The following is a 54,503-nucleotide window of genomic DNA, read 5'->3' on the forward strand; positions in this document are numbered from 1 at the left end:
TTCTACCGCCGCGGCTCCGAGGTCCGACTGAAACCGACCGCCGACGAGGCCATCGAGGAAGCGGGCTGCGTCGAGAACGTCGTCGTCTACCGGCGGTTCGGTGACGAGGGCGATGAGAGCGACGCCGACGTGCCGTGGACCGAGGGCCGCGACGAGTGGTGGGGCGACACCGTCGGCGCGGCCGACTCCGAGTACGAGACCAAACGCCTGCCGTCGGACGCCGAGTCGATGCTGCTGTACTCCTCGGGAACGACCGGCAAGCCGAAAGGCATCGTCCACACCCACGCGGGCGTCCAGATGCAGACCGCCAAGGAGATTCACTTCGGCTTCGACCAGAAGCCCGAAGACCGCTTCTTCTGGGTCTCCGACATCGGCTGGATGATGGGCCCGTGGACGCTCATCGGGAACCACACCTTCGCCGGCACCATCTTCATGTACGAGGGCGCGCCCGACTACCCGAACCCGGACCGCTTCTGGGAGATGATAGAGCGCCACCGCATCACCACCTTCGGCATCTCGCCGACGGCCATCCGAGCCCTGCGGAAGTACGGCGACGAGGAGGTCGAGAAACACGACCTGTCGAGCCTCCGCCTGCTCGGGTCGACCGGCGAGCCGTGGGACCCCGAGTCGTGGCAGTGGTTCTACGAACACGTCGGCGGCGGCGACGCCCCCATCATCAACATCTCCGGCGGCACCGAAATCTGCGGCTGTTTCCTCATGCCGATGCCGACCCAACCGCTCAAGCCCTGCTCGCTCGGCGGCCCCGGCCTCGGGATGGATATCGACATCGTGGACTCCTCGGGCGAGTCCATCGCCGACAGCCACGAGCGGGGCTTCCTCGTCGCCCGCGACTCCTGCCCGTCGATGACCAAGAGCCTCTGGGAGGGCGACGACCGCTACCTCGACACCTACTGGTCGTCGTGGGACGACCTCTGGGACCACGGCGACTGGGCGCAGAAAGACGAAGACGGCTTTTGGTTCCTCCACGGCCGCGCCGACGACGCGCTCAACGTGGCCGGCCGCAAGGTCGGCCCCGCCGAGGTCGAAGGCGCGCTCATCGAACACGACGCGGTGAACCAGGCCGCCGCGGTCGGCGTCCCCGACGATACCACCGGAACGGCCGTCGTCGCTTACGTCGTCCTGGAAGACGGTATCGACGAGAACGACGACCTCCGCGAGGAGCTTCGGGGCGTCGTCGGCGACGAGTTGGGCAAGCCGTTCCGCCCACGGGAAATCCTGTTCGTCGACGAGTTCCCGAAGACGCAGTCGGGCAAAATCATCCGCCGCGCCATCGCCTCCATCTACGCGGGCGAGGACCTCGGCGACATGAGCAGTATCGAGAATCCCGAGTCGCTCGAAAAGATAGAAAACGCGTCCTGAAGCGGTTTTTCCGCCTTCGTTCAGTCGGACAGCGCCGCGCCGACGCCGTCGTTCCACGCGTCGGCGGTGAAGTCGACCGCGTCGTTCCACGTGGCGACGACCGTCGTCACCGCGAGGTCGCCGGTCACGTTCACCATCGTCCGGATGCGGTCGAGGATTGGGTCGACGCCGGCGACGAGCCCCACGATTTCGAGCGGCAGGCCGAGTTGCGTCAAGACGAGCGTGAGCATGATGAGCCCCGACCCGGGCACGCCGGCGGTGCCGATGCTCGCCAGCACGGCCACCGCGACGACCGCGAACTGGTCGACCAGAGAGAGGTTCACGCCGACGATGTTCGCCGCGAAGATGGCCGCGACGCCCTGGTACATCGCCGTGCCGTCCATGTTGATGGTCGCGCCGAGCGGGAGCGTAAAGCCGTAGATGCGCTCTTCGATGCCGAGGTTCTCGTCCGCGTCGGACATCGTCACCGGGAGCGTCCCGGACGACGACCGGATACTCAGCGCGGTCACCATCGCGTCGCGCGCTCCGGAGAGGAACGCGACCGGCGACCGCCCCGCGACGCCGACGACGAACGTGCCGAGGTAGACGAGCCCGATGTGGACGACGGCCGCGAGGAGCATCGTTCCGATGAGGAGCGCGAACGGGAGAATTGCGTCCACGCCGGCGGTGCCGAAGACGTTGGCCATCAGCGCGAAGACGCCGAGAACGCCGAACTCCATCGCCCCCCAGACGACCTTGTACATCGCTTCCGCGCCGGCGTCAGCGAGGTCGAAGAACGTCTCGATGCCGCGTTTGACCTGCTCGTCGTCGGTCTCTTCCCACGCCAGCGTGAGGCCGAGGCCGAACACGACGACGAAGAAGATGGTCGGCAACACGCCACCGTCGGCCATCGCGCCCACGGGGTTCGTCGGGACGACGTTGAGGACGACTTCGACGGCGTCGGGGGCCTCGGCGCTCTGTGCCTCGGCACCGGCGAGCAGTTCTTCGAGCCCGCGGGAGCCGGGGGAGACGAGGTTGCTCACCCCGAGTCCGATGGCGACCGCAAACGCGGACGTGAGCGCGTACAGCCCCACGACCTGCGCGCCGACGCGACCGAGCGACGACGGCGAGAGCTGCCGGACGCCCATCAGGAGCGTGAACACCACGATGGGGACGATGAGCATCTCCAGCAGTCGGACGAACAGGTCACCGACCGGTTTCAAGGCCGTCGCGGGTTCGCCGACGACGAGGCCGACGAGCGACCCGAGGACGAACGCGACCCCGATTCGGTAGACGATGCCGACCGAACGATACTGGTTCCAGAGAGATACGATGCCAGACTGTGACATGTAACGTGTTTGCACTAACGATACAGCCGGACTATAAATATAGCGGTGAAAATCCCGAATTTAACACCGAGGTAGAATTCAATCTCAAATCCGAATTAATAGTTGGAGCGTTCGGTGACATCTCTCCACCCTACGCGTCGTGGTCACCACACGTCGTCGGGCGCGAGCGCGACCGACTCGGGAACCCCGTTACCGACTGCGAGGGCCGCTTCGACCGCCTCGTCGTCCACGGGAATCCGAACCGTGCCGCCGGCCAAAAGCGGCGCGAGCACGCCGGCGACGACGGTTCCGGGGTGAGAAAGCGACGACCGGACCGCGACCGTGTCGCCCGCTTCGAGGTCGAAGTCAGCGACGACCTCGCGGGCCGCGTCGAGCAGGTCGCCGTGGGTGAACTCGCGGTCGTCAGCGACGAGCGCCGGGTCGGCGGGCGAGACTACTTCCGGGTGGACCGCGGGGTTCTCGCTCCAGACCTCCTGTTCCCAGTGGGTCGTCGCGGGCGAACTCGGCGGGCCGCCGAACACGGCGAGTTTCTGCCCCGGCGGCAGGTCCTCGAATGCTTCCTCGCTGTCGACGGGAACGACGGTCGCCCGCGCCTCCACTGCGGGGTCGAACGCCGTCACCGCGCCGAGTTGGGCCGCCCCGAGGAACGTCAACAGCGGTTCGGGGAGCGGCGCCGGGTCGACCGCGACGCGAGCGCCCTTGCGGACGCCGAGGTAGCGGAGGACGTTCCCGGCCTTGTACGAGGTCGTGATGAGGTCGTGGTACGTGTAGGTCCGGCCGGGGCCGTCGACCCGGAGCGCGAGTCGGTCGCTCCGCCGGTCGCGGGCCATGAGGTCACCGATAACGTCCATGGCCGGTCGTAGGGAGTCGGCGCGAAAAAAGCCCCCGAGGCGTGCTCGCGGTTCGAGAACGCGTGGGGAGTCCGGGCGAGCAGCGCCGAGACGACGCCGGCGCGACGACTCAGGGCGCGCCCGCGATGACGAACGTGCTCTCCTCGGGGCCGTTTCGGAGTTCGCGCGTGTCCTCAGGCGAGACGCGCACGGCGTCGCCGGGTTCGAGGTCGAGTTCCTTGTCCTCGACGACGAGCGTGGCCCCGCCGGAGACGAGGTAGTACACTTCCTCGTGGCCCTGTTCGGCGTGGTCGTGGGGTTTGCCGGACCAGTCGGGGTCGGCCTCCAACACGCTGAAGCCGAGTTCGACGCAGTCGAGTTCGTCTCGCAGGAAGTGGAGCCCGCCGCCGACCGCGTCTACGTCCTCGTAGTTCGCTTTCGTGTAGGACATCGGCCGAACTGACGGCCGCCACACACGAGAGCGTGGCGGTGTCGGAAATCGCTCACAGCGAGTTCTTCAGCTTCTGGAAGAGGCCCTCTTTGACCTCCTCGCCGCCGGCCTCGGCGAACTCTTTGAGCGCCTCGCGCTGCTCGCTGTTGAGGTCCTCGGGCGTGACGACGTGGACCTCGACGTGCAGGTCGCCGTGGCCCCGGCCGTCGAGGTGGGGCATCCCCGCGCCGGAGACGGTGAACGTCGACCCGCTTTGGGTGCCCGCGGGCACCTTCAGTTCCTCCTCGCCGTCGAGGGTCGGCACCTCGACGGTCGCGCCGAAGACGGCCTGCGGGAAGGAGATGGGATGGGTGTACCGGAGGTCGTCGCCGTCGCGCTCGAACTCCTCGTGGTCGCGGACGTTGACCTCGACGAACAGGTCGCCGTTGGGACCGCCGTTCTCGCCGGGTTCGCCCTCGCCGCGGTAGCGGAGGCGCTGGCCGTCGCGGAAGCCGGCGGGGATGGTGATGGTCACGTCGCGAGTGCGACGGACGCGCCCGCTCCCGCGGCACTCCGAACAGTCCTCGCTGTACGTCTCGCCCTCGCCGCCGCAGGCGCGACAGGTCGTCGTCTGCTGGACGCGGCCGAAGGGGGTCTGCTGGACCGTCGTCTGCTGGCCCGAGCCGTTACACTCCGAACAGGTGTTCACGTCGGCGTCCTCGGGATGACCCTCGCCGTCGCACTCGGGACAGACCTCGCGGCGGCGAATCGTCACGTCGCGCTCGACGCCGTGGTAGGCGTCTTCGAGGTCGATTGAGATGCGCTGGGCCACGTCGCGGCCCTGCTGGGGACGGTTGCGCTGTTGGCCGCCCGCGCCGCCGTTGAACAGGTTGTTGAAGATGTCCTCGAAGCCGCCGCCACCGCCGCCCATGCCGCCGAACGGGTTGCCGCCGCCGAAGGGATTGCCCTGTCCGCGGCCGCCGCCACCGCCGCCGCGTTTCTGGGACTGCTGGAAGCGCTCGTGGCCGACTTGGTCGTACATCTGCCGCTTCTCGTCGTCCGTGAGCACCTCCTTGGCCTTCTGGACCTTCTTGAACTTCTCCTCGGCGTCGTCCTCGTCGGAAACGTCGGGGTGGTACTTCGCGGCCTTCTTGCGGTACGCGTTCTTGATTTCGTCTTTCGAGGCGTCCCGCGAGACCCCGAGTACGTCGTAGAAGTCCTCGCTCATCAGTTGCTCTCTTGTAGCCGGTGAAGGTATTTGAAAAGTCCGTCTCTCGTATCGCGGCGAGCGCGAACGGGGTCAAACCGGGGGTTTCGCCCGGATTCGACCGCCGGCGTCGGGTCCCTCGGCGACCCGACCGTCCACCTGTGGTTAGTTGTCCTCGTCGTCCTCGTCGAAGTCCGCGTCGGCGTCGACGAAGTCCTCGGGGTCCGCACCGCCGGGGCCGCCCGCCGCGCCCGCACCAGCGCCAGCGCCGCCGGGACCGCCGGCCTGCGCCTGCGCCTGCTGTTGGTACATGCGCTTGCCGATTTCCTGCAGTTCCTTCGAGAGCTCCTCGGTCACGTCTTCGAGTTCGTCCGTGGAGGCGTCGTCGTCTTCGAGCACCGCTTCCACGTCCTCGACGGCGGCCTCGATGTCGGCGCGGAGTTCGTCGTCGACGTTCTCCTCGTTCTCTTCGAGGAGCGTCTCCGCGCGCTGGACCGCGCCCTCGGCCTCGTTGCGGGCCTCGACGGCGCGGCGGCGCTCTTTGTCCTCTTCGGCGTGCTGTTCGGCCTCCTGTTGCATGCGGTCGATTTCGTCGTCGGAGAGCCCCGCGCCGCCCTCGATGGTGATGGACTCGGCGTTGCCGGAGCCTTTGTCCTCGGCGGAGACGTTGACGATGCCGTTCTCGTCGATGTTGAAGCCGACTTCGATCTGCGGCGTGCCCGCGGGGGCCGGCGGGATGCCGGAGAGCGTGAACTCGCCGAGGAGTTCGTTGTCCTCGGCCATCTCGCGTTCGCCCTGGAAGACGCGGACCTGCACCGTGGTCTGGTTGTCGGCCGCGGTGGTGAATATCTTCGACTCCTCGGTCGGAATCGTCGTGTTCTTCTCGATGAGGCGCTCGAACAGGCCGCCTTTGACCTCGATACCGAGCGACAGCGGCGTCACGTCGAGGAGGACGATGTCGTCGACCTCGCCGCCGAGGACGCCGCCCTGGATGGCCGCGCCGAGCGCGACGGCCTCGTCGGGGTTGACGGACTTCTTCGGCTCGGAGCCGAGCAGTTCTTCGACCTTGTCGCGGACCTGCGGCATCCGGGTGGAGCCGCCGACGAGGATGACGTCGTCGATGTCGCCTTTGTCGTAGCCGGCGTCTTCGAGCGCCTGCTCGGTCGGCTCGACCGTGCGGTCGATGAGGTCAGCGGTGAGCGACTCGAACTTCGCGCGGGTCAGGTCGTATTCGAGGTGGACCGGTCCGGAGTCCGTCGCCGTGATAAAGGGGAGGTTGATGGTCGTCTCCTTGCGCGAGGAGAGTTCGATTTTGGCTTCCTCGGCCGCGTCCTTGAGACGCTGGAGCGCCTGTCGGTCCTCGCGGAGGTCGATGCCGTGGTCGTTTTCGAACTCGGTGGCGAGCCACTCGATGATGGCTTCGTCCCAGTCGTCGCCGCCGAGGTCGTTGTCCCCGTTGGTGGCGACCACTTCGTAGACGCCGCCGCCGAGGTCGAGGACGGACACGTCGAAGGTGCCGCCGCCGAGGTCGTAGACGAGCACGGTCTGGTTCGACTCGTCGTCGAGGCCGTAGGCCATCGACGCGGCGGTCGGCTCGTTGACGATGCGCTCGACGTCGAGACCCGCGATTTCGCCGGCGTCCTTCGTCGCCTGCCGCTGTTTGTCGTTGAAGTACGCGGGGACGGTGATGACGGCCTTCTGGAGTTCGTCGCCGAGGTAGTCCTCGGCGTCGCGCTTGATTTTCTGGAGAATCATCGCCGAAATCTGCTCCGGCGTGTACTCCTCGCCCTCGATATCGACGGTGTAGCCGTCCTCACCCATGTGGCGCTTGATGGACCGAATCGTGCGCTCCGGGTTCTGGATGGCCTGGTTCTTCGCCGGCTTGCCGACCAACCGCTCACCGTCGTCGGTGAACGCGACGACGGAGGGGGTGGTTCGGTCGCCTTCTGCGTTCACGATAATCTCCGGGTCGCCGCCCTCCATCACCGCGAACGCGCTGTTCGTGGTGCCGAGGTCGATACCCAGAATCTTGTTGCTCGCCATCTTGCCCGCAAATACCGTCTTTTGCCGGTTAAAGGTTACTAGATACTGCGACACACGGCGTGCACCGAGGTCGACGCCGTCTTGCGATTTTCTATTCTCGCGTCGAAAAGAGGTCGGTCGATTTATGTAGAACCGCCGACCGCGTCGCGGCGACGCTCCGAGCGTGGTCGCCCGGCGGCGACCCGGCACCCGACCGACCGTGCGACCTCGTTGCTCGTCAGTCCGTCGGCTGCGGGCGTTCGGTTCCGTCGGCCGAGTCGGCCGCGTCAGCGCCGTTCGCCCGGAGCGACGACGCGTCGGCCCCGTCAAGGGCGTCGAGCACCGTGGAAAGCGTCCGTTCGCGGCCCTCGCTGGCGAAGAACTCGTGACCGCCGTCGTACGGGACGAGGTTCGACGCCGGCGTCCGGTCGCCGATTGCGCGAACGTCCACGACCCGGTCCGAAAGCGAGGCGAACACCACGTCGTCGGGGCGGAACGGCGGCAGCGACGCCTGCGCGCCGCGAATCATGCGGAGAAAGGCGGGCGAGGCGTTAGCCGGGACGTCGGCCAGTTCGGCGGCGAGTTTCAGTTCGCCGAGGTCCTCGCGGGAGATGCCGGACGGGACGATAGGTTTGGTCGTCGGCAGCCGACTGACGAGGGGAAACAGGAGGGCGGCGAGCCCCGAGACGGCCGTTCCCCACCACGGGCTCAGAAAGACGTTCCGAACCGCGAGGTCGAGGTGGGCGGCGACGAGGCCGCCGGTGCTGTGGCTGAGCACGAGGTCGATGTCGCGGTCGACCGCGTACGCCCGCACCGGACTCACGTACTGGCGCTCGAACTCCCAGCCGTTCGTCGGCAGTTCGACGGCGTGGACGTGGTAGCCCTCGTAGGTGAGGCGGTCGAGGAGCCACTCGACGCTCCGGTGACCCGGCTCGTTGCCCCACCCGAGGACGAAAAGCAGGTCGTCGTCGCCGGGGTCGCCGTGTTGGGTGACGCGCACGGTCGGCCGCCGCCGACGGGAACGAAGTCGCATGGCGTAGTGATAGCGAGGTGAGAACAAAAGTCCTCGCCGGGTCGGGGAGGCGAGACCGCTCCCGGCGACGGCGAGCGCCCGGTCGACGGCGCGCTATTCGCCCTTACTGACCGTGATTTGCGCGGCGCGGATGACCTTGTCGGCCATCTCGTAGCCGGGCTGGAACACGTCGGCGACGGTGTCCGCCGGCTGGTCGCTGTCGACGCGCATCATCACTTCGTGGCGGTTCGGGTCCACGTCGGTCCCCGGTTCGGGGTCGATGATTTCGACGTTCTCGTCTTCGAGGATGCGGTCGAACTCCTTGAGCGTCGATTCGAGGCCGCCGCGGATGTCGGCGTCCTCGTCCTGGTCGAGCGCGCGAACGAGGTTGTCGCGGACGGTGACGACGCGCTCGACGAAGTCCTCGGTGGCGCGGTCTTTGATTTGGGACTGCCGCTTCTTCGCGCGCTTCTTGTAGTTCTGGAAGTCGGCCTGCGTCCGCTTGAGACGCGACTGGAGTTCCTCGGCCGTCGCTTCCGCCTCGTCGCGCTCGGCTTCGAGGTCGTCGACGCGGGCTTCGAGCGCCGCGACCTCGGCCGCGAGGTCGTCGTCGTACTCGGCGACGCGGTCAGCGACGGTCGGCCCGTCGCCCGTCGCGCCGGATTCCTCGGCCGCCGACTCGGCGCTCGACGCCTCGCCGTCGGCGTCCGTCGCCGCGTCTTCGGCCGTCTGCGCCGCTGCGTCGGATGCCGCGTCAGTCTCGGCGTCTGCGTTCGCGTCCGTGACCGACTCGGCAGGGTCGTCGCTCATGGGCGGGAGAAGTGTCCGACGCGGCTTAAACGTGTAGACTGCGGGTCGGCCGAAACGCTTCTCAGGGCGGAACCGTCGCGCGGGCCGAGACTCCCCGCGACCGACGGCCAGCGCCGCTCACTCAGCCTACTGGTACATCCCGAGCGGTCGCGCCTGCGTGCTCTCCTCGTCGGACTGCTGCATCCGCCGGGCCAACTGCTCTTTGGCCTGCCGTATCTCGGTGGCGCTGTTCACGAGGTCGTCCACGGGCACCTCGATACCGACGAGCGGTTCGATGCCGTGTTTGATGACGACGCGGGCCGCCTCGGGGTCGGGGAACTGCGGGTCCGACTCGACGACCAACGCGAGCGCCGGCCGGCCGACCGAGACGGCGTTGCTCAGGAGCGCGCCCGTCGGCCCCGAGACGAGGCCGGTCTCCGTCGGACTGTCGATATCGGCGGCTTCGAGCCGCGACGCCGCGCCGTCGGTGCCGACGCCGTAGAGCGCGGGCACGTCCTCGGACTTCTCTCGGGCGATGCCCGAGAGGAACACGGGGAGCACGTCGAGTTCCTCGAACCACGGGCCGAGGCAGGTGGCGAGTTCGGTCGCCGCCTCGGGCCGGATGGGGATGTCGCTCTGGAGGACGAGCAGGTCCCGCTCCGCGTCGGCGTAGAGCCTGACCGGCGGGTGCAACGCCGGGTCGTCCTCCATGTAGACCGCGACCTTCGGGACGCCCTCGCAGAACACGTCGGCGTAGTGGGTCATGTCGAACTCCGAGACCAGGTGGTCGGCCGCGATTTTGCCGACCAATCCCACGCCCGGCAGCCCTTCGACCAGCGTCGGCGACTCCAGTTCGTCGGTGAGTTCCTCCGCGAGGACGCGAATGCGTGCCATACGTGAACATGGTCGCCGGGGCGAGGTAAATCCGACGGGCGACTGTGCGGTCATCGCCTGCCGGCCTCGCCCCGGCGCGACTGCTTCGGCGGTGGCGTCTCCCGGCGACGACGCCTGCGACCCCGCCGGTGACTCCGAAACCGACAAGCGCGCCCGCGCGGAATCGAGTGTCATGAACCCGCTCCAGCGGTACGCGCCGCTCGTGGACGACGAGGAGGCCTTTTTCGCGGCCTGCGAGCGGCCGCTTCCCTCCGTCGTCCGCGTCAACACCATCAAGACGACGGTGGCGCGCGCCCGCGAGGCGCTCGACGACGAGGGCGTCGCCTACGAACCGACCGACTGGCACCCCGGCATCCTCAAGCTCGAAGACAGCAGTCCGGGGACGAACTGGCCGTACTTCCACGGCTGGCTCCACGGCCAAGAGGAGGTGTCGGCGCTCCCGGCTATCGCCCTCGACCCGCAGCCGGGCGAGCGCGTCTGGGACACCTGCGCCGCGCCGGGGTCGAAGACGACCCAGATAGCCGCCATGATGGACGACGAGGGCGTCCTCGTCGGCAACGACAACAACCTCGGTCGGCTGTCGGCGCTCCGCCACAACGCCGAGCGCCTCGGCGTGACGAACCTCGTCGTGTCGAATCAGGACGCCCGCAACTTCTCGATGAAGCCCTACGGGGAGCGAACCCCCGAGAGGGACGCGTCGTTCGAGCAGTTCGACCGCGTCCTCGTCGACGCGCCGTGTTCCTGCGAGGGCACCTGCCGGAAGAACCCCGACGTGCTCGACGAGTGGACGATGAACCACGTCAAGAGCGTCGCCGGCATCCAGAAGGGCATCCTCCGACGGGCCGTGCAGGTGACGAAAGCCGGCGGCACCGTCGTCTACTCCACCTGTACTTTCGCGCCCGAGGAGAACGAGGCCGTCCTCGACTTCGTCCTCGACCGCGAGGACTGCGAGGTGGTCGAATGGGACGTGCCCGGCGGCTTCGAGACCGCGCCCGGCATCACCGAGTGGGAGGGCGACGAGTACGACCCGTCGGTGACCAAGGCTCGCCGCGTCTACCCGCACCACAACGACACGGGCGGCTTCTTCACCGCCAAACTGGAGGTGACCGCATGAGCGACGACACCGCCCCCGACGAGAACTGGGGCCAGCAGTTCGACCGCCTGCCGCCGACGGCCGACGACCGCGTCGTCGAGGGGCGGCCCTCCCGCGAGGAGGTCGTCGACTGGTGGGACGAGCGGTTCGGCGTCGACCCCGCGGTCTTCGACGGCTACACGTTCTGGGAGAAGGGCGCGGGCAAGATTTGGGCGTTCCACGGCGAGGTCGTCGACCCCATCGAAGTCGAGGGACTCGGGATGCGCATCCTGCGGACCCGCCAGCGCCACTGGAAGCCCTCGACCAACGCGGTCCAGCGCTTCTGCGGCGACGCGACGAAGAACGTCATCGAACTGAGTCCGAGCGAGGCGCAGGCGTTCGTCGACGGCCACGACCAACAGCTCGACCGGTGGGAGGGCGACTGGGGCTACCTCACCGCCGCCCACGAAATCGCCGGCGAACTCGAACCCCTCGGCGTCGGTCTCTACCTCCACGGGGAACTCCGCTCGACCGTCCCCAAGGGTCGGCAGGAAGACCTCGTCAAACCGGAATAGCCGGCAGCGACCGGGTCGCGGTGCTGCGCCCCGCTACTTCTCTCTGACCGCCCCGCCGGTCAGTCCCTCCCACTCGACCCGGTAGCCGAGCCGCGAGAGGACCGCGCTCGCGTCGTCGAGGCCGCGGTCGTCGAGGGCGGACTCGGCCGCCGACAGCGACATTCCAGCCTCGATTTCCCCGGCGACCGCGTCGAGGACGGCGGGCCGAACTAGCGTCCGCCCGACGAGTTCGTGTTCCGGGAAGGCCACGTCGTCGAGCGCGTCGACCGAGACGCCGCGGGCGACCGCGAGGGCAGACAGCGTCACCACGTCGTCGTCGGGCGCGAGTTCGGCGGGGAGCGACGACGCCGCGTCGGCGACGAGGTCGGACTCGTAGTCGCGCAGCACGTCAACCACGTCTTTCACGCGCACGGAGCCGGCGTACGGGACGGCGCGGTGGTCGCGGGCGGCGATGTCCTCGCCGACGCCGAGCGACTCGTCCACGGCGACGACGAGTTCCACGTCCTCCACGTCGGCGAGTTGGCCCAGTTTCTTTTCGACGTACTCGGGCGTCCAAAAGCCCATAATCTCGAAGAAGACGCGGAAGTCGGCGTGCGCGTAGTCGAACGCGAAGTCCGGAATCATCACGCTCGTCCCCGTTTCGAGGGGTTCCGGCTCCCGGACGAGCGACCAGTCGAGGTCGAGGCCGCGGAAGCGGGCGGCGAAGTCGGCCTCCACGCCGCTGTCGAAGCCGGGTTCGGCCATCGGCTCGACGCCCGGAACCGACACGTCGTCGCTCGTGAGCGTCATCTCGCGCTCGGTCCCGCGGTCGTCGATAGTCGCCGCGAGTCGCCAGTCGCCGGCGGTGGCGACCGACCGGAGCAGGCGGGCGAAGGCGGTCCCGTACCGCCGGGTTCGCTGAAAGAGCGCGTCGGGGCCGGTGACGACGACCTCGCGGCCGGCGTCGGTCTTCCGAATCTCGTACATCAGCCGGAGGCGCTTGACCGCCGAGACGACGGCCTTCGGGTCGGAGCTTCGGACCCGGACCTCGGTCGCGTCGAACAGGGCGGTCTGGGCGAGCGAGAGGTTGTACTGCGCGAGCAGTTCGTCGGGCGTCCACCGCGGGTCGAACTCGGAGAGCACCTGTTCGACCTCGCGGTCGGCCGTGAGCGACTCGTCGACCGCCGCCGGCGACGACCCGAGCGAGGACGCCGCGCGGTCGAGCGCCGCGGCCCGTTCCTCCTCGGTCGCCACGCCGCCGACGCTCATCGCGGCCTCGAACGCGGCGCGTCGGGCGCGGACCGGCGGCAGGGGAGCCGCCGTCTCGAACACCGCCTCGCGGTCGAGCAGCGACGCGAACCCGCGGGCGAGTTTGAAGTCGTCGGCCTCGGCTTCGAGGTCGGCGAGGGCGTCGTCGAGGGCGGCCCGCGCGTCGCCGACGTGTCGCCGGAAGACGCCGATGGCCTTCGCGGCCAGCGGGCGGTCGCCCCGGTCAGCGAACTGCGGGTGGTAGCCGCCGCCCGCCCGCGACACCCGAAGCAGGTCCTTCGTCAGCACGCTCGCAACGAGGGGGTCGCGGGACAAAAGCGACTCGGGCGGCGGGGAGACGCGCGCGCGCGACGGTGAGTGAGACGCGACCGACGACGCGGACGGCAAGGTTCATTGCGTCCGCGGCGGACGCCACCGTATGGAGCGACGACGCCTCCTCGGACTGGTCGCGGTCGGCCTGTCGTCGGGTTGTCTGGGGTCGCTACCGGGCGCGACGGGGCCGCGAAACCCACCGGCGGCGCCGGCGGGCAACCCCCGGGACACGCCCGAGGTCTCCCCGGTCCGCATCGAAGATATCGACTACGAGGCGACCGACGACGGCCGTCTCCGGGTCTTCGGGTCGGTTCTCAACGACGGCGGGGCCGAGCGACTCACCACGGTCGAAGTCCGGGTCAGCGTCGGCGGCGAACGCACGACGCAGTCGCGGGAACTCACCGTGCCGGCCGGCGGGACCGCCGACTTCGAAATCGAGTTCGACGTCGAATACGACGCCTTCTCCGACGACGGCGACCTGAACGTCTCGCTGGTCTGAGAGGGGTTTCCGCGTCACCGACGCCGGGCCGCCACCCGTTCTTCCGCCGTCTCGACGCTCACGAGTTCGTAGAGCGTCGCGGTCGAGCCGTCGGTCTTCGGCCGGAGGATACGGCCGAGTCGCTGGGTGAACTCGCGTTCCGACCCCGACCCCGAAAGCAGGATGCCGACGTTGGCGTCGGGCACGTCCACGCCCTCGTCGAGCACGTTGGCCGCGACGACGGTGTCGTAGGTCCCGTCGCGGAAGCGGTCGAGGATTTCGCGGCGCTCTTTCGTCCCGGTCTCGTTGGTTATCGGCGGGACGAGGAAGCGCCGCGAGATGCGGTAGACGAGGTCGGTCGAGGCGGTGAAGACGATGACGCGGTCCTCGCGGTGTCGCGCGAGCAGTCGCGCCAGTTTGTCCACTTTCGCCTCGGAGTTCATCATCACGTCGCGGGCGCGCTGCTTGGCGAGCAGTGCCTCCCGCGCCCGCGGGTCGTTGCCCGACCGCATCACGAGCTTCTGGTAGTCGCTTCCCGACTGCATCGACAGCCCCGAGGTGCGCAGGTAGTTCACGAACGTCTCCTGTGCCTCGTCGTACGTCTCGCGCTCGTCGGCCGTCAGTTCGACCTCGATGCGACGGACCTCGTAATCAGCGAGGTGGTCGCCCGCCAAATCGTCCACGTCGAGGCGGTACACCCGCGGGCCGACGAGTTCCTCGACGCGCTCGTGCGCGCCGTCCGGTCGCTCGAACGTCGCCGTCAGGCCGAGGCGGGCGGGCGCGGCGAGGAACCGCGGGATGTCCCGGTATCCCTCGCCGCCGAGGTGGTGCACCTCGTCGAAGACGACGAGGCCGAAGTCGCCCCCCACGTCGTCGGCGCGGAGGTACGCCGAGTCGTACGTCGAGACCGTGATGGCCTCCTGCGTCTGTTCGCCGCCGCCGAAGCGCCCGACCGGCACGTCGAACTCGGTTTCGAGTTCGCGTATCCACTGGTCCTGTAAATCGATGGTCGGCACGACGACGAGCGTCGGCACGGAGCGGGCGACCATCGCCGCGACCGCCAGCACAGTCTTGCCCGCGCCGGTCGGGAGTTCCACGACGCCCGCTGCGTCTGCATCGAGCCACGCGTCGAGGGCGGCGCGCTGGTAGTCGCGGAGGTCGTAAGTCGTCGAAAGCGAGAGCGGGGAGTCGAGGGCGGCCGCGACCCGGTCGTCGGAGTCGACGCCGGCCGCGTCGAGCGCGTCCCGAACCGCGGCGTACCGAATCGCAGGGGCGCGATAGCCGCCGCTTCGGGGGTCGGCTTCGACGCTCGGTACGTCGGCGAGGGCGGCCCGAACGTCGGAGTCGTCGCCCGCAGCGCTGTCGCCGTCAGTGCCGATGTGGACGGTTCCGTCCTCGAATTGGAGGGTCGTCACTACCGGCGCGTTGGCGGGGCGCGGTGATAAATCGACGGTCCCGCGGTGGACACGCGGGCCGAGTCGGGCGGGAGTGTCGCGGGGTTCCGCCCCGCCGCCCGCCGCCCGCGGGCCGAAGGTTCAAATCCGATGACGGGGCTACGGACGTGTATGAGCGACGACCTCGACGACGCGGTCGCACAGTTCCTCAGCGACTACAACAGCGCGATGAAGGAGTACGAGAAGGGCTACGTCGACGCCGACGCGACGCTGTCGGTCATCGACGCGCACATCGACGAATTGCGAGCGGCGCGGGAGTAGTTCAGTACCACAGCGAATCATCGCTACACCCGGTCCCTTTGAGTTTAATCTCCGCGTCCGTGGAGATGACGATGTACATGCTGGGTGTTGGTGAGTCGTACCCGGAACAGTCGGGCAGGTACGTGAACTCTCGGTCGCCGATATTGTGGCTCAGGGCTTCGATGCGGACGATGTACGGCCGAGCGGGAGCAACCGCCGGAAAGTTCAGTCTCGGAACGTCCCCGTCCTCGGGTTGCGCCTCGATGTCGATATACTCCATCCACGCGAGTCCTTCGCTCCACTCGTCGGCACCGCGGCGAACGAGTTGCACGGTCACGGAGTGCGGTTGGTCGTGGAAGTTCATCACCGAGAGCGACAGCTTCGGCCTGTGTTCCTGATACACCGCGTTTCCGACGAGGCCGATGCCACCGAGTCCGGCAACTGCGCCAGCGACCATCTGTCGTCTAGACATCATAAACTGGGCTACCGAACCGGGGGGCGAAAAACTTACTCCCCGATGAGCCCGCGAATCCGCTCGACGTATACCGCGAACTCGCTTTCGGTCCGCTCGCGCGGGCGGTCGATATCGACCGAGACGATTTCGCGGACGCGACCGGGGTTGGCGGCCATGACGACCACGCGGTCTGCGAGCGTGACCGCCTCCTCCACGTCGTGGGTGACAAAGAGCACCGTCTTGTCCGTCTCCGCCCAGATGTCGAGCAGTTCGCCGTGGAGCATGTCGCGGGTCTGCGCGTCGACCGCGCCGAACGGCTCGTCCATGAGGAGCAGTTCGGGGTCGACCGCGAGCGCGCGGGCGATGCCGACGCGCTGTTTCATCCCGCCGGACAGCTCTTTGGGATAGGCGTCGGCGAAGCCGTCGAGGCCGACGAGTTCGAGCATCTCCGTCACGCGCTCCGAGCGCGCCGGCTCCTCGACGCCCTGTTCTTCGAGCCCGAAGGCGACGTTCTCGCTGACGGTCCGCCACGGGAACAGCCCGTACTCTTGGAACACCATCCCGCGGTCGGTTCCGGGGCCGGTGACGGGCGAGCCGTCGAGGGTGACCGCGCCCGAGGTGGCGTCTTCGAGACCGGCGATGATGCGGAACAGCGTCGTCTTGCCGCACCCCGAGGGACCGACGATACAGACGAACTCGCCGTCCTCGACGGCGAACTCCACGTCCGACAGCGCCTCGACCGTCCGCCGGTCGGACGCGTAGGTCTTGCCGAGCGAGTCGACGCTGACCGTCGCGGCCTCGTCGGAGTCGGCCGCGGTTGCGCTCGTGTCCCCGGCCGCACCCGCATCCGCGTTCGCGTCGTCGCTCATGCTCTCCACTCCAGCACCCGCCGTTCGACCCGGCGGAACAGGCCGTCGCTCACGAGGAAGACGATGCTGATAACGAGCATGTAGGCGACCGACACGTCCATCGCGAGGTTCTGCGCCGTGTTGAGAATCTCGTAGCCGACGCCGACGCCGACGATGAGTTCGGCCGCGACGACGATCATCCAGCACTGGCCGATGCTCGTCCGGATGCCGGTCATGATGGAGGGGCTGGCCGCCGGGATGACGACCTTCCGAATCATCGTCCAGTCGTCGTCGACGCCGAGGGTCGCCGCGACCTCCTTGAGGTCCTCGGAGACGCCCTCGACGCCGCCGTAGGCGCTGTAAAAGTTAATCCAGAAGGAGCCGATGGCCACGATGAACGTCGCGCCTTGGTGGTTGACGCCGAGCCAGATGACTGCGAACCCAATCCACGCCAGCGGCGGAATCGGCCGGAGCAGGCGCGTGACCGGCGTGAAGACGCTGTCGACGCGGGTGTTCCAGCCCATGGCGATGCCCGCGAAGACGCCGAGCGAGGTCCCGATGAGCAGGCCCGGCACGTAGTGGTAGAGACTCTGGACTAATTTGACGAGGAGCCGCGTCGCCGGGAGTTCCGCGCCGGTGAAGGGAATCGAAAGCGACGCCGGCGCGGTGAGTTCGACGACGAACGCCGCGAGCACCTCGACGGGCGAGGGGAGGAGGTACGTCGGCTGGAACAGCGCGGCGACGTGCCAGACGGCGAGAAAGCCCGCGAAGCCGGCGACCGCGAGCCCCGTCCGTTCCGAGGAGAACCCCGCGAGCCGGTCGAGCAGTCGCTCGTCCGCCTCGGTCTCCGAGAGGGCGACGCCGCTGCCGACTTCGTCGTTGCTCATAGCGAGTCGTAGATACCGTAGTCGAACATCTCGTCGACGGTCAACTGCGCCTCCGTCTTCCCGAGCGTCTGGGCGTAGTCGGCGAAGATTTCAGCGCCGCCTTCGATGTCGTGGGGGTCTGTGATGAAGTCCGAGGCGGGCGAATCGAGCGCCGCGCGGGCGGTCTCGACCGGGAGCGCGCTCTCCCCGATGACCGTGCTCGCGTGCTGGGCGGCCGTGTCGGGGTCGTCGTCGACGAAGTTCGTCGCCTGCCGGTGGAGTTCGACGAACTCCGTGGCGAGGTCGCGGTTGTCCTGCCGGAGGCGGTCGTGCATGAGCGTGACCGCCGCGGGCTGGCCGGGCATGAAGTCGCCCGCCCACGCGATGGACTGGAACGGCGCGTCGTTGGCGTCGATGACCGTCGGCACGGGCTCCATGATGCTCGTGCCGTCGACGTTGTTCGAGAGGAGCGCCTGCTGGACCGCGGCCGCGCCGCCGAGGCCCTTGATGTTCACGTCCTCCTCGGGGTCGAGCCCGAGCGTGTTCTGAACCCAGTAGCGGAGCAGGATGTCCGGGACCGACCCCGGCGGGAACGTGCCGAACGTGAACTTACGACCCTTCTCCGCCTCGAACTCCGCGAAGGCGTCCGAGCCGTGTTCCTCCCACAGCGCGGCGAACTCGTCGGTGGCGAGAATCTGCATCGCGTTCTTGATGTTCGCGGCGGTAATCTTCGCGGGGATGCCCTTGTCCATGACGATCATCGCCGGGACGATGCCGAACATCATCACGTCGAAGTCGCCCGTCGCGGACGCCTGGACGATGCTCGGGCCGTCGGAGAACTTCTTGCCCGAGACCGGGACCGAAAGCTGGTCGAACAGTCCCTCTTCTTCCAGCACGAAGTACTGCATATCCGGGTAGATGGGCATGTAGGCGACGTTGAGTTCGTCCAGCCCGCTTCCGCCGGACCCGCCGAGACAACCCGCGAGGCCGGCGGTCGCTGCGAGGCCGGACCCTTGCAGGAATCGTCTACGGCTAATCGACGTCGAACGTGGTGCCTCTGTCATTGCCCTCGTTACGAATCAGCGCCTTATTCGGGGCGCGTACCCGGTAACGATAGACGCGGTAGATGACGCATTGAAACCGAGTTATTCCCGTTCTACGACCGTATTCGAGGTTTGAACGGTCGGTTTCGCTGAACTATTGACTCCGAGATAGCGGCATGAATGGCCGCTAAACACCGCCAGTCACGTCACCGAGCCGATTGGTCGACCGCGGCCGTGCGTGGGAAGAACTATCCCGAACGGCGACACCGGATAGGATATGACGCAGTTCTCCGACCGGGTGGAGCGCATCTCCATCAGCGGCATTCGCAAGGTGTTCGAGGCGGCTGGCGAAGACGCTATCAACCTCGGGCTGGGTCAGCCCGACTTCCCGGCCCCGGACCACGCCCGGCAGGCGGCCGTCGAGGCCATCGAAGCCGGCGAGGCCGACGGCTACACCGGGAACAAGGGCCTCCCGAGCCTGCGCGAGGCCATCGCCGAGAAGCACCGCCGCGACCAGGGCGTCGACCTCGACCCCGACGACGTCATCGCAACGGCGGGCGGGAGCGAGGCGCTCCACATCGCCATCGAGGCGCACGTGAACGAGGGCGACGAGGTCATCATCCCCGACCCCGGCTTCGTCTCCTACGACGCGCTCACGAAACTCGCCGGCGGCGAACCGGTGCCGGTCCCGCTCCGCGACGACCTGACGCTCGACCCCGCGGCGGTCGAAGACGCCATCACCGAGGACACCGCGGCGTTCGTCGTCAACAGCCCCGGCAATCCGACGGGCGCGGTGTCGCCGCCCGACGACATCGCGGAGTTCGCCCGCATCGCCGACGAACACGACGTGCTCTGCATCTCCGACGAGGTGTACGAGTACACCGTCTTCGAAGGCGAACACCGCTCGCCAATCGAGTTCGCCGAGACGGACAACGTCGTCGTCGTCAACTCGGCCTCGAAGCTGTTTTCGATGACCGGCTGGCGACTCGGCTGGGTGTACGGCTCCACCCGCCGGGTCGAACGGATGCTCCGCGTCCACCAGTACGTGCAGGCGTGCGCCTCCGCGCCGGCGCAGTTCGCGGCCGAGGCCGCGCTCAGCGGCCCGCAGGACCGCATCGAGGAGATGACCGAAACGTTCCGCGAGCGCCGCGACCTCGTCGTCGAGGGACTGGAGGACATCGGCCTCACCGTCCCGTCGCCGGGCGGCGCGTTCTACGTCATGCCCGAGGTGCCCGAGGGCTTCGTCGACGAGTGCATCGACCGCGGCGTGATTATCGTGCCGGGCGAGGCGTTCGGTGAACACGGCCACGGCTACGCCCGACTGTCGTACGCGACCGACACCGAGTCGCTCCGCGAGGCCATCGAGATAATGGGCGAGGCGTACGACGCGGTCGTCTGAGCCCGCAACACGCCCGAAGTCGGTCGATTCGTCGACCGAACTACGACAACTCACGGCATCCGATGCGTCTTATTCTCAGGTCTCGAAGTGAAAACCCTTAAATTCGGGAGCCGGTGACGAAACGTTTGTCATGCCCGCAGAGACGCAGGGAGTCATCAGCCTGCTGCCGGCACTCTTCGCAATCGTGCTGACGCTGGCCAGTCGGCAGGTGCTCCTCTCACTGTTCACCGGCATCTGGATCGGTGCGACCATCCTGGTGGGATGGAACCCAATCGGCGGGGCGGCGTACTCCCTCCAGTTGGTCATCAACAACGTGACCGAGTCGTTCAACAGCAAACTCCTCCTGTTTACCTTCCTTTCGGGCGCGATGCTCGGGATGATATTCCTCTCGGGCGGGATGAACGCGCTCGCACAGCGCATCATCGCCCGCATCAAGACCCGTAAACAGGCCGCGCTGGGGACGAGCGTCCTCGGGATGCTCATCTTCGTCGACTCCTACGCGAGCACGATGATTACGGGCTCGGTGATGCGGCCCATCACCGACAAGTTCGACATCAGCCGCGAGAAGCTCGCGTACCTGCTCGACTCGACCACCTCGCCCGTGGTGAGCGTCGCCGTCGTCTCGACGTGGGTCGGCTTCGAGGTCGGTCTCATCCGCGAGCAGTTCGCCTCGCTCGGCATCGACCAGAGCGCCTTCGTGGTGTTCCTCCAGAGCATCCCGTTCCGCTTTTACAGCCTGCTCGCGGTCGCCCTCGTGTTCATCCTCGTCGTGATGGACTGGGACTTCGGGCCGATGCAACGCGCCGAGCGCCGCGCGAAAGAGGAGGGGAAGGTCCTCGGCGACGACGCCGACCCCCTCATCGAGACGCGCGAGGAGGACATCGTCACGCCCGACTACGTCGATTCGCGCTGGTGGTACTTCGCCGCACCCATCGTCACGCTCGTCGCCGTCACCGGCTTCGGCCTGCTGTACTCCGGCGGCTGGCCCGGGCAGGTACCCGTCGAGGCGCTGAAGGACGCGGCCACCGCCGACGCCATCCTCTGGGGCGTCTTCTCGGCGTGCGCGCTGCTGCTCGCCATCCTCGTCGGCCACGCCCGCGTCGAACTCGAAGCCGTCAGCGACGCCATCTTCGAGGGCTTCAAGATGGTCATGTTCCCCGTGGCCGTCCTCTCGCTGGCGTGGACCATCGGGAGCGTCAGCGAGGCGCTCGGCGTGGGTCCGTTCGTCGTCAGCGTCGCCCAGGGCGTCATCACGCCCGAACTCCTGCCCGCGGTCGTCTTCCTCGCCGCGGCCATCATCTCGTTCTCCATCGGCACGTCGTGGGGGACGATGGGAATCATGTTCCCCGTCGCGGTGCCGCTTGCCTACCAGCTCGGCGCGCCGCTCCCCGGTGCCATCGGCGCGATTCTCACCGGCTCGCTGTTCGGTGACCACTGTTCGCCAATCAGCGACACGACGGTCCTCTCGTCGATGTTCGCCGGCGCGGACCACGTCGACCACGTGAACACGCAGATTCCGTACGCGCTGCTCAGCGGGACTGTCGCCACGGGACTGTTCCTTGCGGACGGCTACGGCGTAAGCTCGCTCACAGTCTCCGGCTACGGCGTCGGACCGCTCGCGCTCCTCGGCGTCGGCGTCCTCATTCTCTTCGTCGCCGCCTACTACCTCTCCCAACACGCCGACGTGAGCGTCCCGAACGCGTTCGGGTCGTCGTCCGACTAACCCCGACCGACCGCGATTTTTCATCGACTGACGAACCCCGCGACCAGCACCGTCGCGTACGCCAAGAGCAACAGCCCCCCGAAGAGCCCCGCGGCTTCGAGGCCCATGTTCGGGTAGACGACCGAGAACAGCGCCGTCGAGACCGCGTCGACGAGCATCCCGGGAACGACGAGCAGCACCGCGGCCTCCCGCCGCGCGCCACTGGACAGCCCGCGCCACCGGAAGATTCCGACCGCGAGCGCCCACATCGCGGGGACCGTCAGCGCGAACACCGCGGCCGTGACCAGCGGCCGGGAGGGCACCAACACGAGTTGGCCGACGACGCGAAAGACGAGACCGGCGACGAGGGCAATCGCCAGCCCGACGCCGAGAAGCACCCGCGTCTCCGACAGTGGGAGCCGACGAGCGCCGGCCTCGGAGACTTGTGGACTGATTGTCATGCCTCTCGTACGCGGGCAACGCGTATCAGCGTTCGTGCCGGCCACAGGATATTATGTCATCCCGGTATAACGATTGGTCGAATGTCAGTTCTCTCGACCGCCGACGAAGGAAAGTTCCTCATGGACGAGGAGGCCGAACAGATCGGAATCGTGACCGAAGTCGACACGGACGCCCAAATCGCGTACGTCGAACCCGACCCCGACATCGCCGAGGCAGTCCTGCAGGGCCTCGGCTTCGGTGACGCCGACGGCGACGACATCGAGGTGCCGGCCGAGTCGGTCGAAACGGTCACCGACTCGGAGCTTCGCGTCGCCAAGGACCTCTGAGCCCCGCCTGCGACGAATCGCTGTTTTCCGCCGCAAATCACGACGCGTGAGTCGCACGACAGTCGACCTTGCGGCGCGATTCCGCTTTCTGTGTTCGTCCTCTCTCGGAGGATGTGAGATGACTAATTCTGTATAGCGAATTTTGGTTTGCGTGTGGCGTGGCGGACGGATTCCTGACCAATCGAAAGCAACGAGAACGCGCGGAAAAGACGAACTTCTGACAGCTACTTCGCCGTCGAGACGATTTTGATGACGTCGCCCTCTTCGAGTTCGTGGTCCTCGGCAATGCGGCGTTTCGCTCGCGCGTCGACCGCGTGGAGGTAGCCGTCACCGATGTCCGAGTGGACCGCGTACGCGAGGTCCCGCGGCGTCGACCCCCGCGGGAGGAGGAAGGCGTCGGGGAGGACGTTGCCCGTACCGTCGGTCCATTTCGACTCGTTTTGGACCGGGTAGACCGTGATGCGGTCGAGCACGTCGTAAACGGCGGTGTCGATGGCTTCCTGCGTGCCGGTGCCGCCGTGGTCGTCCATCAGGTCGCGGATGCGTTCGAGGCCCTGCTCCTGTGCGCCGCTCACGTCGCCGACGAGTTCGAAGTCGTCGTCGCCGGGGTGGTAGTCGATGATGCCCGCCTCGCGGGCCCGCCGGAGCGCGAGTTCGCCGTCCGCGGTCGCGGCGATGACGGGCTTTCCGGTCTCGGCGAGTCGGTCGAGGTTCTCCGGCGGTGCGACGTCGACCTTGTTGGCGACGAGGACGATGGGCTTGGTCCGCTGGCGAATCGCGCGGGCGAGTTCGACGCGGTCCGCGTCGTCCCAGTCTCGTGGGTTCGGCGAGTAGTCGAGCTGTCGCAGGACCGCGGCGATGTCGTACTCGCTCGCGCCGACGCCCGTCAGGAGGTCCGAAAGCGCGTCGTCCATGTCGAAGTCGGGCGACCGCGACTTGCGGACCACGGACTCCCAGTTCTTGTGGACGATGCCCGCGAGCCACTGTTCGAGTTCCTCCTCGATGAAGTCGACCTCCTCGACGGGGTCGAAACTCCCCACCTCGACGGGTTCGCCCTCGGCGTTCGTCCCCCCGGAGGCGTCGACGACGTTGACGATGGCGTCGGCGTTCGTCAGTTCGTCGAGGAACTGGTTGCCGAGGCCGCGACCCTCGTGCGCGCCGGGGACGAGCCCCGCCACGTCCACGAGTTCGACGGCGACGTAGCGGATGCCGTCCTCGCAGTTGCCGCAGCGCTCGTCGCGGTCGAGACAGGGACAGCGGGTGCGAGCGTGCGTGACGCCGCGGTTCGCGTCGATAGTCGTGAAGGGGTAGTTCGCCACGTCGACCTCGGCGAGCGTCGAGGCCGTGTAGAACGTCGATTTGCCGGCGTTCGGCTTGCCGGCTAACGCGAGAGAGAGCATGGGTCGACGATGGTCGCGGACGCGGAAAAACGCTCGCGTGTGCGGAAGCGGGAGCGACGACGGAGCGGCGGGCGAGACGAGGTCAGTCCGTCAGTCGCCTGAACGCGGCGCGGCCGGCGAGCACCACCCCGCTCCCGAGAATCGCGAGGAGGCCGCCGAAGACGACGAGGTACGGGACGGCGTAGGCGACGGCGACGACGAGCGCCCGGAGGGCGACGAACGCGCCGTTGACCGACTCGGAGAACGCCTGTAAGACCGGCGTGTCGTACCACTGCGCCGGGCCGGGCGGTCGTTCGGACAGCGAGACCCGGACGGTCGAGAGGGCGACGCGGTCTTCGAGCGACTGCTTCTGGGCTTCGAGTCGCTCGATTTCGGTCTGGACGTCCGTCAGGCGCTCTTCGACCGCGAGCACGTCCTCGGTCGTGTTGGCCGACTCGTAGAGGTCGCGCAGGCGGTCGCGCTGGGCGCGGAGATTGCTCAGTCGCGCTTCGATGTCGACCAGTTGGTCGGTCACGTCTTCGGAGTTCGTCTCGACGCGCTCGACCTCACCGAGGGCCTTCATGTCGGTCATAAACGCCGAGAAGTCCTCGGAGGGGACGCGCACGACGAGTTGGCCCGAGCGGTAGGTGCCGCCGCTCCGGCGGTTGACGTACTCGTTGGAGTCGCTGACGTAGCCGCCGTAGGATTCGGCGGTCGATTCGACCGCGTCGCGCGACTCGTTGAACTCGTCGACGGTCAGTTCTATCCGGCCGTTCTTGATGACCGCCCGCCGCTGGGCCTGCGGGAGGTCGTCGCCGCCCGTCTGTTCGGCCTCGGCGGAACCGGACGCGTCGGCGGTGAGCGAGACGCTCTCCGCACCGCCGGCGCTACCGACACCGCCGTCCGCCGCGCCGCCGGAACAGCCGGCGAGGACGACGAGGAGGGCGACCGAGAGAAGTTTCAGTCGGTTGTCCATAGACGACACTCTCGACGTGAAGGATTAATCGTTGGGTAAGCACAAACGGCGACTGTTGCTATCGCGGCGCGCGGGTGGTCGCGGTCGCTCGGTCGGGCGGGCGGTCGGACGCGACGCCGACTACTCGGCCTCGCGTGGGAGGTTGTCGCGGTGGATACGCATCTCGCCGCGGGCGCGCATCGTGCCGTCGACGTGCGCGCCGGCTTCGAGCACGAGGTCGTTGCAGGACACGTCGCCGAGGACGCGCGCGCCCTCGTGGATGCGAACCTCGCCGTTTCGGGTGGTCACGTCGCCGTGGATGCGCGTCCCGCTCCCGACGACGATATCGTCGCGGGCGCGGAGGCTCCCGAAGACGTTGTTGTCCTCTGTGAGGTCGATGGACTTCGCGCGGATGTTGCCGTGAATCCGGCAGTCCGAACCGACGTGCGCGGGCGTCGAGACGCGCCACGCGTCGTCGGAGACGGTGGCGTTCCGTGGAATCACGAGCGGGTCGTGCGGCGACTCGCCCGCGAGGGTCTCTGCGAGTTCGTCGGCCGCCTCGTCCTCACCGAGTCGGAGGAGTTGCGAGAGGACGATAAAGTAGAACACGAGCGTCGGAATCGGGTTGCGGATGACGATCCAGCCGTTGGCCTCGAACCCCTCTTCGATATCGACGTCGTCCCCGATGTCGAGGTCGCCAGAGACCATCAGGCGGCCGGCGATGTGGACGCGCTCACCGAGGTAGGCGTCGTTGCCGACGAGGACGTTGCCGGCCACGTCGTCGAGCATGTCGAGTCGGCAGTCGGCTTCGGCCTCGATGTCGCCGCCGAAGGTGACGCGCTCGCCCGCGAGGACGTTCCGCCCGCGGACGCCGAACTCGACGGTGCTCTGCCCGCCGACGACGACGTCGCCGTCGGTGACGAGGTCGTGTTCCTCGACCGTCGTCCCGTCGGGGATTTCGAGCGCATCGAGCGGGTCCGTACCCAGTGACACGCTCCGAACCAACACCCGTGCCGTAATAAACCGTCCGCAAGACAACCGTCAGACACGACGGGGCAGTCGGTTTCCCGGTGACGACGTGTATTTAACTACTCGCGGGAAACAACGAGAGGTATGACGATTCTCTCTTTCGACGACGACGGCGTAGACGTGGTCTACGAGGGAACGGAGTTCCGCCTCGAAAAGGCCCTCATCGAGGAGGCAATCGGGAAGTCCTACCCCGACGTGACCGACCACGAGGTGCTGAAAATCGTCGAGAAGCAACCCGCGCTCTCCGGCGAACCCCGGCGCGTCCGCGACATCCTGAACTCGTCGTAATCGCCGCCCGAAAAACGACCGAATCCCTCGTTTTCCCCGCGTATCGCCCTCGAATCACGCGCGCTCGCCGCGCGACCGACTCCCTCAGACTCTTCAGAACCCGCAGCCCCGGCCGCCCGGTCAGGCCCCGTGTATCTCCGTCTCCGGGTTGAAGTCGGCCCACGCGAACCAGAACATCGGCGAGCGGTCGTTCGCGCGCGTCAGGACCGCGCCCTCGTGGGGGCCGTCGAGCGCGCGGCCGGTGAGGAGGTCCCACCGCGAGCCGGCGGCGACGAGCGCCGACCCGTCGCGGTCGAACTCGACGGTCTCGCCGTCGACCCGGCGGACGTAGGCGACGAGACTCCCCTCGGCGGAGGCCGCCACGACGACCGGCAGGTCGCCCACCGTGTCGTTGACGACGTCCGCGCGTTCGACCGCGTCGAGCGGGTAGGCGCGGGCGACCCCGTCGGCGGCGACGCCGACGACCGACGCTTTCGGATGGAGTCGGTCGTCCGCCGCGTCGTTGAAGCCGATACCGATGTCGCTGGACTGCTGATAGCTCGTGTAGGGGTTCACGTCGTACCGGCGGGTCTGCCGTCCGCGAATCGTCCCCGAGACGGGCGGCGGGACCAACACCTCGGTCTCCGGGTGTGCTGCCCGCCACTCGCCCCACGTGGAGATAGTCGAAGGGAGGAGCGACAGCGTCTCGCCGGTCAACTCCCCGCGAATCGCGGTCGCGAGCACCTGGCTCCACAGCGAGTTCGTCCGGTCGTCGTACATCACGAGGTCGGACATCCACAGCAGGCCCGAGACGCCGAAGTACGTCGGTTCGCCGCCGGCGAGCCTGTCGGCGACGACGGCGCTCCCGCACAGCGGGCAGTAGGTCACGACCGCGGGCCGGCCGTCGAACTCGTCGTTGACGATTTCGTGCCAGTTCAGGACGGCGAGCGGGTAGGCGCGGGCGACGCCGTCGAGTTCGACGCCGACCACCTCGTCGCCGTCGTCGAGCGTCGCGTCCACCTCGTCGAACCCGGTCCAGTCGTCTGCGAAGGCGGGGGCGGTGATGGCCGGAATGGCGTCTCTCGGCGCGCCTCGACGCAGTTCGCCCTCGGGGACCGGAAGCTCGAACGGCCCCGGGTAGTCGCCCGCGGCGGCGTCGGTCGAGTCGGCGGGGGCGGCGGACTCGGCGGACTCGGGCGCGTCGTCGGCTCTCGCGGCATCGTCGTCCGCGACGGGTGGCTCGCTCCCGAGACAGCCGGCGATGGCAGCGCCGACGCCGAGCGCGAGGAAGCGACGGCGGTTCGTGGTCGAAGCCATGCCGGATATTCGGCCGAGCCACGTATGAGCGATGTGCGGTATGGTATCGAAGCGCACGACCGTCGGGAGCCACGTCGGTTCGGAGTCAGAACGGCGGAGAAACCGAACGAACCGCCCGGTCAGAGTCGGAGCCGTTCTTCCAGGCAGACTTTGACGATGGATTTCCCGATGGCCGCGCCGCCGGCGAAGGGGTCGAGTTTCGTCTCGCCGGCGCGCTCGCGGTAGGGGATGGGAACCTCGGCGATGTTGTAGCCGCGCATCGCGGGGCGGATGAGGAGTTCGGCCGACAGTCCGGTGTTCTCCGTCCACTCGATGTCGTGGAGGAGTTCGCGGCGGTACGCCCGCATGCCGGTGGTCGTGTCGTGGACGGTCGCGCCCATGAGGAAGCTGGCGAGGCGGGCGAACGCGATGTTGCCCGCGCGGTTGAGTCGGGGCATCGTCTCCGCGCCCTTCGTGATTCGGTCGCCGGAGACCACGTCGTAGCCGTCGTTGATGAGGTCGAGGAACTTCGGCAGATACTCCATCGGATAAGTGTCGTCGCAGTCCGTGGTGACGACGACCGGGCGGTCGGGCGCGAGCACCGCGGCCTCGACCGCGACGCCGTACCCCTGCGGCTCCTGTTCGATGACGCGCGCACCCATCTTCCGGGCGATTTCGGGCGTCCGGTCGTCCGAGCCGTCCACGCAGACGACTTCGGCGCGCCCGTCGGTAATCCGGTCGATGTCGGCCAACACGGACCCGATGGCCTGCTCTTCGTTGTACGTCCCCATCACGACCGCGAGGTCGTCGAAGGTGTACTCAGTCATTGGACGGGGTTATTGACGGCCGCTCTTGAACTTTTAGGTTTACCAAAACCGAGGAGAGGGACGCGAGCGCCGGAGTTAGCTCAGTCCGCGGCTGTCGGGTTGGTCTTCCAGCTCTTTCGCGTGGTCGACGAGGTAGTCCATGAGGCGGGTCGCCGACGCCTCCACGTCGTCGAGTTCGTCGCTGGACTGCCCGCTGACGCGGACAGAGAGTTCGTAGAGGTCGAGTTCGACGTGCGGGACGGTCTCGTCGCCGTTTCCGTTACCGTTGTCGCGCTCGTCGGTGCCGCCGTCCGCCGCTTCGACGGTCGCGTCGGCGTCGACTGGCTCGTCGCCGTCGGTCGCCTCGGTTGCCTCGGTCGCGTCGTCGGACGACGGGGTCGAATCGGCGGAGTCGTCCGCCTCGGGGTCGGCGTCGGGGTCGTCGGTCATGTGCGGCGCGTCGCTTCGGGGGATGAAAAAAGCGCGGGGTTCCGGCACGCCCGCACGAGTCGGCGGCGCTCGCGCGGGCGCGGGGTCAACTTCTCGCTCGACTCAGGCGAGGTCGGCGTCGAGACCCTCGCAGGCGCGGTCGTGGAGTCGGCCGGTGACCGTCTCCATGAGGCGTTCGAGGTTGACCGCGTCCTCGCGGTTGTAGGAGACGAGCGTGTCGAGCGCCGACTGGTCGCCGCGCTCGTATTCCCGCCAGAGGCGGACGGCGTCGCGCCCGGAGATGTCGGGGCGGTCGCGGTCGATGCCCACGTCTTTCTCGATTTCCTTCAGTCCGCCAGTGAGGTCGAGCGTGCGGCAGGGATACATGAGGTCGACGTGCGGCACGTCGATGGAGACGTCGAACGAGGTTTCGAGGAAGGGCACGTCGAAGCGCGCGCCGTTGAACGTCGCGATGAGTTTCGCGTCGACGAACTGCTCGCGGAGGGCGTCGGCGGTCAGGTCCTCGCCGCTGACGAGCGTCGTGGTCTCGCCGTCCTGATAGAACGAGACGGTCGTCACCGAGTCGCGCTCGGGCGAGAGGCCGGTCGTCTCGATGTCGAAAAAGCACGTCTCGTCGCGGAAGTTCTCGTAGAGTCGCCAGCGTTCGCCCGAGGGGAAGCAGTCGTCGAAGAACTGCGAGTTACCGTCGTCGAGGTAGGCGGCGGCGTCGGCGATGAACGTCTCGATTCGGTCGCCCGTCTTCGCGCCGACGAGCGAGGCGTCGAACTCGTCCCAGTGGGTCGCCCCGGCCCGCCAGAGGTTCCGCTCCGTCCGCTCGCCCACGCCGCGGACGGGGATGAAGCTGTTCTCGATTCGCATGTCCGACAGGGGGGCGTCGGCAACCCTAAATGCGTCGTCGTGGGCCGGCCGCCACGCTCTCAGAACGCTTCCGCACTTCCCCCGCCGCGGGCGTTTTACCCGCAGAGCGCGAAGCCGGAGATATGTGCGGCCGCTACACGCTGTTTACCCCACCCGAGGAACTCGAAACGCGGTTCGACGCGACGCCGACGCGCCCGCTTTCGGCGCGGTACAACTGCGCGCCCGGTCAGGAACTCCCGGTCGTGACCAACGACGCACCCGAGGAGTTCCGCTTTCTGAAATGGGGGCTCGTCCCCTCGTGGGCCGACAGCGCAAGTGTCGGCAACGACCGAATCAACGCCCGCGCGGAGACCGTCCGCGAAAAGCGAAGTTTTGCCGAGGCCTACGAGGCCCGCCGATGTCTCGTTCCCTCGGACGGCTTCTACGAGTGGGTCGACCGCGGCGGACGCAAACAGCCCTATCGCGTCGCCTTCGAGGACGACCGCCCGTTCGCCATGGCCGGCCTCTGGGAGCGGTGGACGCCCTCCACGAAACAGACCGGCCTCGGCGACTTCGGGAGCGGCGGCCCCTCGCGCGAGCAGGAACCGCTGGAGACGTTCACCGTCGTCACGACCGAACCGAACGACCTCGTCTCGGAGCTCCACCACCGGATGGCGGTCGTCCTCGCGCCCGAAGACGAGCAGACGTGGCTCCACGGCGACCCCGACGAGGCGGCCGCGCTCCTCGACACCTACCCCGACGACGAACTCACGGCGTACCCCGTCTCGACGCGGGTGAACAGCCCCGCCAACGACGGCCCCGACCTGATAGAGCGAGTCGAAGCGTAGCGCCGGGTGAAGTCGTTGGCATCCGGTCGTCTCAGTGACTTCGACGCGAACCAGCCGGGTTCGACGGGACCTCGAATTTCCCGAGCTCGGTCGAACCCGAGAACCAGAATTGTATATAGCGAAATACGATATACGAGTCTCGAATCGGACAAACCGCCAGCGACCGAAGCGTTCAGAGAATCGAGGATTGAGTCGCGCTAACGCGGAAAATCGGGTTCCAAGGGACGATAGTGCTTGGGTCGTCAACGCCGCAAGTGACAGCCGCGTCGCGCTCGCGGCTCGGGTGGTTCGTATCGCAGTCGGAAGTACAGCGGTTGCGGGGACGCGGCCGCGAGTCCGGTCGTGCAGACGGAGTGCGGCGTCGCATTCGAAATTCGAGACGGTCCGCCCGAGCGAGTCACCAGCCGAGAGATGGTTCCTCGAACGGGTCGTCACCGCCGAGCGAGTGAGTCGTCGGCATCCGGCCGTGAGCGAGACCCGAACCCTCGGATTCACGCAATCCCGTCAGGACGGCCACAGCGCGCTTGAGCGCCGCTCCATCTGAGCGGGGGCCACGCCCCGAGTGACGGTTCTCACCGCGAAGACGAGGGCTGTGAAGGCGTCAACAGAGGCGAATCGAGCCGCCAAAGACCTCAGTTGGTTCGTCTTCGGGTGGGTTCGGAACGGAGTCACCCGGGTGGTTGCGTGTTCGAATCAGACAACATTCATCAGAGTTCTTCGAGACGACGCCCCACATAATAACAGACAGAGCCGATTCGAAACGAAACTCCGTCCGGCGACATATATTCAGAGATGAATGGCTGATATAATCAGTGAAAATACCGAGTTAATTTGGGTTGAAATATAGCCGTTCGAGAGAACACGGATGGTGCGTCGCTCCGCGAATATATTTCTGTGAAAATAGACAGAAATATATGGGTGAGTATTCACACTATGACGGGAGAAATAAAGTGGAGACAAAATCACCGTCATCGAGTTTTTATAATAATTCAGTAACATCAGTTGTGAAATAACGAAACCCGTGTAAGTGGGTTCTCCATGCATTACTCCGGGAGTAATTGGTTGGAGGAGTACCATCCAAAAATCGGGTGTCATCACAGAAAAGAGACGGTACTGCGTGATATTCGACCTCTCGAAAGCGACAGAAATTGGCCGAGTCTCAGATTCGCTCGAAACGGCCAAAATCGGCGTTCTCCGGGAGAATCTAATATCCTGAATACTGCATGCAAATTGCCAAAAATACGATTGCAGTATTCGGGATAACTCAGACTCGCCGCCGAAAATCCGCATGCACTGCTCAGGATAACTTCTCTTATTCTGGGCTGTGCCGGTAGATTGAATATCGACCCCCGTGTCGGACCGTCCATGAGCGACGAGGTCGACCGTGCGACGGTGCAAACCTACCTCCCGGCCCACCAGAAGGCCGTCTGGAAGGATCACGCGGACCGACTCGGGATGAGCCAAAGTGAATTTGTCAGGACGATGGTACAGGCCGGTCGGCGGGATTTCGACGTTCCGTCGAGGGGCGATGAAGCGGCGACAACCCCGGGGGTTGACGGGGGAAAGACGGGGGACCAGAACGACGGTTCAAATCAGGAGGGTGGGAGTGAAAATAACGGCGGGTTCGAGGGCCGAATCGTCGAGGCGCTCGCGGTCGATTCACACCGGTCGTGGGACGACCTCGTCGCGGCGCTGACCGACGACATCGAAGACCGCCTCGAATCGACGCTTCAGGAGCTCCAATCGAAGGGCCGAGTCGTGTACAGCGGGCGACACGGCGGTTACACGCTGGCGGAGCGCGATGGCCGCTGAGCGACCCGCCGACGCGGAGGACCCGGTCGGGTATTTCCTGCAGGATATGACCTATCACGGGAAGACCGACCGGACCCGCGACGCCTACGAGCGCGTTCTCCGGGCGTTCGAGTCGTTTCTCGGCGACCCCTCGCGGAACCCCGCCGGGACGGCCCGGTCGGTCGACGACGCGACTCACCGCGACTGCATGGCGTGGATACACACCCTTCGAAACCGCGATGTCGCGCCGAGCACGGTGGCGACGTACGCCTCCTACCTCCACCGGTTTTACGCCTACATGGCGCAGGTCGGCGCGTTCGACTCCAACCCGATGAGCCTCGTGATGGAGGAGATGGACGAGCGCATCGACACCAACCCCGCTCGACGTGAGCTTTCGGTCCCGCAGATGCGGGGATTCGTCCGCGGAATCGCCCATCCGCTGGACCACGCGCTGGTGGTCACCCTCCTCAAGACCGGGATGCGCGTCGGCGAACTGTGCAACCTCGACCTTCGAGACGTGTCGTTGTCGGTGGATACACCACTGGCCGATGTATCGACCCGCGCCGCCCTCGACGGTCGCGGACCGTCGATATACGTCGCCGCCGACCCGAGCGTCGGAAGCGTCACGAACGGCGAGGAGCGAACCGCCTCGAACAAGCGAAAGCGGTCGACCGTCGTCCCCGTCGACGACGAGTTGGAGGCCGTCCTCCTGCGCTGGCTGGCGATTCGGCCGGATTCGCCGTCGCCGGCCGAACCGCTTTTCGTCGGCACCGCCTCGGGGTGGGGCCGGCGACTGGAACCCGACGCCGTCCACCACGTCGTCACCGCCCACGCCGCCGACGCCGGCTGGTACCGGGCGGGCGGCGACCGCGAGGAGAACGTCACGCCCCACTACTTCCGGCACTTCTTCACCACCCACCTTCGGGACCGCACCGGCGACCGCGGCATCGTCAAGTACCTCCGCGGCGACGTTGCCGGCGACATCATCGACACGTACACCCACAACTGGGGCGACAGAGTGCGCGAAACGTACGAATCCAACATTTACTCGCTCCGCTGAGAAGCGTGGCCGCTGTTCGGAGCGCGACTCGTAAACTGTATCTCGCTATATTGAATCTGCGTGTGCGCGACCTATCGTTTGACGCCCGTCGCCTCGATTTGGACGGCGGCGTCGTTCGGGAGTTCGGAGACGCCGACGACGGTCATCGCCGGTCGCCGGTCGTCGAAGTAGGCGTCGTAGGCCGACTCGACGGCGTCGATTCGGTCGAGGTCCGTCGTGTAGACCGTCGTTCGGAGCACGTCGTCCAAGTCGAGTCCCGAGCGGCCGACGGCCGCTTCCACGCGTTCGAGCGCGTTCATCGTCTGGCTCTCGACCGACGGGCGGTCGGCCGCCGTCGGGTCCGGTTGCGGGTACTGCGCGTCGAAAAAGACGAGTTGCAGGTCCCGCTTCCGGGCTCCGAAGCCGGCGGTCGCCTTGTAGTGGTCGCTCTCGTATCGGACCGCATCGCCGTTCATCGCTGTGCCTCCGCGGGGTTCGTTCGAATCTGGTTCACAGTCGTACTACTCCGCGAGCGGCCATCGCCGTGTCGCTAGCATGTACTAATCCACACAGACGTTCGTTGTGTCCGGCGGAGCGAGGCTCAAACGGGCGCTTGACTCATACCGGCCTCTTTATCCGCGGAGCGAGAACGACGCCCGAGACCGTGAGTTCGTTGCTCCCGTTGAAACCCGCCGCAGCATCGGTTCGAGACCGGGGACTGAGCCCGCTTCTCGTCGAACTCGACGACGACGACGCGGACGAGGTCCTGTCGGCGCTGTCGTCTGCCACCGCGAGGCGGCTCCTCGCCGCCGTCTACGACGATCCGCGCCCCGCCTCCGAACTGGCCGACGCGCTCGACACGACGCTCCAGACCGTCGGCTACCACGTCGAGCGACTGGTCGACGCCGAGTTGATAGAGCCCGTGACGACGTGGGTCTCCGCGCAGGGCCGCGAGATGGCCGTCTACGGCCCGACCCGCTCCGCCGTCGTTCTCTTCGCGGGCGCGGAGCGAACCGAATCGAAGCTCTCCTCGGGGCTTCGGACGCTCGTCGCCGGCGTCGGTGTCACGCTAGTCGGAAGCGTCGCCGTGCAGACGCTGTGGACCGCGCGACGGCCACAGGTCAGGTACGCCGCGCCGGCTCCGACCGGTCCCGCCCCCGAACCGGGCGTCGCGGAGTTCGTCTCCGCCTTCCTCGCCGGCCCCGGCGCGCTCGTGTTCCTCGTCGGCGTCGCCCTCGCCGTCCTCGTGAGCCTCGGCGTCGCCTGGACTCAAAGGCGCGCTTGAGCCACACACAGGCGAAAGTGACCCCGACGCGTTGGAGTAGGTGTGCACCGACGAACCCTCCTCGCCGCGGCCGGAACCGGCCTCGCGGCGGCGCTGACGGGCTGTATCGCGAGTGCCGGCGACGGCGCTGACGACGCTGACGACGGAAACTCGACGACCGAATCGACCCCCGACCCGACGCCCGAACCGGTGGATACCGTCTCGGTCGCATCCGGCGAGCGACTCACGACAGTCGTCGGCGACGGTCCCGCGGGCGACGGCGGGGCGCTAAAACCCCACCACATCCGCCTCGAAAACCCGACCGGCGAGTCGTGGACCGCTCGTATCGACGTTTCGCGCCCGCTCGGCGCGGGCCACGCGGAGACCTACGAACTCGACGCCGACGCGACCGTGAACGTCTCGCTCCGCGTTCCCGCCGCCTACGAGGTGACCGTGACCGACATCGACTCGGACGCCGTGGCGACTGAATCGGTCGCCCCCGACGACTTCGACTGTAACCGCTCGTGGACCGCGTTCTCGCCCGGCGACGGCGGTGTCTCGGTCTCCGGCGGGTCGACCCGAATGGCCTGCGGTTCCCACGTCGTCGACGCCGACGACGCGGTCACGGTCGCGCTCGGCGACGGGTCGCTCCCCACCGAGGCCACGAAGCCCCACGGTCTCGCCGTCGCGAACCCGACCGACGTGGCCGAAGTCGTCGAGTTCGCCTACGAGACGCCCGCGGGCGCGGTCGCCTTCGGCGGCGCGTACCGCCTCGAACCCGGCGCGCGGGTCGGTGCATCGCTGACCGAGGTCCGCGAGGTCACGCTTCGCGTCGCTCGGCGGGACGAATCGGGCGAAGGGACGACCGAGGCGGTCACCGTCGACAAATCGCAGTTCGACTGCAACGCGTCGAACACGACCGTCTCGCTCACCGACGACGGCGGCTTCGAGGCGCGGACGCTCTCGACGCTGCTGTTCTGCGGCGACGCGGAGCGGAAAAACGAGTCGTCGGCGGAGGGCGTCGGTCGGCAGTCAGACCTTCAGTTCGGTCTCTAACTCGGGCGACGCGATGGCCCGCTTGACGGTTTCGGCGGCCGGCGTCGCCTCCGCGACGTTCTCCATCAGGACCGTCTCGCTCGGGAACAGGTGTTCACCGAGCACGAGGCCGTGTTCGCGCGCGGTCGACCCGGTCATCGTGAGGTAGACGCCGATGCCGGTCTCCGCGATGGCGGCCTCCTCTTCCGGCGCGTCGTCCGGGTACGCGAACGTCACGTCGTCGAGACACCGCGTCCCGAGGACCGCCTCCACGAGGCGCTCGTAGCGCGGCGAGATACACAGGTCGCCCGCGTAGTCCGCGACGAAGTCGCGGTCGAGTTCGGAGCCCGGCGGGAGGAGTTCGGGGTCGGCCATGAGCGTGTGGTAGACCGTGTCTCCGAGGCCGGAGACGACCCGCACGTCGGTGTCCATCGGGTCGATGCGGGCGTTCACGTCCTCGATGCTCCCGAGCCCTTCGGGGCGAAGCTTGACGACCTCTTCGAGCACGAGGTCGGCGCTGTCGAAGCCGAGGCCGAACTCGTGGGTCCGCAGGGCGCGGAACGGCTCCTCGCGCCCGACGAGGTGGATGTCGACCCCGTCGATTTCGAGGACGACGCTGTCGAAGACGATGCGCCGCGGCATCCCGTCCCGGTCGTCGCGCAGGAGCGTGTACTCCGGCGCGGCCGGGTCCGAGAGGTCGCTGTAATCCGCGAGTCGCTCGTACACGTCGTGTTCCGGCCGGGTATGGCCCTTCGTGACCGACTTCTCGTATCGGAGCGTCGAGGTGATTTCGTCCGCCACCTCGGCGATGCTCTCGGTCGTGGCGAACCGTTCGAGCACCGCTTCGAGGGGGCGACCCTTTCGCGGAACAGCGACGCGCACCGTCTCTGTCATCATCGGAACGTCGGGGCGGCCCGCTAAACAGGTTGCGCTTCGGGAAAACGTCTCTCGGGAGCGCGCTCGGTCGGACTACTCCGCCTCGTCGGTGTCGCCGTCGCCGTCGTCGCCGGCGGCCGGGCCGCCGCCCATGCCGGTACCGAAGGCTCCCGCGAGGCGCTCGCGGAAGGTTTCGAGTTCCGCGACGGTGTCGTCCAGTTCGCGGATGTCGTCGCGCAGCGCCTCGATTTCCTCGTCGGCCGCGGCGTCTTCGACCCGCGATTGAATCTCCGCGAGGCGGTCGTCGAGGGCCTCCCGCGTCTCCACGATGTCCCCGTCGAGGTCGGCGATGTCCTCGCGGATGTCCCCGACTTCGTCGTGGAGCGTCGAAGCCTGCTCTGTCGCTTCGGCGGCGCTGGATTCGGCCCCTTCGAGTCGGTCGACGGTCTCGTCGAGCCGACCGGCGATGTCGTCGAGGCGTTCGCGGACCGTCACGAGTTCCTCCTCGCGCTTGGCGAGCGTCTCTTCGACGCTGTCGAGGCGGTCGGAGCCGGCGTCGATGTTTCGCGAGGCGGTCTCGAGCCGCTCGTCGTGGTCGTCGAGCCGGCCTTCGACGGTCTCGAACTGCTCGTTGTGGGATTCGAGCCAGCCGTGGTAGTCGTCGAGGGTGTCTTCGGCGGTGTCGAGGTCGGACGCGAGGCCTTCGAGCCTGCCGTCGTGGTCGTCGAGGCGGCTCTCGGCGTCCGCGACTCGGGTAGCGACGCGGTCGGAGCGGTCGTCGACCGCGGCGATGGTCTCTTCGGCCGCGTCGAGCCGTGAGGTCGCGTCATCGACCGACTCGACCGCGCCGTCGACCATCGAGTCGAGGGCGTCGAGGTCCTCGCGGAACGCGGTCATCTCGGCGCGGAACTCGGAGACGAGGTCGCTCCCGGTCCCCTCCTCGTCGATGAACTCCGCGAGCGCGTCGGAGTACGCCGCGAGGTCCTCCATCTGCGACTGGAGGCGGCGGATGCGAACGTCGGTACTCCGTCGCGTCTCGGCGTCGACCGCCTCGCGGATGACTTCGAGGTCGTCTTCGTCGGCCGCGCCTGAGCGAATCTCGGCGGCGAGCGCCCCGACGAGGCCGTCCGCGTCAGGTGCGGGCGCGCTTCCGGTCGCGCCGGCGTCGGCGTCCGCCTCGGCATCGGCGTCTTCGGCGTCTTCAGCCTCGGCCTCGACATCGACATCGGGCTGTTCGAGGTGCGCGGTCACGGCCGGCGCGGTGTCGGTGGCGACCGCGCGCGGGCCGGTCGATTCGGCGGACTCGTCGTCGGCTTCCCCGTCATCGGCTTCCCCGTCGTCGCCGAGCACGTCGTCGTCGGGCGAGGGCGTGGAGACCGACTCGTCGCCGTCGTCGGCCGCCTGCGCCTCGGCCGCCTCGGAGTCGGTCTCCCCGTCGTCTCCGCCAGCGAAGGCGGCCGCGAGGTCGCCGTCACTCGGCTCGTCGCCGGCGGCGTCTGCGGTATCTGCGGCGGTCGCGTCCGTCTCGGCGGCGTCGGCTGCTTCGGCCTCCGAGTCGGGGTCGGCGGGCGCGTCGAGGACGACTTCCCCCTCGTCCTCTGGGTCCGCGTCGTCGGCGTCCGACTCGTCGCGGGGCGGGTCGCGGTTGCCCGCGAGCACGTCTCGAACGATTTGACTGCGGTCTTCTCCGAGGATGTCGTCGATGTCGTCGGGGTCGATGCCGCCGTCGACCGGGATGCGTTCGAGCGTCGGCTCTTCGAGGAAATCCGTCTGGTCGTGGCCGTCGGTGATGCGGATGCCGTAGACCGTTACGAGCTCCTCGCCGGGGTCGAGCGTCCGCTCGTACTCGACGCGGTGGTCCTTGTAGGCCGTCCAGTTGTCGCTCTCGAAGTCGGGGTGGAACCCGACGCTCTCCATCGGGAACGACTCCGGGATGCGGTCGATGACTCGGATTCGGGTCGCCTCGTCTCGCGTCGAACTGATGACGAACTTGATGGCGGGAACGGGAAACTCGTCGGCTGCGAAGGTCTTGTCGACCGTGACCTCGCCGTCGGAAACCGATGTAACCCCTTCGGACTCGCGGCTCATGGCCGCCACTTTCCCGACATCCATTATAAAACAACCGGGGCCGCGAAGTCGCCTCGCCGTCGTCTCCCGATTCGACGGTTTCGATGCGGCGGCTGTCAGCCGGCGATGACCGGCGCGGAACGGCCGCCCCGAAAAGGCGGTTCGAACGCGACCTCAGAGGTCGACGCGGTCACCGATTTCGACGAGGTCGAGCGAGCGCGGGGCCTCGAAGCTCTTGGCGTGGTGGTGCAGCACCTTCGGGTCGGCGGTCATGCCCTTCCACATGTCCCAGTGAGTCGGGACGAGGCGGTCGAGGTCGAGGTCGCTCGCGGCCTCGATAATCTGGTTTTCGTCGTTGTACCACGTCGTGCGGACCGGCTCGCCCGTCTCCTTGTCGGGGATGTTGCCGACGGTTCCGAACGCGAGGATGCCGAGGTCGAGGTCGTAGCGCTCCCCGATGCCGGCGAACTCCTCGGCGGGCTTGGTGTCGCCGCCGTGGATGAACGTCCCCGACTCGTGTTCGAAGACGTAGGCGACCGGATGGGACGCGTCGGGGTCGTAGGCGGGTTCGACGTGGACGGTGAACTCACCGATGTCGACGCTGTCGCCCTCCGCGACCTCCTCGAACTGGTCCTCGGAGAGGTCGTAGTCGTCGAACCACGCCTCGTCGTCGTAGGCGACCGAAAGCGAGTCGTCGGGGGCGACGAACGTCGCGCCCGTGTTTTCGAGGATGGGCGCTTGACTCGGCCCGTGAACGTGGTCCGTGTGCTCGTGCGTGGCGAGGACCGCGTCGGCCTCGGTCACGTCCTCGGGGTCGAACGGGACGGGAATCATACGGACCGTCCGCGGCGGGTCGCCGATGCCGACGTACGGGTCGACGAACAGCGTCGTCCCCTTGCTACCTTTGATGACGAACCCGTTGCAGCCCAGATACCAGATGGCAACCGTCTCGGGGTCGGCCGACTCGACCGCGCGCGGGAGCCAGTCGCTCCAGTCGCTGACTGTCATAGAGACGTGTCCTCCCGCCGGGGGACTAAGCGTTGCGCTCTCTCGTCCGACGCGTCCCGACGACCCGACAACAACGACTAGCAATACGCAGACAACCCGCGCATATTTGTGGACGAAATTGTAGCCTACAATAGAAAATAGAGACATATGTGGTGTATAAGGTGTTACCCTGACAAGATATTTAATGCACCAACTCATGTTACCAGATACCATGTCAGGAACCCACAAACAAACGGCGAACTTCTCTTCGATGGCTCGGACGATGCGCGCGTGCGGCGCGTGGGAAGCGGTTTCCCCGCTGGACGACGACTCGCGGCGACCGGACGAGTTCTGACGCAACTGAGAACGGCAGTCCGGCTTCGGTCGGGCGATGCGGCCCCGCACTTATCATCTTCGACGCGGTCCGATACCACATGAACGCAGACGCCAGTCTCGGTCGCGTCGAGTGCCGAGGCGACACCACAGCACGCCGAGGAGTGACTTCGCCGTGCGCGTGAGCGTCGTCGGCGGGAGCGTCGTCCCCGACCCGGTCGAAGCCATCGCCGAAGACCTGGGTCGCCTGCTCGCCCAGCGCGGCCACACGGTCGTCTGCGGCGGCCTCGGCGGCGTCATGAAGGCGGCCTGTCGCGGCGCGAAAGACGCCGGCGGCACGACTATCGGCGTCCTGCCGGGCGAGGACCGCGAGGATGCGAACTCCTACGTCGACATCCCTATTGCGACCGGGCTCGGCCACGCGAGAAACGCGCTCGTCGCGATGAACGGCGACGCCGTCATCGCCGTCGACGGCGGCGGCGGGACGCTCTCCGAAATCGGCTACGCCAACGTCTTCGACCGCCCGACGGCCGGCATCAGAACCCAACAGGTCGGCTCGCTAGAGGGCTTCGAGCCGTGCGACTCGCCGGAAGCGGCCGTCGCGTTCGTCGAAGACGCGGTCTGAGCGGGCGGTCGCGCCGCGCTACGCGTCCGCGGCGCCCTCGTCGCGTTCGACGCAGTCGCGGAGCAGGTCGTCGATGACGGTCTCTCGGAACGACTCCCAGTCGGTCGTCGACGCCCAGAGCCGACCCGCGTCCGTGGGTTCGAGCGCGTCGCGGCCGCGTTCGCGCTCGCGCGTCGTGACGAATCCGTTCGCGGTGAGTCCCTCGACCGCCACGTCGAGCCGCGGAGCGAGCGCGTTCGAGAGTCGCTTTTCGAATCGGTCGCCCGCCACGCTGTCGCGAGCGACGCCCACGCAGAACGAATCGAACGCCGACCACGTCTCCTCGTCGCGCGCGCCGGCGACGATGCCGTGGTGTTCGGCGCGCTCGCGGAGTTCGGCGGCGACCCCGCGGCGCGTCCGCGGGCGAGAGCGCGGCGGCCCCGCAGCGAGGACGGACAGCACCGCCGATTCGAGGTCGCCCAGCGGCGAGAGCGCGTGCCCGTCGAGTTCGAGGGCTGACTCGCCCGTTGCGGGACCGGAATCGTCGAGGGCCGAGAGGCTCGTCGCGGCCTCGGCGGCCCGCTCGGAGAGTTCGGTCGTCCGCTCGGCAACCGGGCCGGCAGCGGCCGAAAGCTGCGAGCGAGCGTCGAGGTAGGCGTCGAGGTGCGCCTCGAAGCGGTCGAGCGACTCGAACAGCTCGACGGTCGCTCGGTCTTCGAACTTCCCGAAGCGCGCCTCGCAGCTCGTTCGGAAGCGGGCGACCAGTTCGTGGGGGTCGTCTTCGACCGACGCGAGCAGGCGACTCTCGCCGTCGAGCCACACGTCGAGCGCGTCGAGGACCGCGTTCGGGTCGCGAGTGTCTTCGGGGTCCGGGCGGGGGTCCTCGGACTCGACGAGGTCCGCGAGCTGTTCGCGGGCGCGGCCGACGTAGGAACTCATCGCGCCGAGCGGCGAGTCGCTGCCGGAGCGCGCCCCGCGAGCGCCCGCGGTGCGGCCGGCGCGGGAGTTCGGACGGGACTCCCCGCTGGCGTCGGCGAGCGCGTCGCGCAGGTCCGACAGGGCGATACGGAGCGGGCGGGCGACGGCCGCGGCCGCGGGGCCGTCGGAGACGCGGCGGAACTCGTCGAACGCGTCGGAGGCGGCCTCGACATCACCGACGAGCGACCGGAGGTCGTCGATAGCGGCGAGGTCGGGGCGGTCGGTCGCGGGGATGGTCAGGAGCGAGACGGTTCCGCGGTCGAGTTCGCCGCCGTCGACGAGGGCGGTCCGCGCGGCGTAGAACGCGGCGGCGACCTGCGGGGGCGCGCCGGCGAGGTTCACCTGCACGTCGCCGTCCGCGGCGGCCTCGCGGAGCAGGTCGGCCGTCGCGGCGTACAGTTCTTCGAACGACGCGGTGAAGGGGAGTCTCGCTTCGTCGAGCGTCCCCCGGCCCGCGAGCCGTTCGGAGACGGCTTTCGCGGCGTGGGCGCTCGCGCGCGGCGCGCCGGGCGTACAGTCGTCCGGGTCGCGACCCTGCTCGGGGTCGGCCTCGTCGCGGACCAGCCGAACCCGGTCGGCGTCGGCGACAGCGGCTTCGAGCGGGGTGACGACCCGCTGCACGTCGAGTCCGAGAACGGAGAGGTGGGTCGTCGACATCTGTCTGACCAATTCGCTACCTGTGCCCTGAATGTTGTGGTGCTCGTGAGAGCCGCCCGTCAGTCGCGCCGACGCGGCGTCAGGTCCACGAGCGGACGAGGTTGCGGCCGACGACGCCGAGGCCGAGCATGTCGACGACGAACAGGATGACGCTACCGAGGATGGGGACGAGCGACAGAATCGCCGCGACGAGCGCGCCGACCGCGACCGAGACGCCGAGCGGGGGCGACCCGCCGGAGGCGGTGCCGGTGACGAGCGAGCCGAGGAAGACCGTCGAGACCGCGCCGCCGACGATGCTGAGGAGGACGAGCGCGAGGAACCCCGGAATCGCCACGAGGAGGCCGATGATGGTGATTGCGAGGAGGACGAGTACGATGACGCCGCCGATGCTGACGCCGAGGCCCCAGAGGAACGACCCGCCGGGGTCGTCTCGAATCTCGGCGATGGCGTCTCTGGTGTACGACGGGGCCGCGGCGACGAGGATGCCGCCGACGACGAGGTCGATGAGGAAGCTCCCGCCGGCGCGGAACATCGGCGAAAGCTGCGGTGCGGAGTCGAAGTTCTGCGCGGCCGCGGTTCCCGCGAGCGCGAGGACGCCGAGCAGACTCAGGAGGGCAGTTCGTGTTCGTGGAGGGACCATACGTGTCCGTGAACGGGCGGCCCGTATAGGTATTCTGGGGCGACAATCTAGAAATCGAACATATCCGAGACGAGGCGCGACGAGAGCATCGAGACAGGACGCGACACGCGGCGGGGTCGCGCGGGGCGTTCACGGGGGTCGTGGAGCGACTCGGCTACTCGGCTTACCAGGTGCCGTGGAACGTGTCGAACTCGAGGGCGTCGAGGGGTTCGTCGCCGACGGCGATGCGGTACTCTTGGGGCGTCAGCATCGGCTTGTGGAACCGCGGACCGTCGTCGGTCGTGATGCGCGGGCAGCCGGTGTTGACGAACGCGTCCATGTCGAAGTTCCGGAGCCGGTCGGGCGTCACCTCGTCCATCGTGATGAGGTAGGCGTTCTCGTTGTCCTCCAGAATCTTCTCGGCGATTTCCATGCGGCCCTGACCGATTTTCGTACAGAAGATGACGCCCCACTTCTCGGCGTCCATCGCCTTGTGGACCGACGCGTAGCGCTGTTTCATGAACTTCCGCGTGTCCGCGATGGTGACGACGTTGTTGACGGGGTCGGCGATGACGACGTTCTTGTCGGGGTGTTCCATCGCGAGGCCGAGCGGGTGGAACTTGCCGCCGCCGACGTAGAGCACGTCGTCCGCCGGGATGTCCGCGGAGGCGTAGTTGCAGCCGAGGACCTGTCCCTCGTAGGTGAGGCGGTCGTCGCCCTTGCGGGTCTGGACGGTGTAGCCGCGCTCTTCGAGCCAGTCGCACATGTCCTCGAAGCGGTTCATGTGCTGGGCGGTGGTGACGAGGCCGACCTCGTCGCCCTCGATGTCGTCGAGCGCGTCCTCCATGATGGGGAACGGGTCGACGTTGGAGAACAGCGGGACGTAGATGATTTTGTCCGACTCCTTCATCGGCGAGTGGCCGAAGTGGACGAACACGTCGGTTCGGCGCATGAGGTAGGTGTCGAGGTCGCACGCGCCGTAACACGGCTGACCGGAGAGCATGAACGTCACGTCGTCGTCGCAGAGCTGACGGAGGTCGTCGGCGACCGCCGGGCCGCGGCGCTTCAGCCCCTCGGGGAACTGGAGGCCGACGCGCTTGGCGTCGCGTTCCTCGATGGCTTCGACGATCTGTTCGAGTTCGTAGTCCCACTCCCGGTCGTGCTTGAGCGACATCCCGGTGTTTCGAAGGTCTCCCTCCGAGGTGACGTCCTGGCTCATTGCCCCATCGTTGCGGACGGAGCCGTTTAACCACCGCGCTTCCCCACGAGCGAGCGTCACACACCCACACGCGAGTCGACCGGCGGTGCGGCGCCCGCGACGGTGTCACCCGGTTACCCGCCCGTCACTCGGGGATTCAAGGCTCGCGGCGGCCTACCGGTGTCCATGTCGGACATCCCCCTCGAACACGTCCACGTCGAACCGTCGGAACCGGGCGACGGGCCGGCTCCCGCCGTCGTCTTGCTCCACGGCCGCGGCTCGAACGAACAGGACCTCCTGTCTATCGCACAGGAGTTCCCCGACCACGTCCACGTCGTGAGCCTCCGCGCGCCCGACCGTCTGCAAGGCGGCTACACCTGGTACGAACTCGACCTCTCGGGGGGCGGTCTCCACGAGAGCCAACCCCACGCCGAGCAGTTCGAACGCTCGCGGAATCTCGTCCGCGAGGCCATCGCCGGCGCGGTCGAAGCGTACGACATCGACCCCGACCGAATCGGCCTCCTCGGCTTCAGTCAGGGCGCGATTACCAGCCTGTCGCTCCTCCTCGACGACCCCGACGACTACGCGTGGGTCGTCGCGCTCCACGGCTACCTCGCGGACTCCCACGCCGACCTCGACCCCGACGGCATCGCGGGAAAACCGGTGTTCGTCGGCGGCGGGTCGATGGACCAGATCATCCCGACTTCGCGGGTCGAACGCGCCGCCGAGCGCCTCCGCGAACTCGGCGCTGACGTGACGGCGAACGTCTACAACGCGCCCCACGGCGTCGGCCCGGACGAACTGCAGGACGTGGCCGCGTTCGTCGACGCCCACGTCTGAGCGCGCCTGACGCTCGAAACGCTCGCACCGTTGCCTTCCCCGTTCGGCAGGTTGAAACCGCTCGCACCCCAACGCGCGGCTATGAGCACGCAGACGACGCGGCTCGAAGAACTCGGGCGCGAACTCGGCGAAGCCATCGCCGACCATCCGAAGTACGAAGCCTACGAGGAGGCGAAAGCCGCCGTCGAAGCCGACGACGACGTGCAGGAGCTCATCACGGAGTTCAACCAGCTTCGCGAGGAGTTCAACGTGTCCCGGCAGATGGGGGAAGCGACCCAAGAGGGGCTCCGGAAGGTCCAAGCGGCACAGGAAGAGCTCCACTCCGAGCCCGTGATGGAGGAGTACCTCCTCGCGCAGGCCGAACTCGTCGGCGAGTTAGAGAAGATTAACGAGGCCATCTCGGAGCCGCTCGCGGTCGACTTCGGCGGCGAGGCCGGCGGTTGCTGTAACGACTAAGCTCGGCTCGACCCGGCTCGCTCGACTCGTTTTCGCCGCAGGTTCAAGTACTAGGCCGGGGCCAACCCCGGCTATGTTGGCAATCGCGGGCGGCAAGGGCGGCAGCGGGAAGACCACGACGACCCTCGGACTGGCGAGCGCGCTCGACGGCCCGGTGCTCGCCGTCGACGCCGACAGGGACATGCCGAACCTCCACACGATGGCCGGCGTCGGACGACCGGTGGACGCCGCCTCTGGCGCACCCGTACGGGAGCCGTCGGTTCGGTCGCATCCGACCGACTCGACCGTCTCCGTGCTGCCGGCACCCGCCGGGACCGACGACGACGCCTTCGAGCGGTGGCTCCGAACCGCCGCGGGCGACGAGCGGCGTGCGGTCGTCGACTGTCCCGCGGGAGCCGGCCCCGACGCCGCCGTCCCGCTCCGCGTCGCCGACGGCGTGGTCGTCGTGTCGCCGCTGTGCGCGCCGGCGCTCCGCGACGCGGCGAAGACGGCCGCGATGGCGCGGGCGCTCGGCACCCCGGTCGTCGGATGTGTCATCTCTCGGTCACGAGTGGCTCCCGAGGCGGTGTCCGACCTCGTGGGCGCGCCGGTGCTCGGGACCGTTCCCGAGGAGTCGTCGCCAGTACTCACTCGGCCGACAGTTCGGGCCGCGTACCGTCGGATAGCCGACAAGATACCGGGGAAGAAGTAATATGAGCGACCCCCTTACACACGGTTATGTCTCGACTGGCGACGGGAATCGACGTGCTCGACCGCCAACTGGGCGGGGGCATTCCCGCGGGGAGCATCGTCCTCCTCGCCGCCGACCCGGCCAGCCAGTCAGAGCTGTTTTTACACGAACTGACGACCACGCGAGGGACGCTGTGGCTGACGACGATTCGCTCCGCCGAGGCCGTCTCCGACGCGCTCGACCGAAGTCCCGGACCGACCGGAACCCCCACGGTCCGCGACGTGGGCGGCGACGCGCCGCTCGACACGGCGAACAGCCTGGTCCGTGACCTGCCGGAGGGCGCGAATCTCATCATCGACGTGGCGGACGTGCTCGAACGCAACGAGAGCGCCCGCTACCGGAAGTTCCTCAACGACCTCCAGACCCACATGGTCAACACGCGCGGCCTGACCGTCCTCCACGGGCTGAAAGGCGAGTCGGTCCCGGACAACCGCGACCTGACAGAACACATGGCCGACGTGGTGTTCGACCTCGACACGAAGATAGACGGCTCGGAAATCGTCAATCGGCTCGCGGTCCCTAAGTTCCGCGGCGGCCGCGCGCTCGACGAGACCATCAAACTCCGGCTCGCGGAGCGCGTCAGCGTCGACACCAGCCGCGACATCGCCTGAGCGTCGCATCGGCGGCGAGTCGGGCCGGGTCAAGCCGGGTCAAATCAGGCCGGACGGCGGGCGGTTAGAACACGAAGAAGCCGAACGTGCCGAGCGTGACGACCGCAATGAGCGCCATCCACGTTCGGGCGGACAGCGCCGCGCCGCGGGAGAAGACGTAGGCGAAGTACGGTGCGAGCGGCGAGAGGCGGTAGACGAACGGCACCTCGATACCGGCGCCGTATTCGAGCGAGAGCGTCAGTGCGACGGTGCAGACCCCGGCGACGAGCGCGACTTTCACGTCTGTGAGGTCGCGGAACTGGTCCGTCGCGGCGTCGTCTGGCGAAGCCATGGCTACGAGGCGGTCGGAAGGCGAGTATCAAGAAGCCGCCGATTCGCCGGGACGGCGAGGGCGGCGGAGTCGCTTACTCTTCGTCGGCGTCGAGTTCCGCGGCGAGTTCGTCGGCGTCGATGTCGACGTCCTCGATTGCCTCTTCGATGTCGGCGCCGCCCGCGCCGCCCATCATGCCGCCGAGGCCGCCCATGCCGCCCATGCCGCCCTCGATGGTCTCCTGGACGATGACGCGGTCGATGTCCAGCCGCTGCATGATGTCCTGCGCAATCTGCTGCTTGGAGAACATCCACTGCTGGTTCATCGTCATCTGCGGCGTCGCCTCGATGTAGAGCGTGTCCTTCTCGACGGTGACGGTCTCCGTCTCGGGTTCGGCGTCTTCGTCCTCGTCGTCGTCGGACTCGACGACCTGCTCCTCTTCGACCTCGTCCGTCTGAATCCAGACTTCGGGGGCCTGCTGGAGGTACATGCCGAGGAGGCCGGAGGCCTGCTCCTCGCGGTCGTCGACGAGTTCGAGCACTTCGTACTCGTATTCGAGGTCCTCGCCGGCGAGGGGGTGGTTGAAGTTGACGCGGGCGCGACCGCCGATGATGGTCTCCAGACGGCCCTGGTCGCCGTCGATAGTGACCTGCGCGCCGGGGTAGCGGTCGTCCTCGTCGATTTTGTTGGCACTGACCGTGCGCACTTCGTCCTCGTCGTACTCGCCGAAGGCGTCGACCGCCGGAATCTCGACGGTGTCCTCGTCGCCCGCCTCGGCACCGATGAGAGCCTCGTCGACCTCGGGGAAGACGTGGCCGGCACCGACGATGACGACGCGGGGCTCGAACTCGTAGCCCTCGACGTCGATCTCGGCCTCTTCGGCCACTTCTTTGTCCGTCGTGTCGACGACGTCGCCGTCCTCGATCGTTCGCACCGTGTACGCGAGGCGGACGAAGTCGCCGTCCTGAATACCGGACTCGACCTCTTCATCGACCTGCTCGGCCTCCGCCTGCTGTTCGTCGCTCATACACGCTACGTGACTCGTGCGACCCTTAAGAATCACGTTTCGCCGTCGCGACGCGTTCGAGGCGGCCGACGACCGGGAACTCGACCCCGAGGGCCGCTGCGGGGTCGAATCGCTTATATCATTGTCGATAGTTATAGAAAACGAGGCGTGTTCACATGGCACAAACTGGCTTGTTCCTCGGGTTCGTCCTCGGCGTCGCACTGCTGGCGCTCACCGTGTTTCTGACCGGACGCGGTTGGCGACAGTACTCCGTCACGAGCGTTCCGACGCCGACCGGTGGCGGATCGTCGGGGAACGCGGACGAAAGCGAGCGCGAGCGCGGGAGCGGGACCGCCGCGCGCCGCTGGGCCGACGACCCGACGGTGCTGTCGCTCGTCTTCCTCCTCGCGGCGCTCGGCTTCGGCGCGGTTGCGGTGCTGTTCGTCGGCGGCAGCACCATCCCCGAGGGCGTGTCGGACGCCGCGGGGCCGGTGCTCGTCGCCGGGACGCTCACCGTCGTGGTCACGTACCTGTTCTACGGGACGTACCACGCCGCGCGGGGGCGCGGGCTGGAGCGGTCGCAGGCGGCGCTTCTCGGGTCGTGGGTGCTCGGCCTGCTGTTCGTCGTCGGCGTCGCGCTCAGGTTGGTGGGCCTCCTCTGAGATGGCGACCTCGTACGCGGGGCGACTCGACCCACGGCACGCGCCGCGGCTGTGGTGGCTCGCGGCGCTCTGCTGGGTCGAGGCGCTCGCCGTCGGGGCGTACCTCTCCGCCGCGCCGGAGCGCGTCGAGAGCCTCCGGTACCTGTTCTATCCGTTCGTCTGGATAACCGTCGGCGCGGCGGCCGTCCTCTGGACCGAGCCACCGCGGGCGAGCGCCCGGGCGCGAGTCGTCGCCGGCGCGGTCGCCGCCGCGTACTTCCTCGTCCTCGCGGCGCTGGCCGGGTTGGTGTCCGTGGACTTCGTCGCGCTTTTCGGCGGGAGCCACGGGCACGCCGCCGCGCACTATCCGACCGGCTGGCAGTTCTCGCTCGCCGCGCCGGGCTGGGGGCCGCGAGTGGGCTACGCCGGCGACGCCGTCTCCGCGACGTTCGTCCCGTACCGCGTCGCCGGCTCCCTCGCGCTCGCGTACCTCGTCTACGCCGCCGTCCTCGACGCGGCGAGGCGCGCGCTCTCGGGAGCGCTCGGACTCGTCTCCTGTGTCGGCTGTACCGTCCCGCTCGTCGGCGGCCTCACCGCGGGCGCGGCCGGGGGCACGGGCGTCGTGAGCGCGCTCCGGGCGCTCTCGGTCGACATCTCGACGCTGGTGTTCGTCGTCGCCGTGGCCCTGCTCGCGTTCGGACCGTCGCTGGCGGCGCGGGCGCGGCGATGAGCCGACGCGCCGGAAGCATGGTCGGTTCCGCGGTTCGGCGCGGTGCAGTCTGGTTCGCCACGTTCGCGGTCGCCTCGGTCACTTTTTCGACTTCGGCGCTCGCGCACGCCGGCTCGCTGGCCGGGTCGCTCCGCTCGGTCCCGGCCCCGTTCTGGCTCGTCGTCGTCTCCGGCGGCGGCGTCGTCTGCGTCTCCTTTCTGCTGTCGGCGTTCGTCACCGACGACGAGACGCTGGACGCCTTCGAGCGCGCGGGCGTCCGTATCGGAGGGCTCGCCGGAGCCGTCGCAACCGCGGAGGCCGCGCTCAAGCTCCTCGGCGTCGCCGCGCTCGTCCTCGTCGTCGCCTTCGGGCTGTTCGGGCCGCCCGTCGGCATCGCCAACCTCGGCGTCCTGCTCGTGTGGGTCGGCTGGTGGGCCGGGTTCACGATGGTCACCTACCTCGTCGGGAACGCGTGGCCGCTGGTGAATCCGTGGCGGACGCTCGGCGCGGCGCTTCGGGGTCGATTCGCGGCGGGAGGGAGGCTATCGCGACCCTACCCCGACCGACTCGGGTCGTGGCCCAGCGTCGCCGGTCTGCTCGGACTCGTCTGGCTGGAGGTCGTCAGTCCGCTCGCGGCGAACCCGCGGGCGCTCGCCGTCGTGGTCGTCGCGTACAGCCTCGTCACCGTCGGCGGCGCGGTCGTCTACGGCGACGCGTGGTTCCGCCGCGCCGACCCCGTCGCGCGGGTGTTCCGATTGTACGGCCTGCTCGCGCCGGTCCGGCGGGGCGACGGCGGCGGCCTCTCGATTTCGGTTCCCGGCGCGGGGCTGACACGCAGCCGCGAGCGACTCGGCGCCGACGACGTGGCGTTCGTCGTCGCGCTCCTCTGGGTGACGACGTTCGACGGCCTCGTCGTCACCGTCGCGTGGGGGGGCGTCCTCGCCGCCGCGGCTCCGGTCCCCGCGTGGCTCGCGAACCTCGTCGGAATCGTCGCGGGCTTTCTCGTCTTCCTCGGCGGCTACCGACTGGCCGCGAGAATCGCCCGCGGAACCGCGGACACGTACGTGACCGTCGGCTTCGTCGCCGGCTGGTTCGCGCCCGCGTTGGTCCCCATCGCCGCCGGCTACCACCTCGCGCACTTCCTCGGCTACGTCGTCGGCCTCGCGCCCGCGCTGGTCGCGGTCGCGGCCTCGCCGCTGTCGCCGCCCGCGAACCCCTCGGTGCTGGCCGTTCCGGCGTGGTTCGGCGGCCTCCAGTTGGCGTTCGTCGTCCTCGGCCACCTGCTTTCGGTGTGGGTCGCCCACGCCCGCGCGTTCGACCTCTTTCCGGGTCGCCTGCAACCGCTCCGGAGCGAGTACCCCTTCGTCGCCGTCACGGTCGGCTACACGATGGCGAGCCTGTGGGTCGTCGCCCAACCGACGGTCGGAGGTGTCGCCGGATGAGTCGCAGAGCGAGTCACGGGATGAGCCGCGAAGCATCCGTCGTCGTCCCCGAAACCGCCGTCTCCGACGGCGAGACCGCGGCGGCGACGTGTCCGTACTGCGACCGCCCGTTCCGCCGGGAGCGACTCCGTGACCTCCACGTCGGTGACGCGCACGAGGACCTGAGCGACGGCGAAACCGCGGCGTACGAGGCCGCTGTCGAGGCCGAAGCCGAAGACCTGTTCGTCTATCACCTGAAGGTCGCCGGCGCGCTCGGCGTGGTCTTCACGGCGCTGTTCCTGCTCGCGGTCGTCGGTTTTAGCCTGTGAGAGGAGTGCGGACGGGGCTCAGGCTCAGGCGTGGTCGCCGCCGTGTTCGCCTTCGCCGGGGTCAGACAGACGCATCACGACGCCGGTGAGCACGCCGACGCCCGCCAGCGCGACGACGCCGCCGACCACGACGAACGATTCGCTCGCGCCGACGGCCTCCGAGACGAGGAGGATCGCGAGTCCGAGGACGACGGCCCCGAAGGCGGCCACGAGGGCGACAGTAGTCCGATTCATGCGTACCGTTACCACACCGAAGTCAAAGAAGGTACGTGCGAGTGCGGCGGCGGAAAGAAAGACGCTGTTGAAGCCCTCAGTTACGGATGGGGTTCTGCGGTCGGACTGAATGGAGTGCGCGAATACGGCACGAAGTGAGACGTTGCGAGCGATTCCACCTCGACTGACCCGTACCCGCCTACCGTGAGGTCTCAGTCGGAGCCAAACAGCGCTTGCGTGAGTGCGCCACCGTAGGCGAGTCGCGAACCGAGCCAGAGCGCGCCGAGGGTGACGCCCACCGCCACGAGGTAGGGACCCGGCTCCGGGAGGCGACCGCTCGCCACGCGAGCAAGGCGGTCCGCCAGAACGATGCCGCCGAACCAGACCACCAAGAACGCGACATGTTGGTGCAGGGACTTCCGTCGGCGTGCGTGACGGTAACCGACGACGAGGAAGCCCGCGAGCAGCAAGATGCTGACAGCCGCGAGGGCGAGAAAGCGGAGCCGTCCGCCGAGCGCAAACACCGAGGGGATGCCGATTACCACCGCGAGAACAAAGATGGTCTGGACGACCAGTCCAAGAGACGGTTCGGTGTTGGAGGGCTGTTCAGACACAGATTGCGGTCACGGACGACGAAGCAATGAATCTTCTCCACGGGACCGGAGACCGGTCGTTCGGGTTGGCGCTACCCTACTTACCGGCCGAACCATCTCTCGTGACGCTCGCCGTTATCCCAGATACTTCGCTGGATACACCCTCCCGCCTCACACGGATTCTGTCAGTTTCTAACGGATTCACAGGGCCTCAGAAGGGGACGAACAACGTTCCAGTTAGGCCGCGTTCTCGCCGGTCGTCGCGGCGGCGACGACGAGCGCGAAGACGGCCACCGCGAGCACGAGACCCGGACCGACGACGAGCGGGTCTGTGAGCCTGCCGGGGGCGACGCGGGTCATCATGACGGTCACGCCGACGCCGACGGGGACCGAAAACAGGAGCGCGTAGCCGACCGCGACGAGGGTTTCGCGGGAGCGCCAGCGGGGATGGGAGTCGGCTCGCACGGTCAGAGGAGCGAGTACGACGCCGCGAGCGTGAGCGCCAGCGCGGCCGCGAGGCCGATGCCGACCAGATACGTCAGCGACCGCGGCTCGAACCGGAGGTGCTGGAAGTACGCCGCGACCAACACCGCCTTCGCGGCCGACAGAACCATGATGACGCCGAAGGCCAGCCAGTAACTCAGCCCGGCGAACTCGACCAGCACCTGGACGGTCGCCGAGACGAACAACACCACGTAAATCGCCGTATAGAGTTTCGTTGATACCATCTTTGTCACCTCACAGGATGTAGAACAGCGGGAACAGGAACAGCCAGACGATGTCGACGAAGTGCCAGTAGAGGCCGAAGTACTCCACCGAGCGGCTGTCTTCGAGGTACGCGCCCCGCCAGGCGCGCGCGGTCAGGTACAGCGCGATGACGAGTCCCGCGATGACGTGGGCCGCGTGCAGGCCGGTCGTGAGGAAGAACGTCGAGGCGCGGACGTTCGTCGAGAGCCACAGCCCCTCGTGGAACAGGTGCTGCCACTCCAGCCCCTTGTTGACGAGGAAGCCGATGCCGAGGACGAACGTCGCCCCGAGACTCGTCACGAGGCCCCACTTGTGTCGCTTCTCGGCCGCGACGAGCGCGAGGACGACCGTGAAACTGCTCGTGAGCAGGATGTACGTGTTCACGAGTCCGGGAATCGGGTCGGACGGAATCGGCTCCCAGCCGGTCCAGCCGAAGGCGACGCGGGTGAACACGTACGCCCCGATGAAGCCCCCGAACAGCACCACGTCGGACGCGAGGAATATCCACATCCCGACCTTGCCGTTGTCGATGCCGGCGAAGGGCCACGCCTCGCCCTCCTCGAAGACCGGGCCGTGGAACGGTTCGAGCCCCATGGCGACGAGCGACCCCAGGGTGACGACGCCGCCCGCGACGGCCGTCGTCGCGTAGGCGGCCCCGACCATCCCCGCGGGGAACGCGGCGTCCTGAAGCGGCGAGAGGCCGAGGAGGACGAGGAACGCGCCGGCGGAGAGGACGAACGGCCAGATGCTCGCGTGGCTCGGCCCCTCGACTTCGGTCGCTTCGGCGGTCGGGAGCGCGGACGAGACCGCCGTCGTTGCCGACGCGGTGACGCCGCCGTCGGAGACGGCCGCGCCGGTCGGCCCGCTAGAGCGGTCCTCGCTCGGCGCGGCCTCGCCGGCGTCGAGGAATTCGAGGTGTCCGTTTCGGTAGGTCGGCGTCCCGTCGAAGTTCTCCAGCGGCGGCGGCGACGGGACGGCCCACTCGGCCGTCGTCGCGTACTCCCACGGGTTGTCTGGCGCGGGGTCGCCGGCGAAGGCGCTCTTGAACAGGTTGTAGAACATGATGAGAAACGACAGCCCGAGGACGAACCCGCCGACGGTGGCGAGCTGGTGCCACGGCGCGAGTTCGGGCGCGTAGTCGAACACGCGCCGGGGCGTCTCCCACGCGACGAAAAGCGGGAAGTACAGCAGATTGAAGCCGACGAAGTAGACGGCGAAGTGGAGTTTGCCGAGGAACTCGTCGTACATCCGGCCGGTCATCTTCGGGAACCAGTAGTAGAGGCCGCCGACGAGCGCCGTCACCCCGCCGACCATCACGTAGTGGAAGTGGGCGACGACCCAGTAGGTGCCGCGGAACTCGTAGTCGAGGACGACCGCGCCGAGGAAGACGCCGGTGATGCCGCCGATGATGAACAACAGGAGCGCCCCGAAGACGAACAGGAACGGCGTCGTGAAGCGTATCTTCCCCTTCAGCATCGTGTAAATGAGCGCGAACACCATCAAGTCGAACGGCAGGGAGATGCCGATGGTGGTAATCATAAAGAGCGTCTTCACCTGGAGGTTGATGCTCGTCAGGAACATGTGGTGCATCCAGACGGCGAAGCTCTGGATGGCGACGAGCACCATCGCGAGGATGAACCACTTGCGGCCGACGATGCGGCGGCCGGTGAACGTCTGGAACACCTCGGCCATGACGCCGAGCGCCGGGAAGAAGACGATGTACACCTCGGGGTGGCCGAAGAACCAAAACAGGTGGGTCCACAGGAGCGCCCCCGCCGGCGACTCCATGGCGAAGTAGGTCGTCCCGAGCAGGCGGTCCGACGAGAGCACCAGAAGCGCCGCCAGAAGCGCCGCGAAGGCGAACAGCATCATCCACGCCGTCAGGAGAATCGTCCAGCTAAACAGCGGGACGTTCCGGAGCGTCAGCCCCTCGGCGCGCATGCGATGCATCGTCGTCAGGAAGTTGACCGACGAGACGGTGACGGAGGCGACGAACAGCACGAGCGCCAAGACGGCCGTCGACGCCCCCACGTCCGGCGTGAACGTCGGGACGTTCAGCGGGGCGTACATCGTCCACCCGCCGGAGAACGTCCCCCCTTGGAAGAACGAGACGCCGAACAGGATGCCCGAAAAGAGATAGAGCCAGTACGACAGCGCGTTGAGCCGCGGGAACGCGAGGTCCTTCGCGCCGAGTTGGAGCGGGACGACGTA

60 protein-coding genes (2 of these 60 only partly in view) are annotated in these 54,503 nt (G+C 67.8%); 24 read left to right on the forward strand and 36 right to left on the reverse strand.

From position 1 onward, the window contains the following. Positions 1–1,380: the 3' portion of an AMP-binding protein gene (locus DEQ67_RS07955; RefSeq protein ID WP_115859829.1), read on the forward strand. It extends 627 nt beyond the left edge of the window; only the last 1,380 of its 2,007 coding nucleotides appear in the window; the start codon falls outside the window, past its left edge; it ends in the stop codon at positions 1,378–1,380. A 20-nt stretch (positions 1,381–1,400) separates the two neighbouring features. On the opposite strand, the gene DEQ67_RS07960 is transcribed toward DEQ67_RS07955, so the two are convergent. The 8 genes from DEQ67_RS07960 to DEQ67_RS07995 form a co-directional block, all read right to left on the reverse strand. Then, positions 1,401–2,708, reverse strand: coding sequence for a dicarboxylate/amino acid:cation symporter (locus DEQ67_RS07960; protein ID WP_115891242.1), 1,308 nt, complete (start codon positions 2,706–2,708; stop codon positions 1,401–1,403). Between the two features lie 143 nt (positions 2,709–2,851). Then, on the reverse strand, positions 2,852–3,559 hold the full coding sequence (locus DEQ67_RS07965) for an AMP-binding protein (RefSeq protein ID WP_115802631.1): 708 nt from the start codon (positions 3,557–3,559) through the stop codon (positions 2,852–2,854). Between the two features lie 109 nt (positions 3,560–3,668). After that, positions 3,669–3,989, reverse strand: a complete 321-nt coding sequence (locus tag DEQ67_RS07970; protein WP_007273624.1) for a cupin domain-containing protein — start codon at positions 3,987–3,989, stop codon at positions 3,669–3,671. 52 nt (positions 3,990–4,041) lie between these two features. Continuing rightward, positions 4,042–5,196: a molecular chaperone DnaJ gene (gene dnaJ, locus DEQ67_RS07975; protein ID WP_115859827.1), complete on the reverse strand. Its 1,155-nt coding sequence runs from the start codon at positions 5,194–5,196 to the stop codon at positions 4,042–4,044. Between the two features lie 144 nt (positions 5,197–5,340). Then, entirely contained in the window at positions 5,341–7,218 is a 1,878-nt protein-coding gene (gene dnaK / locus DEQ67_RS07980) for a molecular chaperone DnaK (RefSeq protein WP_115802633.1), read from the reverse strand. Positions 7,219–7,435: 217 nt separating this feature from the next. Then, positions 7,436–8,197 carry an alpha/beta hydrolase gene (locus DEQ67_RS07985; RefSeq protein ID WP_188148666.1) on the reverse strand — a complete coding sequence of 254 codons (762 nt, stop codon included), beginning with the start codon at positions 8,195–8,197 and terminating at the stop codon, positions 7,436–7,438. Between the two features lie 126 nt (positions 8,198–8,323). Then, complete coding sequence (locus DEQ67_RS07990) at positions 8,324–9,019, reverse strand: nucleotide exchange factor GrpE (RefSeq protein ID WP_004041484.1); 696 nt, start codon at positions 9,017–9,019, stop codon at positions 8,324–8,326. A 126-nt stretch (positions 9,020–9,145) separates the two neighbouring features. After that, on the reverse strand, positions 9,146–9,892 hold the full coding sequence (locus DEQ67_RS07995; protein ID WP_115859824.1) for a proteasome assembly chaperone family protein: 747 nt from the start codon (positions 9,890–9,892) through the stop codon (positions 9,146–9,148). Positions 9,893–10,064: 172 nt separating this feature from the next. Between DEQ67_RS07995 and DEQ67_RS08000 the strand changes: the two genes are divergently transcribed. Together DEQ67_RS08000 and DEQ67_RS08005 are read left to right on the forward strand one after the other, a co-directional pair. Next, positions 10,065–11,006, forward strand: coding sequence for an RsmB/NOP family class I SAM-dependent RNA methyltransferase (locus DEQ67_RS08000; protein ID WP_004063220.1), 942 nt, complete (start codon positions 10,065–10,067; stop codon positions 11,004–11,006). Beyond that, positions 11,003–11,539: a DUF7122 family protein gene (locus tag DEQ67_RS08005; RefSeq protein WP_004041487.1), complete on the forward strand. Its 537-nt coding sequence runs from the start codon at positions 11,003–11,005 to the stop codon at positions 11,537–11,539. Before DEQ67_RS08000 ends, DEQ67_RS08005 begins: the two co-directional genes overlap by 4 nt. Positions 11,540–11,572: 33 nt before the next feature. On the opposite strand, the gene DEQ67_RS08010 is transcribed toward DEQ67_RS08005, so the two are convergent. Then, positions 11,573–13,075, reverse strand: a complete 1,503-nt coding sequence (locus DEQ67_RS08010; protein ID WP_115859822.1) for a DUF790 family protein — start codon at positions 13,073–13,075, stop codon at positions 11,573–11,575. Between the two features lie 130 nt (positions 13,076–13,205). On the opposite strand from DEQ67_RS08010, the gene DEQ67_RS08015 reads away from it, so the two are divergent. Continuing rightward, positions 13,206–13,598: a transcriptional initiation protein Tat gene (locus tag DEQ67_RS08015; protein ID WP_115859820.1), complete on the forward strand. Its 393-nt coding sequence runs from the start codon at positions 13,206–13,208 to the stop codon at positions 13,596–13,598. A 14-nt stretch (positions 13,599–13,612) separates the two neighbouring features. On the opposite strand, the gene DEQ67_RS08020 is transcribed toward DEQ67_RS08015, so the two are convergent. Then, on the reverse strand, positions 13,613–14,992 hold the full coding sequence (locus tag DEQ67_RS08020) for a DEAD/DEAH box helicase family protein (protein ID WP_115891241.1): 1,380 nt from the start codon (positions 14,990–14,992) through the stop codon (positions 13,613–13,615). A gap of 150 nt (positions 14,993–15,142) precedes the next feature. On the opposite strand from DEQ67_RS08020, the gene DEQ67_RS08025 reads away from it, so the two are divergent. Continuing rightward, a complete protein-coding gene (locus tag DEQ67_RS08025) occupies positions 15,143–15,292 on the forward strand; it encodes a hypothetical protein (protein WP_004041491.1) in 150 nt (49 codons plus the stop codon). 1 nt (position 15,293) lies between these two features. On the opposite strand, the gene DEQ67_RS08030 is transcribed toward DEQ67_RS08025, so the two are convergent. Genes DEQ67_RS08030 through DEQ67_RS08045 form a run of 4 tightly spaced genes read right to left on the reverse strand, consistent with a single transcriptional unit; the run spans position 15,294 to position 18,503 of the window. Further along, positions 15,294–15,743, reverse strand: coding sequence for a hypothetical protein (locus DEQ67_RS08030; RefSeq protein ID WP_223173903.1), 450 nt, complete (start codon positions 15,741–15,743; stop codon positions 15,294–15,296). Between the two features lie 35 nt (positions 15,744–15,778). Further along, positions 15,779–16,603: an ABC transporter ATP-binding protein gene (locus tag DEQ67_RS08035; protein ID WP_115802639.1), complete on the reverse strand. Its 825-nt coding sequence runs from the start codon at positions 16,601–16,603 to the stop codon at positions 15,779–15,781. After that, the gene (locus tag DEQ67_RS08040) at positions 16,591–17,460 is read right to left on the reverse strand and encodes an ABC transporter permease (RefSeq protein ID WP_004063212.1); all 870 of its coding nucleotides are present in this window, start codon (positions 17,458–17,460) and stop codon (positions 16,591–16,593) included. The genes DEQ67_RS08035 and DEQ67_RS08040 overlap by 13 nt, the downstream gene beginning before the upstream one ends. Next, positions 17,457–18,503 (reverse strand): ABC transporter substrate-binding protein, encoded by a 1,047-nt coding sequence (locus tag DEQ67_RS08045; RefSeq protein ID WP_115891240.1) that lies wholly within the window; start codon positions 18,501–18,503, stop codon positions 17,457–17,459. The genes DEQ67_RS08040 and DEQ67_RS08045 overlap by 4 nt, the downstream gene beginning before the upstream one ends. Positions 18,504–18,759: 256 nt before the next feature. Between DEQ67_RS08045 and DEQ67_RS08050 the strand changes: the two genes are divergently transcribed. Both DEQ67_RS08050 and DEQ67_RS08055 read left to right on the forward strand, forming a co-directional pair. Continuing rightward, entirely contained in the window at positions 18,760–19,881 is a 1,122-nt protein-coding gene (locus DEQ67_RS08050; protein ID WP_115802641.1) for a pyridoxal phosphate-dependent aminotransferase, read from the forward strand. A 130-nt stretch (positions 19,882–20,011) separates the two neighbouring features. Further along, the gene (locus DEQ67_RS08055; RefSeq protein WP_004063209.1) at positions 20,012–21,604 is read left to right on the forward strand and encodes a Na+/H+ antiporter NhaC family protein; all 1,593 of its coding nucleotides are present in this window, start codon (positions 20,012–20,014) and stop codon (positions 21,602–21,604) included. Between the two features lie 20 nt (positions 21,605–21,624). On the opposite strand, the gene DEQ67_RS08060 is transcribed toward DEQ67_RS08055, so the two are convergent. After that, positions 21,625–22,044 (reverse strand): DUF5367 family protein, encoded by a 420-nt coding sequence (locus tag DEQ67_RS08060; protein ID WP_013035489.1) that lies wholly within the window; start codon positions 22,042–22,044, stop codon positions 21,625–21,627. Positions 22,045–22,125: 81 nt separating this feature from the next. Here DEQ67_RS08060 and DEQ67_RS08065 point away from each other — a divergent pair, with 81 nt between their 5' ends. Beyond that, positions 22,126–22,371: a hypothetical protein gene (locus tag DEQ67_RS08065; RefSeq protein WP_004041499.1), complete on the forward strand. Its 246-nt coding sequence runs from the start codon at positions 22,126–22,128 to the stop codon at positions 22,369–22,371. A gap of 224 nt (positions 22,372–22,595) precedes the next feature. On the opposite strand, the gene DEQ67_RS08070 is transcribed toward DEQ67_RS08065, so the two are convergent. The 3 genes from DEQ67_RS08070 to DEQ67_RS08080 form a co-directional block, all read right to left on the reverse strand. After that, positions 22,596–23,771, reverse strand: coding sequence for a redox-regulated ATPase YchF (locus DEQ67_RS08070; RefSeq protein WP_115859818.1), 1,176 nt, complete (start codon positions 23,769–23,771; stop codon positions 22,596–22,598). 82 nt (positions 23,772–23,853) lie between these two features. Further along, positions 23,854–24,726, reverse strand: coding sequence for a DUF4349 domain-containing protein (locus DEQ67_RS08075; protein ID WP_115859816.1), 873 nt, complete (start codon positions 24,724–24,726; stop codon positions 23,854–23,856). Positions 24,727–24,846: 120 nt separating this feature from the next. After that, complete coding sequence (locus DEQ67_RS08080; protein ID WP_115859814.1) at positions 24,847–25,698, reverse strand: polymer-forming cytoskeletal protein; 852 nt, start codon at positions 25,696–25,698, stop codon at positions 24,847–24,849. Positions 25,699–25,818: 120 nt separating this feature from the next. On the opposite strand from DEQ67_RS08080, the gene DEQ67_RS08085 reads away from it, so the two are divergent. Next, positions 25,819–26,022 carry a DUF5800 family protein gene (locus DEQ67_RS08085; RefSeq protein WP_004041503.1) on the forward strand — a complete coding sequence of 68 codons (204 nt, stop codon included), beginning with the start codon at positions 25,819–25,821 and terminating at the stop codon, positions 26,020–26,022. 120 nt (positions 26,023–26,142) lie between these two features. Here DEQ67_RS08085 and DEQ67_RS08090 read toward each other — a convergent pair whose 3' ends face one another. The 4 genes from DEQ67_RS08090 to DEQ67_RS08105 all read right to left on the reverse strand — a co-directional run bounded on the left by DEQ67_RS08090 (position 26,143) and on the right by DEQ67_RS08105 (position 29,411). Then, a complete protein-coding gene (locus tag DEQ67_RS08090; protein WP_115859812.1) occupies positions 26,143–27,318 on the reverse strand; it encodes a DUF3179 domain-containing protein in 1,176 nt (391 codons plus the stop codon). A gap of 119 nt (positions 27,319–27,437) precedes the next feature. Further along, complete coding sequence (locus DEQ67_RS08095; protein ID WP_004041505.1) at positions 27,438–28,124, reverse strand: dolichyl-phosphate hexose transferase; 687 nt, start codon at positions 28,122–28,124, stop codon at positions 27,438–27,440. 75 nt (positions 28,125–28,199) lie between these two features. Beyond that, complete coding sequence (locus DEQ67_RS08100) at positions 28,200–28,553, reverse strand: hypothetical protein (protein ID WP_004041506.1); 354 nt, start codon at positions 28,551–28,553, stop codon at positions 28,200–28,202. A 102-nt stretch (positions 28,554–28,655) separates the two neighbouring features. Continuing rightward, complete coding sequence (locus DEQ67_RS08105) at positions 28,656–29,411, reverse strand: ribonuclease H-like domain-containing protein (protein ID WP_115891239.1); 756 nt, start codon at positions 29,409–29,411, stop codon at positions 28,656–28,658. Between the two features lie 122 nt (positions 29,412–29,533). On the opposite strand from DEQ67_RS08105, the gene DEQ67_RS08110 reads away from it, so the two are divergent. The 3 genes from DEQ67_RS08110 (at position 29,534) to DEQ67_RS08120 (ending at position 33,089) form a co-directional block, all read left to right on the forward strand. Beyond that, entirely contained in the window at positions 29,534–30,238 is a 705-nt protein-coding gene (locus DEQ67_RS08110; RefSeq protein ID WP_115859808.1) for an SOS response-associated peptidase, read from the forward strand. Between the two features lie 1,365 nt (positions 30,239–31,603). Continuing rightward, positions 31,604–32,050 carry a DUF5805 domain-containing protein gene (locus DEQ67_RS08115; RefSeq protein WP_115891238.1) on the forward strand — a complete coding sequence of 149 codons (447 nt, stop codon included), beginning with the start codon at positions 31,604–31,606 and terminating at the stop codon, positions 32,048–32,050. After that, entirely contained in the window at positions 32,040–33,089 is a 1,050-nt protein-coding gene (locus DEQ67_RS08120; protein ID WP_115859804.1) for a tyrosine-type recombinase/integrase, read from the forward strand. The genes DEQ67_RS08115 and DEQ67_RS08120 overlap by 11 nt, the downstream gene beginning before the upstream one ends. Before the next feature lie 71 nt (positions 33,090–33,160). Here DEQ67_RS08120 and DEQ67_RS08125 read toward each other — a convergent pair whose 3' ends face one another. After that, complete coding sequence (locus DEQ67_RS08125; protein WP_004041511.1) at positions 33,161–33,544, reverse strand: RidA family protein; 384 nt, start codon at positions 33,542–33,544, stop codon at positions 33,161–33,163. 188 nt (positions 33,545–33,732) lie between these two features. Between DEQ67_RS08125 and DEQ67_RS08130 the strand changes: the two genes are divergently transcribed. Continuing rightward, entirely contained in the window at positions 33,733–34,353 is a 621-nt protein-coding gene (locus DEQ67_RS08130; RefSeq protein ID WP_004041512.1) for an ArsR/SmtB family transcription factor, read from the forward strand. Between the two features lie 42 nt (positions 34,354–34,395). After that, a complete protein-coding gene (locus DEQ67_RS08135) occupies positions 34,396–35,388 on the forward strand; it encodes a hypothetical protein (RefSeq protein WP_115859802.1) in 993 nt (330 codons plus the stop codon). Here the strand turns inward: DEQ67_RS08135 and DEQ67_RS08140 are convergent. The 3 genes from DEQ67_RS08140 to DEQ67_RS08150 all read right to left on the reverse strand — a co-directional run bounded on the left by DEQ67_RS08140 (position 35,365) and on the right by DEQ67_RS08150 (position 39,318). After that, on the reverse strand, positions 35,365–36,261 hold the full coding sequence (locus DEQ67_RS08140) for a hypothetical protein (protein WP_004063197.1): 897 nt from the start codon (positions 36,259–36,261) through the stop codon (positions 35,365–35,367). The genes DEQ67_RS08135 and DEQ67_RS08140 overlap by 24 nt on opposite strands. Positions 36,262–36,336: 75 nt before the next feature. Beyond that, positions 36,337–38,331 (reverse strand): hypothetical protein, encoded by a 1,995-nt coding sequence (locus tag DEQ67_RS08145; RefSeq protein ID WP_115891237.1) that lies wholly within the window; start codon positions 38,329–38,331, stop codon positions 36,337–36,339. A gap of 153 nt (positions 38,332–38,484) precedes the next feature. Then, positions 38,485–39,318: an MBL fold metallo-hydrolase gene (locus DEQ67_RS08150; RefSeq protein WP_115802653.1), complete on the reverse strand. Its 834-nt coding sequence runs from the start codon at positions 39,316–39,318 to the stop codon at positions 38,485–38,487. Between the two features lie 211 nt (positions 39,319–39,529). Here DEQ67_RS08150 and DEQ67_RS08155 point away from each other — a divergent pair, with 211 nt between their 5' ends. Next, complete coding sequence (locus DEQ67_RS08155; protein ID WP_013035294.1) at positions 39,530–39,652, forward strand: hypothetical protein; 123 nt, start codon at positions 39,530–39,532, stop codon at positions 39,650–39,652. 153 nt (positions 39,653–39,805) lie between these two features. Further along, complete coding sequence (locus DEQ67_RS08160; protein ID WP_004041518.1) at positions 39,806–40,255, forward strand: TIGR00725 family protein; 450 nt, start codon at positions 39,806–39,808, stop codon at positions 40,253–40,255. A gap of 18 nt (positions 40,256–40,273) precedes the next feature. Here DEQ67_RS08160 and DEQ67_RS08165 read toward each other — a convergent pair whose 3' ends face one another. The 3 genes from DEQ67_RS08165 to dph2 form a co-directional block, all read right to left on the reverse strand. Next, positions 40,274–41,869 carry a hypothetical protein gene (locus tag DEQ67_RS08165; RefSeq protein WP_115891236.1) on the reverse strand — a complete coding sequence of 532 codons (1,596 nt, stop codon included), beginning with the start codon at positions 41,867–41,869 and terminating at the stop codon, positions 40,274–40,276. A gap of 79 nt (positions 41,870–41,948) precedes the next feature. Beyond that, positions 41,949–42,509 (reverse strand): hypothetical protein, encoded by a 561-nt coding sequence (locus DEQ67_RS08170; protein WP_115891235.1) that lies wholly within the window; start codon positions 42,507–42,509, stop codon positions 41,949–41,951. 163 nt (positions 42,510–42,672) lie between these two features. Further along, positions 42,673–43,707 (reverse strand): diphthamide biosynthesis enzyme Dph2, encoded by a 1,035-nt coding sequence (dph2, locus tag DEQ67_RS08175; RefSeq protein WP_115802656.1) that lies wholly within the window; start codon positions 43,705–43,707, stop codon positions 42,673–42,675. 165 nt (positions 43,708–43,872) lie between these two features. Here dph2 and DEQ67_RS08180 point away from each other — a divergent pair, with 165 nt between their 5' ends. The 4 genes from DEQ67_RS08180 (at position 43,873) to DEQ67_RS08195 (ending at position 46,323) form a co-directional block, all read left to right on the forward strand. Further along, complete coding sequence (locus DEQ67_RS08180) at positions 43,873–44,526, forward strand: alpha/beta hydrolase (protein ID WP_115802657.1); 654 nt, start codon at positions 43,873–43,875, stop codon at positions 44,524–44,526. An 81-nt stretch (positions 44,527–44,607) separates the two neighbouring features. Continuing rightward, on the forward strand, positions 44,608–44,982 hold the full coding sequence (locus tag DEQ67_RS08185) for a YlbF family regulator (protein WP_004041523.1): 375 nt from the start codon (positions 44,608–44,610) through the stop codon (positions 44,980–44,982). Between the two features lie 73 nt (positions 44,983–45,055). After that, positions 45,056–45,673: a MinD/ParA family ATP-binding protein gene (locus tag DEQ67_RS08190; RefSeq protein ID WP_004041524.1), complete on the forward strand. Its 618-nt coding sequence runs from the start codon at positions 45,056–45,058 to the stop codon at positions 45,671–45,673. Positions 45,674–45,699: 26 nt separating this feature from the next. Next, entirely contained in the window at positions 45,700–46,323 is a 624-nt protein-coding gene (locus DEQ67_RS08195; RefSeq protein WP_004063190.1) for an RAD55 family ATPase, read from the forward strand. Positions 46,324–46,387: 64 nt separating this feature from the next. Here the strand turns inward: DEQ67_RS08195 and DEQ67_RS08200 are convergent, their stop codons facing one another. Continuing rightward, positions 46,388–46,654: a hypothetical protein gene (locus DEQ67_RS08200; RefSeq protein ID WP_004041526.1), complete on the reverse strand. Its 267-nt coding sequence runs from the start codon at positions 46,652–46,654 to the stop codon at positions 46,388–46,390. A gap of 73 nt (positions 46,655–46,727) precedes the next feature. After that, entirely contained in the window at positions 46,728–47,660 is a 933-nt protein-coding gene (locus DEQ67_RS08205; RefSeq protein ID WP_115802658.1) for an FKBP-type peptidyl-prolyl cis-trans isomerase, read from the reverse strand. A 155-nt stretch (positions 47,661–47,815) separates the two neighbouring features. Here DEQ67_RS08205 and DEQ67_RS08210 point away from each other — a divergent pair, with 155 nt between their 5' ends. From DEQ67_RS08210 to DEQ67_RS08225, 4 genes are read left to right on the forward strand one after another with little or no spacing between them, the layout of a single operon-like run. Further along, positions 47,816–48,301, forward strand: a complete 486-nt coding sequence (locus DEQ67_RS08210; protein ID WP_115891234.1) for a hypothetical protein — start codon at positions 47,816–47,818, stop codon at positions 48,299–48,301. Position 48,302: 1 nt separating this feature from the next. Next, complete coding sequence (locus DEQ67_RS08215; RefSeq protein ID WP_115802660.1) at positions 48,303–49,010, forward strand: DUF7546 family protein; 708 nt, start codon at positions 48,303–48,305, stop codon at positions 49,008–49,010. Continuing rightward, on the forward strand, positions 49,007–50,431 hold the full coding sequence (locus DEQ67_RS08220; RefSeq protein WP_115891233.1) for a hypothetical protein: 1,425 nt from the start codon (positions 49,007–49,009) through the stop codon (positions 50,429–50,431). Before DEQ67_RS08215 ends, DEQ67_RS08220 begins: the two co-directional genes overlap by 4 nt. A gap of 20 nt (positions 50,432–50,451) precedes the next feature. Next, positions 50,452–50,739, forward strand: coding sequence for a DUF7410 domain-containing protein (locus tag DEQ67_RS08225; protein ID WP_115891232.1), 288 nt, complete (start codon positions 50,452–50,454; stop codon positions 50,737–50,739). A gap of 24 nt (positions 50,740–50,763) precedes the next feature. Here DEQ67_RS08225 and DEQ67_RS08230 read toward each other — a convergent pair whose 3' ends face one another. The 5 genes from DEQ67_RS08230 to DEQ67_RS08250 form a co-directional block, all read right to left on the reverse strand. After that, on the reverse strand, positions 50,764–50,973 hold the full coding sequence (locus DEQ67_RS08230) for a hypothetical protein (RefSeq protein WP_115891231.1): 210 nt from the start codon (positions 50,971–50,973) through the stop codon (positions 50,764–50,766). A gap of 191 nt (positions 50,974–51,164) precedes the next feature. Next, positions 51,165–51,566, reverse strand: coding sequence for a hypothetical protein (locus DEQ67_RS08235; RefSeq protein WP_004041533.1), 402 nt, complete (start codon positions 51,564–51,566; stop codon positions 51,165–51,167). 216 nt (positions 51,567–51,782) lie between these two features. After that, positions 51,783–52,016 (reverse strand): hypothetical protein, encoded by a 234-nt coding sequence (locus DEQ67_RS08240; protein WP_049896063.1) that lies wholly within the window; start codon positions 52,014–52,016, stop codon positions 51,783–51,785. Then, positions 52,013–52,273: a cytochrome C oxidase subunit IV family protein gene (locus DEQ67_RS08245; protein WP_049913451.1), complete on the reverse strand. Its 261-nt coding sequence runs from the start codon at positions 52,271–52,273 to the stop codon at positions 52,013–52,015. Before DEQ67_RS08245 ends, DEQ67_RS08240 begins: the two co-directional genes overlap by 4 nt. Before the next feature lie 10 nt (positions 52,274–52,283). After that, on the reverse strand, positions 52,284–54,503 hold the 3' portion of the coding sequence (locus tag DEQ67_RS08250) for a cbb3-type cytochrome c oxidase subunit I (protein WP_115891230.1). 342 nt of this gene lie beyond the right edge of the window; 2,220 of the gene's 2,562 nt are visible here — the last part of the coding sequence; the start codon falls outside the window, past its right edge — the gene reads right to left on this strand; it ends in the stop codon at positions 52,284–52,286.

The organism is Haloferax sp. Atlit-48N (genome assembly GCF_003383015.2).
Taxonomy (GTDB): Archaea; Halobacteriota; Halobacteria; order Halobacteriales; family Haloferacaceae; genus Haloferax; species Haloferax volcanii.

Coding starts and splice junctions, on each gene's coding strand:
- DEQ67_RS08220 (WP_115891233.1), top strand. CDS start 49,007: ATGAGCCGACGCGCCGGAAGCATGGTCGGTTCCGCGGTTCGGCGCGGT.
- DEQ67_RS08180 (WP_115802657.1), top strand. CDS start 43,873: ATGTCGGACATCCCCCTCGAACACGTCCACGTCGAACCGTCGGAACCG.
- dph2 (WP_115802656.1), bottom strand. CDS start 43,707: ATGAGCCAGGACGTCACCTCGGAGGGAGACCTTCGAAACACCGGGATG.
- DEQ67_RS08115 (WP_115891238.1), top strand. CDS start 31,604: ATGAGCGACGAGGTCGACCGTGCGACGGTGCAAACCTACCTCCCGGCC.
- DEQ67_RS08145 (WP_115891237.1), bottom strand. CDS start 38,331: ATGAGCCGCGAGTCCGAAGGGGTTACATCGGTTTCCGACGGCGAGGTC.
- DEQ67_RS08155 (WP_013035294.1), top strand. CDS start 39,530: ATGTCAGGAACCCACAAACAAACGGCGAACTTCTCTTCGATGGCTCGG.
- DEQ67_RS08125 (WP_004041511.1), bottom strand. CDS start 33,544: ATGAACGGCGATGCGGTCCGATACGAGAGCGACCACTACAAGGCGACC.
- DEQ67_RS08065 (WP_004041499.1), top strand. CDS start 22,126: ATGTCAGTTCTCTCGACCGCCGACGAAGGAAAGTTCCTCATGGACGAG.
- DEQ67_RS08150 (WP_115802653.1), bottom strand. CDS start 39,318: ATGACAGTCAGCGACTGGAGCGACTGGCTCCCGCGCGCGGTCGAGTCG.
- DEQ67_RS08200 (WP_004041526.1), bottom strand. CDS start 46,654: ATGGCTTCGCCAGACGACGCCGCGACGGACCAGTTCCGCGACCTCACA.
- DEQ67_RS08245 (WP_049913451.1), bottom strand. CDS start 52,273: ATGGTATCAACGAAACTCTATACGGCGATTTACGTGGTGTTGTTCGTC.
- dnaK (WP_115802633.1), bottom strand. CDS start 7,218: ATGGCGAGCAACAAGATTCTGGGTATCGACCTCGGCACCACGAACAGC.
- DEQ67_RS08205 (WP_115802658.1), bottom strand. CDS start 47,660: ATGAGCGACGAACAGCAGGCGGAGGCCGAGCAGGTCGATGAAGAGGTC.
- DEQ67_RS08055 (WP_004063209.1), top strand. CDS start 20,012: ATGCCCGCAGAGACGCAGGGAGTCATCAGCCTGCTGCCGGCACTCTTC.
- DEQ67_RS08090 (WP_115859812.1), bottom strand. CDS start 27,318: ATGGCTTCGACCACGAACCGCCGTCGCTTCCTCGCGCTCGGCGTCGGC.
- DEQ67_RS08085 (WP_004041503.1), top strand. CDS start 25,819: ATGACGATTCTCTCTTTCGACGACGACGGCGTAGACGTGGTCTACGAG.
- DEQ67_RS08110 (WP_115859808.1), top strand. CDS start 29,534: ATGTGCGGCCGCTACACGCTGTTTACCCCACCCGAGGAACTCGAAACG.
- DEQ67_RS08060 (WP_013035489.1), bottom strand. CDS start 22,044: ATGACAATCAGTCCACAAGTCTCCGAGGCCGGCGCTCGTCGGCTCCCA.
- DEQ67_RS08045 (WP_115891240.1), bottom strand. CDS start 18,503: ATGACAGAGGCACCACGTTCGACGTCGATTAGCCGTAGACGATTCCTG.
- DEQ67_RS08225 (WP_115891232.1), top strand. CDS start 50,452: ATGAGCCGCGAAGCATCCGTCGTCGTCCCCGAAACCGCCGTCTCCGAC.
- DEQ67_RS08030 (WP_223173903.1), bottom strand. CDS start 15,743: ATGTCTAGACGACAGATGGTCGCTGGCGCAGTTGCCGGACTCGGTGGC.
- DEQ67_RS08120 (WP_115859804.1), top strand. CDS start 32,040: ATGGCCGCTGAGCGACCCGCCGACGCGGAGGACCCGGTCGGGTATTTC.
- DEQ67_RS08015 (WP_115859820.1), top strand. CDS start 13,206: ATGGAGCGACGACGCCTCCTCGGACTGGTCGCGGTCGGCCTGTCGTCG.
- DEQ67_RS08140 (WP_004063197.1), bottom strand. CDS start 36,261: ATGACAGAGACGGTGCGCGTCGCTGTTCCGCGAAAGGGTCGCCCCCTC.
- DEQ67_RS07995 (WP_115859824.1), bottom strand. CDS start 9,892: ATGGCACGCATTCGCGTCCTCGCGGAGGAACTCACCGACGAACTGGAG.
- DEQ67_RS08185 (WP_004041523.1), top strand. CDS start 44,608: ATGAGCACGCAGACGACGCGGCTCGAAGAACTCGGGCGCGAACTCGGC.
- DEQ67_RS08040 (WP_004063212.1), bottom strand. CDS start 17,460: ATGAGCAACGACGAAGTCGGCAGCGGCGTCGCCCTCTCGGAGACCGAG.
- DEQ67_RS07990 (WP_004041484.1), bottom strand. CDS start 9,019: ATGAGCGACGACCCTGCCGAGTCGGTCACGGACGCGAACGCAGACGCC.
- DEQ67_RS08170 (WP_115891235.1), bottom strand. CDS start 42,509: ATGGTCCCTCCACGAACACGAACTGCCCTCCTGAGTCTGCTCGGCGTC.
- DEQ67_RS08000 (WP_004063220.1), top strand. CDS start 10,065: ATGAACCCGCTCCAGCGGTACGCGCCGCTCGTGGACGACGAGGAGGCC.
- DEQ67_RS08105 (WP_115891239.1), bottom strand. CDS start 29,411: ATGCGAATCGAGAACAGCTTCATCCCCGTCCGCGGCGTGGGCGAGCGG.
- DEQ67_RS08190 (WP_004041524.1), top strand. CDS start 45,056: ATGTTGGCAATCGCGGGCGGCAAGGGCGGCAGCGGGAAGACCACGACG.
- DEQ67_RS08075 (WP_115859816.1), bottom strand. CDS start 24,726: ATGGACAACCGACTGAAACTTCTCTCGGTCGCCCTCCTCGTCGTCCTC.
- DEQ67_RS07960 (WP_115891242.1), bottom strand. CDS start 2,708: ATGTCACAGTCTGGCATCGTATCTCTCTGGAACCAGTATCGTTCGGTC.
- DEQ67_RS08050 (WP_115802641.1), top strand. CDS start 18,760: ATGACGCAGTTCTCCGACCGGGTGGAGCGCATCTCCATCAGCGGCATT.
- DEQ67_RS07965 (WP_115802631.1), bottom strand. CDS start 3,559: ATGGACGTTATCGGTGACCTCATGGCCCGCGACCGGCGGAGCGACCGA.
- dnaJ (WP_115859827.1), bottom strand. CDS start 5,196: ATGAGCGAGGACTTCTACGACGTACTCGGGGTCTCGCGGGACGCCTCG.
- DEQ67_RS08025 (WP_004041491.1), top strand. CDS start 15,143: ATGAGCGACGACCTCGACGACGCGGTCGCACAGTTCCTCAGCGACTAC.
- DEQ67_RS08210 (WP_115891234.1), top strand. CDS start 47,816: ATGGCACAAACTGGCTTGTTCCTCGGGTTCGTCCTCGGCGTCGCACTG.
- DEQ67_RS08095 (WP_004041505.1), bottom strand. CDS start 28,124: ATGACTGAGTACACCTTCGACGACCTCGCGGTCGTGATGGGGACGTAC.
- DEQ67_RS08070 (WP_115859818.1), bottom strand. CDS start 23,771: ATGCTCTCTCTCGCGTTAGCCGGCAAGCCGAACGCCGGCAAATCGACG.
- DEQ67_RS08215 (WP_115802660.1), top strand. CDS start 48,303: ATGGCGACCTCGTACGCGGGGCGACTCGACCCACGGCACGCGCCGCGG.
- DEQ67_RS08100 (WP_004041506.1), bottom strand. CDS start 28,553: ATGACCGACGACCCCGACGCCGACCCCGAGGCGGACGACTCCGCCGAT.
- DEQ67_RS07970 (WP_007273624.1), bottom strand. CDS start 3,989: ATGTCCTACACGAAAGCGAACTACGAGGACGTAGACGCGGTCGGCGGC.
- DEQ67_RS08165 (WP_115891236.1), bottom strand. CDS start 41,869: ATGTCGACGACCCACCTCTCCGTTCTCGGACTCGACGTGCAGCGGGTC.
- DEQ67_RS08005 (WP_004041487.1), top strand. CDS start 11,003: ATGAGCGACGACACCGCCCCCGACGAGAACTGGGGCCAGCAGTTCGAC.
- DEQ67_RS08195 (WP_004063190.1), top strand. CDS start 45,700: ATGTCTCGACTGGCGACGGGAATCGACGTGCTCGACCGCCAACTGGGC.
- DEQ67_RS08230 (WP_115891231.1), bottom strand. CDS start 50,973: ATGAATCGGACTACTGTCGCCCTCGTGGCCGCCTTCGGGGCCGTCGTC.